The 54,132-nt window shown below is 41.2% G+C and carries 37 protein-coding genes and 1 tRNA gene (1 of these 38 only partly in view); 23 read left to right on the top strand and 15 right to left on the bottom strand.

Going from position 1 to position 54,132, the window contains the following annotated elements:
* Nucleotides 1-98: 98 nt before the first annotated feature.
* From M2419_RS25460 to M2419_RS25445, 4 genes are all read right to left on the bottom strand, one after another.
* Nucleotides 99-171, bottom strand: a tRNA-Lys gene (locus M2419_RS25460).
* A 141-nt stretch (nt 172-312) separates the two neighbouring features.
* Complete coding sequence (locus M2419_RS25455) at nt 313-591, bottom strand: lipopolysaccharide assembly protein LapA domain-containing protein (protein ID WP_153846918.1); 279 nt, start codon at nt 589-591, stop codon at nt 313-315.
* Nucleotides 592-646: 55 nt separating this feature from the next.
* Nucleotides 647-3,397 carry a heavy metal translocating P-type ATPase gene (locus M2419_RS25450; protein ID WP_259255866.1) on the bottom strand — a complete coding sequence of 917 codons (2,751 nt, stop codon included), beginning with the start codon at nt 3,395-3,397 and terminating at the stop codon, nt 647-649.
* A 256-nt stretch (nt 3,398-3,653) separates the two neighbouring features.
* Entirely contained in the window at nt 3,654-3,887 is a 234-nt protein-coding gene (locus M2419_RS25445; RefSeq protein ID WP_153846920.1) for a hypothetical protein, read from the bottom strand.
* 269 nt (nt 3,888-4,156) lie between these two features.
* On the opposite strand from M2419_RS25445, the gene fbp reads away from it, so the two are divergent.
* Together fbp and M2419_RS25435 are read left to right on the top strand one after the other, a co-directional pair.
* Nucleotides 4,157-5,167 carry a class 1 fructose-bisphosphatase gene (gene fbp / locus M2419_RS25440; RefSeq protein WP_153846921.1) on the top strand — a complete coding sequence of 337 codons (1,011 nt, stop codon included), beginning with the start codon at nt 4,157-4,159 and terminating at the stop codon, nt 5,165-5,167.
* A gap of 114 nt (nt 5,168-5,281) precedes the next feature.
* Nucleotides 5,282-6,730, top strand: a complete 1,449-nt coding sequence (locus M2419_RS25435; RefSeq protein ID WP_159728619.1) for a L,D-transpeptidase family protein — start codon at nt 5,282-5,284, stop codon at nt 6,728-6,730.
* Nucleotides 6,731-6,771: 41 nt separating this feature from the next.
* Here M2419_RS25435 and M2419_RS25430 read toward each other — a convergent pair whose 3' ends face one another.
* Nucleotides 6,772-8,304: a DUF3943 domain-containing protein gene (locus M2419_RS25430; RefSeq protein ID WP_159728617.1), complete on the bottom strand. Its 1,533-nt coding sequence runs from the start codon at nt 8,302-8,304 to the stop codon at nt 6,772-6,774.
* Nucleotides 8,305-8,405: 101 nt separating this feature from the next.
* Between M2419_RS25430 and M2419_RS25425 the strand changes: the two genes are divergently transcribed.
* On the top strand, nt 8,406-9,938 hold the full coding sequence (locus M2419_RS25425; RefSeq protein ID WP_182332664.1) for a SulP family inorganic anion transporter: 1,533 nt from the start codon (nt 8,406-8,408) through the stop codon (nt 9,936-9,938).
* A 1-nt stretch (nt 9,939) separates the two neighbouring features.
* On the opposite strand, the gene M2419_RS25420 is transcribed toward M2419_RS25425, so the two are convergent.
* Nucleotides 9,940-10,530 carry a methyltransferase domain-containing protein gene (locus tag M2419_RS25420; protein ID WP_159728613.1) on the bottom strand — a complete coding sequence of 197 codons (591 nt, stop codon included), beginning with the start codon at nt 10,528-10,530 and terminating at the stop codon, nt 9,940-9,942.
* Between the two features lie 253 nt (nt 10,531-10,783).
* Here M2419_RS25420 and M2419_RS25415 point away from each other — a divergent pair, with 253 nt between their 5' ends.
* The 5 genes from M2419_RS25415 (at nt 10,784) to M2419_RS25395 (ending at nt 19,144) form a co-directional block, all read left to right on the top strand.
* A complete protein-coding gene (locus M2419_RS25415) occupies nt 10,784-11,242 on the top strand; it encodes a hypothetical protein (RefSeq protein WP_259255863.1) in 459 nt (152 codons plus the stop codon).
* 251 nt (nt 11,243-11,493) lie between these two features.
* Nucleotides 11,494-12,765 (top strand): glucose-1-phosphate adenylyltransferase, encoded by a 1,272-nt coding sequence (locus tag M2419_RS25410; protein WP_088161103.1) that lies wholly within the window; start codon nt 11,494-11,496, stop codon nt 12,763-12,765.
* Nucleotides 12,766-12,961: 196 nt separating this feature from the next.
* Nucleotides 12,962-13,738, top strand: coding sequence for a phosphatase PAP2 family protein (locus M2419_RS25405; protein WP_259255861.1), 777 nt, complete (start codon nt 12,962-12,964; stop codon nt 13,736-13,738).
* Nucleotides 13,739-14,117: 379 nt separating this feature from the next.
* A complete protein-coding gene (locus M2419_RS25400) occupies nt 14,118-17,363 on the top strand; it encodes a TonB-dependent receptor (RefSeq protein WP_259255859.1) in 3,246 nt (1,081 codons plus the stop codon).
* 11 nt (nt 17,364-17,374) lie between these two features.
* The gene (locus M2419_RS25395) at nt 17,375-19,144 is read left to right on the top strand and encodes a RagB/SusD family nutrient uptake outer membrane protein (protein ID WP_259255858.1); all 1,770 of its coding nucleotides are present in this window, start codon (nt 17,375-17,377) and stop codon (nt 19,142-19,144) included.
* Between the two features lie 110 nt (nt 19,145-19,254).
* Here M2419_RS25395 and M2419_RS25390 read toward each other — a convergent pair whose 3' ends face one another.
* On the bottom strand, nt 19,255-20,184 hold the full coding sequence (locus tag M2419_RS25390) for a metallophosphoesterase (protein WP_259255857.1): 930 nt from the start codon (nt 20,182-20,184) through the stop codon (nt 19,255-19,257).
* A 316-nt stretch (nt 20,185-20,500) separates the two neighbouring features.
* On the opposite strand from M2419_RS25390, the gene M2419_RS25385 reads away from it, so the two are divergent.
* The 8 genes from M2419_RS25385 to M2419_RS25350 all read left to right on the top strand — a co-directional run bounded on the left by M2419_RS25385 (nt 20,501) and on the right by M2419_RS25350 (nt 37,496).
* The gene (locus M2419_RS25385) at nt 20,501-20,815 is read left to right on the top strand and encodes a hypothetical protein (protein ID WP_259255851.1); all 315 of its coding nucleotides are present in this window, start codon (nt 20,501-20,503) and stop codon (nt 20,813-20,815) included.
* A 249-nt stretch (nt 20,816-21,064) separates the two neighbouring features.
* Nucleotides 21,065-21,655, top strand: coding sequence for a YdeI family protein (locus tag M2419_RS25380; protein ID WP_259255848.1), 591 nt, complete (start codon nt 21,065-21,067; stop codon nt 21,653-21,655).
* A 542-nt stretch (nt 21,656-22,197) separates the two neighbouring features.
* Nucleotides 22,198-26,208 (top strand): two-component regulator propeller domain-containing protein, encoded by a 4,011-nt coding sequence (locus M2419_RS25375; RefSeq protein ID WP_259255847.1) that lies wholly within the window; start codon nt 22,198-22,200, stop codon nt 26,206-26,208.
* A 182-nt stretch (nt 26,209-26,390) separates the two neighbouring features.
* The gene (locus tag M2419_RS25370) at nt 26,391-29,255 is read left to right on the top strand and encodes a TIM-barrel domain-containing protein (protein ID WP_259255846.1); all 2,865 of its coding nucleotides are present in this window, start codon (nt 26,391-26,393) and stop codon (nt 29,253-29,255) included.
* A 28-nt stretch (nt 29,256-29,283) separates the two neighbouring features.
* On the top strand, nt 29,284-32,421 hold the full coding sequence (locus M2419_RS25365) for a TonB-dependent receptor (protein WP_259255845.1): 3,138 nt from the start codon (nt 29,284-29,286) through the stop codon (nt 32,419-32,421).
* Between the two features lie 12 nt (nt 32,422-32,433).
* Nucleotides 32,434-34,062 carry a RagB/SusD family nutrient uptake outer membrane protein gene (locus tag M2419_RS25360; protein ID WP_259255844.1) on the top strand — a complete coding sequence of 543 codons (1,629 nt, stop codon included), beginning with the start codon at nt 32,434-32,436 and terminating at the stop codon, nt 34,060-34,062.
* 49 nt (nt 34,063-34,111) lie between these two features.
* Nucleotides 34,112-35,047: a hypothetical protein gene (locus M2419_RS25355; protein ID WP_259255843.1), complete on the top strand. Its 936-nt coding sequence runs from the start codon at nt 34,112-34,114 to the stop codon at nt 35,045-35,047.
* A gap of 4 nt (nt 35,048-35,051) precedes the next feature.
* Nucleotides 35,052-37,496, top strand: coding sequence for a glycoside hydrolase family 2 TIM barrel-domain containing protein (locus M2419_RS25350; RefSeq protein ID WP_259255842.1), 2,445 nt, complete (start codon nt 35,052-35,054; stop codon nt 37,494-37,496).
* A 539-nt stretch (nt 37,497-38,035) separates the two neighbouring features.
* On the opposite strand, the gene M2419_RS25345 is transcribed toward M2419_RS25350, so the two are convergent.
* The gene (locus tag M2419_RS25345; RefSeq protein ID WP_259255841.1) at nt 38,036-39,004 is read right to left on the bottom strand and encodes a zinc-dependent alcohol dehydrogenase family protein; all 969 of its coding nucleotides are present in this window, start codon (nt 39,002-39,004) and stop codon (nt 38,036-38,038) included.
* A 106-nt stretch (nt 39,005-39,110) separates the two neighbouring features.
* A complete protein-coding gene (locus tag M2419_RS25340) occupies nt 39,111-40,088 on the bottom strand; it encodes an alpha/beta fold hydrolase (RefSeq protein ID WP_259255840.1) in 978 nt (325 codons plus the stop codon).
* Between the two features lie 92 nt (nt 40,089-40,180).
* On the opposite strand from M2419_RS25340, the gene M2419_RS25335 reads away from it, so the two are divergent.
* The 3 genes from M2419_RS25335 (at nt 40,181) to M2419_RS25325 (ending at nt 42,941) form a co-directional block, all read left to right on the top strand.
* Nucleotides 40,181-41,050: a LysR family transcriptional regulator gene (locus M2419_RS25335; RefSeq protein WP_259255839.1), complete on the top strand. Its 870-nt coding sequence runs from the start codon at nt 40,181-40,183 to the stop codon at nt 41,048-41,050.
* A 70-nt stretch (nt 41,051-41,120) separates the two neighbouring features.
* Nucleotides 41,121-42,029, top strand: a complete 909-nt coding sequence (locus M2419_RS25330) for an AraC family transcriptional regulator (RefSeq protein ID WP_259255838.1) — start codon at nt 41,121-41,123, stop codon at nt 42,027-42,029.
* A 75-nt stretch (nt 42,030-42,104) separates the two neighbouring features.
* Nucleotides 42,105-42,941 carry an SDR family oxidoreductase gene (locus M2419_RS25325; protein WP_259255837.1) on the top strand — a complete coding sequence of 279 codons (837 nt, stop codon included), beginning with the start codon at nt 42,105-42,107 and terminating at the stop codon, nt 42,939-42,941.
* A gap of 215 nt (nt 42,942-43,156) precedes the next feature.
* Here M2419_RS25325 and mnmE read toward each other — a convergent pair whose 3' ends face one another.
* Nucleotides 43,157-44,536 (bottom strand): tRNA uridine-5-carboxymethylaminomethyl(34) synthesis GTPase MnmE, encoded by a 1,380-nt coding sequence (mnmE, locus tag M2419_RS25320; RefSeq protein WP_259255836.1) that lies wholly within the window; start codon nt 44,534-44,536, stop codon nt 43,157-43,159.
* 177 nt (nt 44,537-44,713) lie between these two features.
* Between mnmE and M2419_RS25315 the strand changes: the two genes are divergently transcribed.
* Complete coding sequence (locus tag M2419_RS25315) at nt 44,714-45,199, top strand: hypothetical protein (RefSeq protein ID WP_120334634.1); 486 nt, start codon at nt 44,714-44,716, stop codon at nt 45,197-45,199.
* A 67-nt stretch (nt 45,200-45,266) separates the two neighbouring features.
* Here the strand turns inward: M2419_RS25315 and xpt are convergent, their stop codons facing one another.
* The 3 genes from xpt to M2419_RS25300 all read right to left on the bottom strand — a co-directional run bounded on the left by xpt (nt 45,267) and on the right by M2419_RS25300 (nt 49,134).
* Nucleotides 45,267-45,842 (bottom strand): xanthine phosphoribosyltransferase, encoded by a 576-nt coding sequence (gene xpt / locus M2419_RS25310; RefSeq protein WP_153846943.1) that lies wholly within the window; start codon nt 45,840-45,842, stop codon nt 45,267-45,269.
* Between the two features lie 53 nt (nt 45,843-45,895).
* Complete coding sequence (locus tag M2419_RS25305; RefSeq protein ID WP_259255835.1) at nt 45,896-47,674, bottom strand: long-chain fatty acid--CoA ligase; 1,779 nt, start codon at nt 47,672-47,674, stop codon at nt 45,896-45,898.
* Between the two features lie 266 nt (nt 47,675-47,940).
* Complete coding sequence (locus M2419_RS25300; RefSeq protein WP_159728590.1) at nt 47,941-49,134, bottom strand: proline dehydrogenase family protein; 1,194 nt, start codon at nt 49,132-49,134, stop codon at nt 47,941-47,943.
* Nucleotides 49,135-49,229: 95 nt separating this feature from the next.
* Here M2419_RS25300 and M2419_RS25295 point away from each other — a divergent pair, with 95 nt between their 5' ends.
* From M2419_RS25295 to M2419_RS25285, 3 genes are all read left to right on the top strand, one after another.
* Nucleotides 49,230-49,436: an RNA-binding S4 domain-containing protein gene (locus tag M2419_RS25295; protein WP_070568728.1), complete on the top strand. Its 207-nt coding sequence runs from the start codon at nt 49,230-49,232 to the stop codon at nt 49,434-49,436.
* A gap of 50 nt (nt 49,437-49,486) precedes the next feature.
* Complete coding sequence (gene aroB, locus M2419_RS25290) at nt 49,487-50,554, top strand: 3-dehydroquinate synthase (protein WP_159728588.1); 1,068 nt, start codon at nt 49,487-49,489, stop codon at nt 50,552-50,554.
* Between the two features lie 121 nt (nt 50,555-50,675).
* A complete protein-coding gene (locus tag M2419_RS25285; RefSeq protein WP_159728586.1) occupies nt 50,676-51,392 on the top strand; it encodes a ThuA domain-containing protein in 717 nt (238 codons plus the stop codon).
* Between the two features lie 156 nt (nt 51,393-51,548).
* Here M2419_RS25285 and M2419_RS25280 read toward each other — a convergent pair whose 3' ends face one another.
* Nucleotides 51,549-53,435, bottom strand: coding sequence for a TonB-dependent siderophore receptor (locus tag M2419_RS25280; protein WP_159728584.1), 1,887 nt, complete (start codon nt 53,433-53,435; stop codon nt 51,549-51,551).
* A 101-nt stretch (nt 53,436-53,536) separates the two neighbouring features.
* Nucleotides 53,537-54,132, bottom strand: partial view of a zinc dependent phospholipase C family protein gene (locus tag M2419_RS25275; protein WP_228280283.1) — the 3' portion only. It continues 316 nt past the right edge of the window; 596 of the gene's 912 nt are visible here — the last part of the coding sequence; its start codon lies beyond the right edge, outside the window — the gene reads right to left on this strand; the stop codon is at nt 53,537-53,539.

Here is a 54,132-nt window from a genome sequence, read left to right as displayed (position 1 = left end):
GCCCTGAGCCTCCATTGGATCGAACCCGGCCGACCCTTCTTTCGAATCCTAATAGCTTTAAAACAAGAAAAGCTAATCTTGCGATTAGCTTTTCTCAGTGATCCCGCTGGGATTCGAACCCAGGACCCATACATTAAAAGTGTATTGCTCTACCAGCTGAGCTACGGAATCTTACTTCTTTGTTTTTGAACTACCGTTCCTTGTTTGAAGTGATGCAAAGATAGGGTTAATCCCTATTCCACGCAAGTATTTGTGCGATAAAAATGCGCTACGGCTGTTTAGGGCTTCATTTTTAGTGATTTATTTTTTTATTTAGGATAGAAATTCCCGGTCTTCATCGGATAATTGGGACTTTCTGTCGCTGTTTTCTTCTTCCGATTCGTCTATTTCTTCCTCTTCATACGCCCGCTGTTTCTTTTTTCCGATTTTCAATAGAGATACAAATACAATTCCCGCAATAAAAAAGGCCAATAGTAGCTTCCATAGTGTCACCTGTGATTCCCCGAGAAAATTGAGCTGCACCGATTGCGGATTTTTGACACACACAACTGTGATGATAACCGTTATCAAGATTAAAAAGATATTACGCATGTTACTGTAAACTATATGTCGTTATTCTAACAGCGAATATAGGGAATATCTGTTTTTAATCGATATCGATCTTTGCACGATTTAAGCGTAAAGAATTCAAGATAACCGAAACGGAGCTGAAACTCATCGCAGCGGCAGCAATCATCGGGGACAGGAGAATTCCGAAAGAAGGATATAGAAGTCCGGCAGCCAATGGAATCCCGAGTATATTATAGACGAAAGCAAAACCCAGGTTCTCCTTAATATTACGGAGTAGTTTTTGGCTCAGTACCTTTGCTTTGGCTATTCCGATAAGGTCTCCTTTCAGCAAAGTGAGTGAAGCGCTTTGTATGGCAACATCGGTACCTGTGCCCATGGCAATGCCGATATCGGCTTGAGCAAGGGCAGGGGCATCATTGATGCCATCACCAGCCATAGCCACCACATGTCCTTTTTGCTGTAACGCATGAATTTCCTGCAATTTATCTTTGGGCAAGGCATTGGCTTTGAAATGCTTGATGCCAACTTGATCCGCCACAGCCCTTGCCGTATGGATATTATCTCCCGTCAGCATAACGACATCGACTTTATGCTGTATAAGATATTGAATTGCACGCTTCGAAGAGGCTTTTATTTGATCTGAAATACTAAAATACCCCAATAAGCTACTGTCTTTTGCCAGGAAGGATACCGTCTTTCCATGGGATTGGGCGGTTTCGGCCATCTGCTTCATATCATGAGGGATTGCTATGCCGATAGACTCCATCAACAATTGATTGCCCAGTGCTATGCTATGTCCAGCTATGTTTCCCTTGATTCCTTGCCCGGCAACATTTTCAAAATCGGAAACTGCAAGGTCCGTTTTACTATTTTCCTTTTTTGCCCTTTCAATAATAGCATGGCCCAAAGGATGTGTGCTATTGGCGTTTAAAGCGGCAGCCAAAGACAATATCTCGTCTTTGCTGCTGGACGAGTTTGGCTGAATATCATCAACGGTGGGTTTTCCTTCGGTAATGGTACCTGTTTTGTCTGTTAGTACCACATCCACTTGGTTCATTTTTTCCAGCGCACTTGCATCTTTGATCAGGATCCCATGTTTGGCCCCTTTGCCGACACCCACCATGACGGACATTGGTGTAGCGAGTCCCAAGGCACAGGGGCAGGCGACAATAAGTACGGCAAGTGCATTGGCAAAGCCGAATGCTAGGGAAGCAGAAGGAACCCAAAGCCACCAGGTAAGAAATGTCAAAATTGCAATGATTATGACAATCGGGACAAATATCTCGGATACTTTATCCGTTAATCGTTGAATGGGTGCCTTGCTTCTGCTCGCATCATTGACGAGTTGAATGATCTGAGCCAGTAGTGTGTCCGAACCGATACGCTCTGCTTTCATGAGGAAACTACGGTCGCCATTGATTGTTCCTGAACTGACATGATCTCCAGCTTGTTTTTCTACCGGAATAGGTTCACCCGTCAGCATGGATTCATCAATGTTACTGTTGCCATCCGTAATCTGTCCGTCAACGGGGATTTTGTCCCCGGGTTTTACTTTCAGTATATCTCCGAGTTGAATTTGATCTATGCCGATTTTTTTATCTATTCCATTTTCTACGCGCGTAGCTTCGGAAGGACTCAGCTTGATTAGCTCTTTGATCGCCGAATTGGTTTTGGAATGTGCTTTGGCCTCCATCACCTGGCCTAATAATACCAAAGTCAATATGACGGTAACAGACTCGAAGTAAAGTGCAATGTAGCCATGATGATTTTTTAATTCAGCAGGGAAGACCTGCGGAAAAAATAGACCAACCAAACTATAGACAAATGCAGCTCCAGCACCAAGTGCAATCAGGCTAAACATATTAAGGCGCCAAGTTTTGAAAGATACCCAGCCTCGTTGAAAAAAAGACCAACAGGTATAAAAAACGACCGGCAGGGATAAAACCAGTTGTATCCATCCAGACCAGCTGGGCGAAATGATTTTACCTATTGGATTGCCAGGAAGCATTTCACCCATGGAAAGTATAAAGATCGGAACCGTAAATAGGATAGAGACCCATAATTTCATGCGTAGATCACGATAGGTATGATCGTCGGCCTCATCATTACCATTAGCTATAGGCACAAGGTCCATACCACATATAGGGCAATTTCCGGGATGATCTTGTACAATCTCAGGATGCATAGGACAGCTATATTGAAGGTCTGTCTTTAACATGGGGACCTTTTCCAGATTCATGCCGCATACCGGACAGTTTCCAGGTTCGTTATAAAGTTTGTCGCCCTCACAATGCATCGGACAATAGTATTTATCAGCGGATGTATGACCATGTGCTTTGTCAGCTGAAGATATTGTCTGTGATTGATGTACCGTAGCATTTGACTGAGCGGAATGGTTGTGTTGCTGTTCGTGATGGGCATGCGAGGTCGCTGCATGCTCAGTATGTAGCTTATTTTTAATTGCTGTGTCTGCATCCAGCTTCACCAAATGCATACCACAGATCGGACAATTTCCTGGCTGGCTGTACGTTTTTTCACCTTCGCAATGCATAGGGCAACCATACCTGTCTGAAGCTTGTGCTACAATGTGTTGATCGGATTGTACGTCACCCTTATGCTTATGTATTTCGTCGACCTGGTAAGGACCTAATTTTGATATTATTTCCTGTAATTGCTGTAACGGAATATGTTTCTGGGATGTTACTGTCATGCTTGGCGGGTTTAAAGTTACCTCGGCATGAAGCCCAGGAAACTCATTCAATGCATGTTCGATTGTGGTTCTACATCCATCACAGGACATTCCCGAAAGTGTATAGTGGTGTTGCATAGCGTTGTCTTTGTTGCCTAAAGTTAAACGTTATATCGAGGTGATTTTTACACTTTTACCAGGTTTTCTTGTAAAATTTCCCGTTGATAATATGTGCTTCCGGTTTGCTCTCATTTTCTAGGTCGAACCAGCGTTATAGTCTTCCGGAAATGGAATATGGTGTAAAAAAAACAGCGAAATTACGCTATGATAAACACAACCGAGCGATGTTTTGTTTGCTCTGGGGTAGGTATGGGATAGGGGAATTTCCCTTTGATTAAGCCAGTAACATTACTTGGGGATGTTTGATCAATGCATTGATGGTTACTTGTTCTTTCAGAACTGCTTCGTGAAAAGGAGCCGGGATCATCAATTTAAATGTTTTTCGGGCGGTTTTTACCAGGAAAAGAGCTCCGTGAATCACTTGCTTATCGTCGATGATCAACGTGTGCTGTGTTGCCGGCCGATTGCCTAATTTTTCTTTTTCGATGAGTTGTATAAGTTGTTGCATTGTATCAAAATATTTAGCCAAAATTACCAAATACTTAGCATTTATTGTTTTTTTTCTAATCGTTGCTATTTGAAATTTATCCAGTGCTTTCAACCTTTTATTATTTTTTTAATAGCTAATAATCGTTTTAGCAAAGAAGAGTTTTCAAAACTTAGCGCAATCGATTGCGTATTTAGTCTGCTAAAATGCTAAATATGAGAAGGATGTATTTGCTAAAGTTTATTTAACTTTTTTAGCTTTGTGCAACAAATATCCAATAAAACAACATTATGAGTAGTATAACTACACTAGGTCAATTTATCATTGAAAAACAGGCCGATTTTCCGTATGCTAAAGGGGAGCTTTCTAGGCTACTGCGTGATATTGGAATCGCCGCAAAAATTGTAAATAGAGAGGTTAATAAAGCGGGATTGGTTGATATTTTAGGCGATGCAGGACAGGTCAATGTGCAGGGCGAGGGACAAAAGAAACTGGATGTTTATGCCGATGAACAGTTTATCAAAGCGCTTCAAAGTGGGGGAGAATGCTGTGTAGTTGCCTCAGAGGAACATGAAAATCCAGTGTATATCCAATCAGGGGTTTCCAAAAATGCCAAATATATTGTGTGTATTGACCCACTGGATGGCTCAAGCAATATCGATGTTAACGTATCTGTGGGGACCATTTTTTCCATTTATCGACGAATTTCTGATACGGGTGTTTCTTGTAATAGCAATGATATTTTACAGCATGGAACGAAACAGGTCGCTGCAGGTTATGTGATCTATGGTAGTTCAACCATGTTGGTGTACACAACGGGAAAGGGCGTAAACGGATTCACATTGGATCCTTCGATCGGCGAGTTTTGTTTATCCCATCCTGATATGAAAATTCCGGCTTCGGGTCAAATTTATTCGATTAACGAGGGAAATTATTCCAAATTTCCAAACGGCGTTAAGCAATATATCAAATATTGCCAAATGGAGGACAGTGCAACGCAACGCCCCTATGCATCACGGTACATCGGCTCAATGGTCGCCGATATTCACCGCAATCTCCTCAAAGGGGGCATCTTTCTTTATCCAACGACTTCTGCGCACCCTAATGGTAAACTAAGATTGATGTATGAGTGCAATCCAATTGCCTTCATCATTGAGCAGGCAGGGGGTAAAGCTTCGAATGGATCTCAGCGTATATTAGATATTGAGCCAAAAACTTTGCACCAGCGATCAGCAGCTTTTTTGGGTAATACCGATATGGTGGAATTGCTGGAAGATTTCCTGAAAAAATACAGTGATTGATTCTGTAGTGATTCAATGACAGGTAAGATTCTTTAGACAATAAGAATTATTTATCTTTGTCCTCAGAAAATGGCTTCATTATTGCGAAGCCATTTCTTTTTCACGATTTGTAATATGTTACGATTTTTAGTTTTTATTTCATTTGTTTCAGTAGTATTTTTTTCTTGTAAGGAGAATCCCCCAACTTATGGTGATGTTTTAGCGAAGGGGTTTGAGAATAAGTCTTATAAGGATTTTGACACAGCAGCTTATGTAAAGGCCTTCCATGAAGTGTATGGCAAGGAAAAATCTCAATTGGTTAATCCGAGCTGGATGAAGGAATTATCGGATTCTACTGAAGGGATGACTTTAATTGCCGAACACCTTTTTGATGGTAGTATCGACACCATGTTAACTTACTTTGAGCGAAGTGATGCGCATGGTATTCGAGCTAGTTATTTCCATACAACTGCGATTAAGGAAACATTATCTTCGCTTCGAAAACTGAAAAGCAAAGATGTTGCTGAAGTTTATCCATTATTGGCCAAACTTGACTTATTGAGTACTGATGGGCTCGTGGCTTATATCAGTAGCATAAAATATGGTGTGGTCAATCCCAAACGCCTTTATGGAAGATATTTCGTTCCTCAAAAGCGTATGAGCTATGGCAAAGTTGTACAAATGCTGGATAGTGTAAAAATTGGAACTGTGTTGACCGATATCCAACCTAAAAATCAGTATTACACCAGGTTTCAGGATTTATTGGAAAATGGGAACCTAAACAGTGCACAACGTAGCCAGGTGTTAATGGTATTGGAAAAATTGCGCTGGATGGGAGATGCTTTTCCGGAGAAATATGTATTTGTGAACATACCTGAACAACGGTTACATATTATGGAAGAAGGGAAGACAAGTCAACTGATGAATGTGTGTGTCGGTGAAACAGATAATCCGGCGTATACGCGAAAAGGTGAGAACCACGAGACGCCTGTCATGCAAGGGGTGTTGGATGCCATGCAAGTAAATCCTGTATGGAATATTCCAAGCAGTATTGTCAAGAAAGAGTTATTGTCAAGCGTTCGAAACAATCCAAACTATCTGGCATCGCGCAATATGGTGGCTTATTACAAAGGTAAACAAGTGGATCCTGCAACGGTCAACTGGAATTCGGATTCTGTGGAGAATTTTCGTTTTAAACAAAATCCTGGTTCGGATAATTCATTGGGGAATGTGAAGTTTTTGTTTGAGAACCCCTATTCCATTTACCTGCATGATACGCCTGCAAAACAAATGTTTGGGCAGAGCAATCGCGCCGTGAGCCATGGTTGTGTGCGTGTTGAAAAACCCGTTGATTTGGCATCTTACCTTGTCAATAATGAAAAACAGGCCGAAAAAATAGCGAAGGAAATTACGACAGATTCAATTTCAAAGTCTCGCTGGGTAACACTAAAACGGCAGATGCCAGTTTATATCACCTATTATACAACCTGGTTGGATGACGAAGGAAAAATCGTTACTTACCCGGATATATATGGTTATGATTCGCGTTTGAAGGAAGCGTTAAAGAAATATTGGACAAATTAACAAAAAAGGCTTAACTCATTTAGTTAAGCCTTTTTTTATAGCTAGTATTCAGAGTTGTAGGCTAGCGCTATCCGGACAAAAGGATAGTCTTTGTTGACATTGTTATGGTCTTGATAATGACCTTCCAATCTAAAGTAACCGGAGTAAAGGTTGAGACCGAAGTTCTTCCAGATACGCATTGAAGCACTTGTGGATACCGCGTGTAGAAAATGGTGGGATTTGTTGCCACTGATTGTGACAAAATATCCGCCACGATAATCTACACCAAATTTAAAGCGGTTTAATGTGCTCAAGGTGGCTGAAGCCCTAACATCGGCCCCGGGGCCATAATCGTATGTGCGGCTTTCACCAAAATGGAGATAAGGATCGGGTACAGCGGCCAGTACCACTGGACCACCACCAAGGATGGTTGTGAGCTTGGTACGGCTACCAATATTGAAGTTTGAAAAGACATTGTAATTGATGCTCTGTGATCCGTAATAAAAAGCTTCATTGCGTAGAAAGTCGAAATGCGCAGACACGATACCACGATGACGTCCTGTTAAATTGGATAAAATACGGTTACCGTATAACGAGGCATACACATTGACCGCATTGACGATGGAACTATCATCTGATCCAAGTTCCAAATTGAGGAAGAAGTCATCAAAGGGTTTCTTTTTGTCTAGATCATCGTTGGTGTAAATCAGTTTGATACGTGCATAGATGTCGTTCTTTCCTTTATTCAAGATGTCATGTTCCTTGGCATCAAACCGTCTTAGTCCCAATTCAACTTCGGTGTGCACTAAAGAACTGTCGACCACCGCACCTTTTACCTTATCTCCCCAGCGCCCGTCGAGCAGACGGTTGAGCCCGTTTATTGGATTGATCAGCATGGCCAATAGTTCTTTTTTATTACGTTGTCCTTTGGTCAGACTTGGGCGCGAAAGAATATGATGCGATAGTCTATGGGTCATTTCACCTAAAATAGTACCGCCAAAACTTGTGTTGATGATATCATTGATGGATGGTGGTTCCGTTTCACCTGCAGTTTCCCAGATATAGCTACCAGCTACGGTTGCTGCTGTCGATTGTAGAAAACTGTAGTTGTTGGATCGGAACGAATTAAAATAAAACTGACCGTGATAAGGATGCGCTATTTGATTTGTTGCAAAAAGATTGTCGTCCCAGGTCCAGGCAGACAGTTTTAAATGGCTAAAGAAGTTTTTAAAGGAAATATGGGAAACAGGATCTTTTCGAATGAAGTAATTAACCGAAGCAGGAATAGCTTGGATGGAAAACCACTCAATTCCCGCCCTTAAGAAATTCTTTTTTTGGTAGTCGAATAGACTGTCTGTTTGTTTTACGTTGATAAGATGATTGTTCCAAAGTCGTGGTTGCTCATCGTGGTACATGGGATATTTTTCGATAGGTTTCGCTCGAAATAGGCTATCTGAAGTCATTAAGGAATCTCTAGCTGGTAGGAATGCAGCCTTACTAGGCCCTATAATCCCGAGCTGGACAAGCAACAAAAAGATAAATATAAAGAGACTATAATGACGTTGGTTAATGCGTTGTTTGATCGAAATGAACATACTGTTTTGCGATAAAATTTGTAAAGAATAACAAATATAGGGGAAAAGTGTTTGTGTGATTAGTACCTTTGCGGCAATTATCCTGTTCAAGTAATTTAAAAATGAACAATACCTTTGAAATATTCAATATAAAATCGATTAATCTTAAGAATGAGTTGTTTGCAGGATTAACGGTCGCAATGACCATGATTCCGGAATCACTCTCATTTGCAATTTTAGCCGGGCTACCACCGTTGACGGGACTTTACGCAGCATTTTTAATGGGTTTGATCACTTCCGTTTTGGGAGGTAGGCCAGGGATGGTATCTGGAGGTGCTGGCGCAACGGTGGTTGTTTTGATGGCCCTGGCGGCAAGTCACGGGATTGATTACCTGTTTGCTGCTGTCGTCTTGGCGGGGCTCCTGCAATTTTTAGTTGGGCTTTTTAAATGGGGGAAATTTGTACGCTTAATTCCGCAGCCCGTTATGTACGGTTTTTTGAACGGACTGGCCATTATCATTTTTATGGCTCAAGTAGTCCAATTTAAGGTAAATACCGGACAGGGGGCGGAGTGGATGTCGGGAAGTACCTTATACATCATGGGGGGATTGACTCTGCTGACGATGTTGATTGTGATTGGATTTCCTCGGATAACGAAGGCTGTTCCAGCTTCTTTAATTGCTATTTTGGTTGTATTTGGCCTGGTTTCTCTTTTAGGTATTGATACCAAAAAAGTAGTAGATATTGCCTCTGTTAGTGGGACATTACCACATCTACATTTACCTAATGTACCCCTGAGCTGGGAAACATTGCAACTGATTTTTCCGTATTCTTTGGTGATGGCTGGAGTAGGGTTGGTGGAGTCGCTTTTGACACTGAACATGGTGGACGAAATAACGGCGAGTAAAGGAAATGCAAACCGCGAATCCATGGCGCAGGGGATAGCCAATACAATCAATGGATTTTTTGGGGGAATGGGTGGCTGTGCCATGGTTGCTCAAACACTGGTCAATTTAAATGCTGGTGCACGCACGCGGCTTTCTTCTTTTATTGGAGCGATGACCATCTTAGTGATTATTTTGGTAGGTGCTCCTTTTATTGAGCAGATACCCATGGCCGCGCTGGTCGGTGTGATGATGATGGTAGCCATTGGAACCTTCCAATGGGTGAGCTTACGGATCGTCAATAAATTTCCCAAATCAGATATTTTCGTTGGGATTATTGTCGCCGGAATTACGGTGGTTTTACATAATTTGGCACTTGCGGTGCTTATTGGTGTAGTGGTATCCGCACTTGTATTTGCCTGGGATAATGCAAAGCGCATTCGGGCAAGAAAATATTTGGATGCCGAGGGCATCAAGCATTATGAAATCTATGGACCTCTTTTCTTTGGTTCGACAGCTAATTTTTTGGATAAATTTGATGTTTTGGAAGATCCCGAGCGTGTGATTTTAGATTTTAAGGAAAGTCGTGTGGTGGATATGTCCGCCGTGGATGCACTCAACAAAATTACCGAACGCTACGCTGCACAAGGGAAAAAAATCGAATTGTGGCACCTCAGTGAAGATTGTCGCTCTTTGTTAAAAAATGCTGCGGGCATTGTGAAGGTCAATATCATGGAAGATCCAACCTATCGGGTCATGCCGGGCAAGTAGACTATTTTTTGCGCAGCTCAAAAAACAGTTCATTTCCCTGTCTTTGGGGAATACTATTGGTTGAATCTGTCAGCTTTAAAATGTCAAATTGCGATGCGAATAATTGTTGATATTCCGTTTGATCTCCACCGAAAGGTGGTCCCTGTTGTGCAAATTCCCGTTTGAACAATAAACCCATCAGTATACCCTGAGGCTTGAGCAAAGTATGCATTTGTTGTACATAGCTGGGGCGTAATGAAGGATCCAGTGCACAAAAAAATGTTTGCTCAATTATATAGTCGTACTGGCCCTGGTGCTGGAAGAAATCTTGACATACAATTTGGATCTGAGGGCTATTGGCAAACTCCTTTCTTACCTTCGCAACGAGGGTCGGAGCGATATCAAGTAAGGTAATTTGATGGAACCCCATGTCAAGTAGAGCCTTTGCTTCATAGGCATTTCCACAACCGGGAATAAGAATAGATGCATCTTTGGCAATAGACTCCGCTGCATAGTTGATAATAGCAGGAGAGGCATAGCCAATATCCCAGCCTGTTGCTTTGTTCTTATAACGTTCATCCCAATAGTTTCCATCCAATAGTGAAGAATTCATAGCTGTTTTGTTCTATATACTTTAGCAATTTACGCAAATATTAGGTCAAGGTTGCCTTCCCATGGATGAAAATTTCGTTTAGTTATCCTTCCGGAAGTTGATTTTATTTAGTTGATTTGCGCTATCGTGGTCAAAGTTCGATTGGCAAGTTGTCGTATTGGAGAGAAATCTTGAAATTCAGGTGTGTTCCATACGATATTAAAATTTATAGCGTTCAATTACTCTAGTAGGGATAATCCCCTGATGTTTTTAGATGAATTATATTAAAGTAGTTTTATTTATTGTTTTATTTCTAATTGTTGGTCTTGCCTACGCTAATCAAGATTGGAATGGTTTGGAGAGCGCACATTACTATATCGGTTATTTGTTGTTATCATTATATCTATCGGGCTCAACACTGTTTATGTATAAGCCTCTTAAAGGGGATAGAAAACTAAAACGACATTTTTTTATTCGATTTTCTGTAGTCTGCATCGCCTTTCTGCTACTTCTTGTCCCATATTTGATTCTTAAACAACAAAATGATGGTTTGGGGGCTGGATATTTACTCTATTTTATGACCGTCAGTCTTGCAGCACCGTTGTCCATTTATGCCTTTATTGAGATCCTATGGTTATTTACCCAAAAGAAATATCCGCAAATAGGTGTTAACCTATTACTTGTTGGCTATATCTACTGCCTTTTTTTATTCACTGGTCTATTTGGATATTAAACCTATGGGAGACACGGACTTGTCATCATCGTCTTTTAATCGGTTAAAATTAAACATGTTTCTGTTCGTTTTTCGAAAATTATTTTTTTGTAAAAAGAATGATTGATCAAAATTGTTGTTTGCTTCTTATCCGGAAAATTGCTAATTTAATAAGGATTCTTAAACCTGAATTTAAAGAATCTCGAGACTAAACCTGATCAGGTCCTTGTTCTTGAAGATAACAATTTTATAACCAATTAATGGATTGAGGTATGATACACAAAGTAGTTTCCCTTGTATTGGGAGGAGGTCGAGGGTCGCGCCTTTTCCCATTGACACAGCAACGTTCGAAACCAGCGGTTCCAATAGCTGGAAAATATCGTTTGGTCGATATTCCGATTTCGAACTGTTTGAATTCTGGCTATAATAAGATCTTCGTACTGACGCAGTTCAATTCAGCCTCTTTGAACACACACATCAAAAATTCTTACAATTTCAGCATTTTCAGTAAGGGCTTTGTTGACATCTTGGCTGCCGAACAGACCAATGAGGGCGATCGTTGGTTTGAGGGTACGGCTGATGCCGTTAGGCGAACGCAGAAACATCTCCTGAATGTAGATTACGACTACATTCTTGTCTTGTCTGGTGATCAGTTATACCAAATGGATTATTCGAAGCTGATTGACTTCCATGTTGAAAATGGGGGGGATGTTACCATTGCGACTATACCAGTCAATGGTAAGGATGCTACGGGATTTGGTATTTTAAAAGCGAATGAAACTAATGAGATTACTGCTTTTGTCGAAAAGCCCGATAAGGATGAAGTATTAAATTGGACCTCAGAGGTCTCCGAGGTTTTGCATAAGCAGGGAAGGCATTATCTGGCATCCATGGGGATTTATGTTTTCTCAAAAAACATCTTGCGTAACCTTTTAATTGCCAACCCGGGGATGGATTTTGGCAAGGAAATTATACCGGATGCCATTGAAGCACTTCGCGTGTTAAGTTATCAATTTGATGGCTATTGGACCGATATCGGAACCATCAAATCCTTTTTTGATGCCAATATCGGATTAACGGATGACATTCCGGATTTCAACCTGTTTAATGAAACCGTGTATACACGTGCGCGGATGCTTCCACCTTCGAAAATTTCGGGGACAACCTTGAATAATACGGTAATTGCCGATGGATGTATTTTAAATGGAGATAAACTGGAGAGGTCTGTTATTGGGATACGTTCCCGTATTGGTGAAGGGACGGTTATTAAATCGACCTACATGATGGGAACAGATTACTATGAGCAATTGGAAGAAGTATTGGAATTGGGAAATACACAAAAGCCACCACCGGTAGGCGTCGGTAAACGTTGTTATATTGAAAATGCAATTTTGGATAAGAACTGCCGTATTGGAGATGACGTTCGTATCATTGGTGGACCGGGCTTGAATGATGGCGATTTTGATACGCATATGATCTGTGACGGCATCGTTGTTGTGAAAAAAGATGCTATCATTGCCAACGGGGTTACGATAGGATTTTGATCATTTATATATTTTGAAGTTAAAGTCTGCTGTTTATATAAATGGTGTAAACAGCAGACTTTCGTTGCTTTTTCCTTTGTTTTAATGATAAAATGGAGATTGATGCCCAATATTGTCGTGCTGTATGGAGTAATACTGTCAAAGAGGTAGTTTATAAATATTATCTTTGCGCATTATAAAATTTTTTAAGGCTAAAATGATCGATTACAGGAAACAGATTGTTTTTTATTGGCTACTGGTTTTACTTTTTGTAATGCCGGTTACCTCATTTGCGCAGATCCAGTTGGAACAACCTTCGGATTCGAGCAGCGGATCTCATTTTTTTAAGAAAATTCCTTACAAAGAACTTGCTGTTCCTGTTGGATTGATCACCTATGGTATTGTTGCCAAAGGGAATCCCTTTTTAAAAGGGATAGATGAAGACATTAGAGACGGCGTTTCGAGAGGGAAGAGCGGAAAAATTAAGTTGGACGATTTCACCCGTTTTGCTGGAACTGCCGGAGTTTTTGTTCTGGATGCGGTCGGTGTACCTGCGAAACATAACCTTAAACAACGCCTGTTCACAACAGCGGTTTCCAATATTATTATGACTTCAACCGTGAGAATTATGAAATCGACCATTCCTGTATGGCGGCCGGACAGTTCAGCGAACAATTCCTTTCCTTCAGGGCATGCTGCCACTGCATTTGTTGGTGCGGAACTGCTTTGGCAGGAATACAGACAGGAGTCAATTTGGTACGGAATAGCGGGGTATGCTGTTGCCGCGGGTACCGGTTATCTGCGGATGCACAATGACAAGCACTGGTTCTCAGATATCGCTATGGGAGCTGGGGTCGGTATCTTAAGTACTAAAATCGCCTATTGGTTGCTACCTTTGGTAGACAGTCGATTGCAGAATTCAAAAAAGAGTTATGTGGTATTACCAACCTATAATGGGCGGCAATTTTGTCTAAATGCCAGCTTACAGTTTTAGGCTCTTATTTTTTTAAGCCCCATTCGGAGCCTCTACATTGATCGTACGCGGCTCGCCTGAAAATAAAATTTCCTAGAGATTATTCATACAGGGATATAAATCCACTTTAAATCCCTGTGTTCGCTACCGTTTTTAGGTGTTCTACCTGAAGATCGGGACTGCTGTGCCAAGCATTTCCATTCCCTATTTTAAGCATGTAACGTTTCTGTGAATTTTAGATTAAAAAATCATATTAATTTCGTTAATATGATTTTGTTTTTTAAATTTAATAGACAATCTAATCCACTTTTGCTGTTTTTTATAAAAAGAGAGGCATGCAAAGTCAATAAACCAAAGTTGAACCCCACGGTTCTTTATTATTTTAAACCAATTTGTAATTATGATGAGAAATTTTTTTCTTCATGGAAAGGCGAGATCCATTAGCCTTTTGGGGCTCTGCCTGCTGTTTAGTCAGCCCGATTCTTACGCGCTGAATCTGGATCCGATCAATGCTATTGTCGATCAAGATCAGGTTACAGGGATCATCAAAGATGAGAAAGGTCAGGTATTAGCCGGTGCTACCATCACCGTCAAAGGAACATCCGTTCAAACGTCCTCCAATCAACAAGGTGTTTTTTCTATTCGCGCAAAGCGCGGTGATGTTCTGGTCGTGAACTACCAAGGGTTTACAAAACAGGAGGTGGCCGTTTCCACAGGCAACGTCAATGTCGTCATGGTTTCGAGTGATCAAGCACTTGAAGAGGTCGTAATCATTGGCTATGGTAAGCAGCGGAAAGGGAATATTACTGGTTCGGTTGCTACCGTCAATGCAGAACAGTTAAAAAACATCCCCAGTTCAAATCTTTCCAATTCACTCGCCGGTAGAGCCGCAGGTGTCAATGTCACTAATACTTCGGGGATGGCCGGAGCATCGTCGAGCTTGCGTATCCGGGGGAGTTTTGCAGAACCACTCTATGTAATTGATGGCGTGGTTCGCGATAAAGCTGCGTTCGATGTGCTTGAAGCGAACGAGGTTGACCAAATGACCTTCTTAAAAGATGCTGCAACTGCCGCAGTGTATGGCACCCGGGCCGGTAATGGTGTAGTGGTGGTAACGACAAAAAAAGGAACAGCGCAAGCACCAGTCTTTAATGTACAAAGTAATTATACTTTCAATACACCAACACAGGAGCTCCTAGCTAATTTAACCACTGCGAAAGATGAACTCACCTATCAAAACCGGGTCGCCGAATTTCGTGGTCTTTCCATCCCAAATGGACAAAAAGAGTTTGATTATTTCAAGGACAAAAATTACAATGCCAATGACGTTATTTGGCGCAATCCGTTTACACATCGACAATCGATATCGGTTAATGGGGGTGGCGACAAAATTACTTATTATAGCTTGCTGAGCTACCGTAAAGAAAATGGATCTTATAAATCTTTGGATCATGAGAAATTTAATCTAAGGAGCAATATCTCCGCGCAGATTACCGAAGATTTTAGCATGGATTTTAATATTTCAGCCAACCAGACGAATTCGAAACGCTTTTTTTGGCCCTTTAGCACATCTTCCAATGATGATGATTTTGATGTATCCGATTTCTACCGCGTTACATTCAACTGGCCAAAGATGTATCCTTTTTACCTGAATGCAGACGGAACACCGAGCAATACACCAACGGCTTATCCTGTACAGACGCCTATGGGAAGCTGGCAGGCGTGGAATGTGATCGATCAGGTCATCGGGGATCGCTATATAGACCGTAAAGTGCGGCAGGTCAATCCTATTATGACCCTAAACTTGAAGCTGGATAAATTGGTACAGGGCCTTTCGACAAAAGTTGTAGGAAGTTACATTGCTCAAGACTATATGCGCAAGCGTTATATGAGTTTTCAAAAGAACTATACCTTTACCTCTTTAAATCCGAATGACAACCGCTTTATACCAGCTCCGCCATCAGAAGCTAATATTAATATTTTTACTTTTAGTCAGAGCCAGCCTTTCATGGATTACAGCCCACAGCGATTGTGGGAATATCAGGTAAACTGGTTTTTAAACTATAACCGCAAGTTTGGTAAACATTCCGTAGACGGAACATTGGTTTATGAACAGTCCAAAAAAGGAGGGACTTATGTCACTTCAAGGGCAGAAAATCCAATTACAGCCCTAGATCAAATGTTTATTTATCCTACAGATCGCAACTTTAGGTCGACAACTGCCAATGAAACGATCGATTCGAGACGTGGTATCATCGGGCGTGCCAACTACAATTATGCGGATAAATATATTGCGGAGTTTTCTTTTCGTTACGATGGTTCACCATTATTTCCGACGGATAAGCGGTGGGGATTTTTTCCTTCAGTATCAGCAGCCTGGCGTGTATCGGACGAAAACTTCTTTACGGATTTAAAAAATACAATATCGGATTTGAAGTTCAGAGCTTCTTATGGTACAACGGGTAATGATTTGGATGTCAATGCCAATCGAATCGGGCAATTTGGTTATTTAGAAAAGTATACCACCTCGGGCGGCTATATGTTTGGTGACCGCTATTATAATGGTATTGCGTATGGTGCAACCCCAACACAAAATCTAACCTGGACAACTTCTAAGAGTGTAAACCTGGGTTTAGATTTTGGATTTGTTAATAATAAGCTGACCGGTAGCCTTGATCTGTTTTCACGCAAGGAAACCAATATTCTTGGTCCAAGATCGTTGAAAGTCCCTGACAATTACGGTCGTGCACTTGCTCCTGAAAACTATGCGGCGAGAAGTTATAAAGGCGGCGAGATTTCTTTTAACTGGAATGACAAGGTTGGTGAAGTGGCTTATGGTCTCAATGCCAATCTGGGGTATGCCAAAGACCGTTGGGACATCATTGACGAAGAACCTTCTTATGCATCGGGCCAACCGCAGAACTTTCGCTCCAGAATTGGACGACCTGAGAATCGAATTATCGGCTTAGAATCCCTTGGTTTGGTTAGGACACAGGCTGAAGCTGATGCGTTGAAAGCAAAAGGATTTAAGACCTACGGAAGGGATCCTTTTCCTGGGATGATTCTATATAAAGACATTCAGGGGGCGAACTATTCAGGTGGCCCGGATGGGAAAATTGATGATAACGATTTGCAGTTATTGTCGGACAATAATTCTCCGCGCATCAATTATGGGTTTGGATTCAATGCGAGCTGGAAGGGCTTTTATGTCTCAGCCTTATTTCAGGGAGTTCTTGCTTATGATCGTATGATTAGTAATCAAGAAGGCGGTGGAATGCGCCAGCACGGCGATACTTTCCGTCCATATTATCCGATTTGGGCCTCCGATGTCTGGACACCGGATAATACCGATGCCAAATATCCGCGGCCAACGGGGTACTCAGGCTGGGCCGAATCCGGTGCAGCACCTTCGTCATTCTGGATAAGAAATGGAGCCTATTTGCGTTTACGTGACATTAATGTTTCTTATCGATTGCCGAAAAGCATGACAGAGAAACTGCGTGTGAAAGATGTCAATCTGTTTTTTAACGGGACCAATTTGTTTGTTTTTTCGCCAATGAAAGAGTTTCACGATCCCGAACAAAAGCTGTATGATTCTTATCCAGTCATGAAAACCTTTACGTTTGGACTTGATGTTAAATTTTAAATGAAAAAAAGATGAAAAAAATATATTATCCTTTAATTGCATTGGCCTTGTGCATGTCATCCTGTAAAAACGTATTGGACATTGAGGACCTCAATTCGCTGGATGAAGCTAAGGTATGGGCTGATCCAAATCTAGTGAACGGCTATCTTGCCAATTTATATCCACTATTTGGTAACTGGAATTCTGGTGCGGACGGAAATTCGGAACAACTAATCGGGATCGCTTTTCCATTGGATGCGGTTACCGTCAACAATGGTTCTTACAAATCATGGGATTATACAACCATCCGGAAAATCAATACGGCCATACAGAAAGTCAATGAAAGTAGTTCGTTAAAAGACGATTTTAAAAAAACGGTGATTGGCCAAGCGTTGTTTATGCGTGCCTTTATGTATTTTAATATGGTCAGGATCCACGGCGGTGTTCCTTATATTACTGTACCGCAAGATCTAAAAAATGATGATCTTAATGTCCCCCGCAATTCGACAAAAGAATGTTTTGAGCTGATCGTTAAAGATCTGGATCAGGCTATTTCACAATTGCCAAAAACAATTGCAAAAGGAACGGCAGATTATGGAAAAATTGATGGTGATTTTGCAGCCGCTTTTAAAGCAAAGGTATTGTTATATAAGGCTTCTCCACAGTTTAACCCATCCAATCCTTATGGAAATGCCTATTGGCAGGAGGCCAATACCGCAAATAAATTAGCTTATGATCAGCTTAAGGCGGATGGCTATAGTTTGACTTCAGATTATTCCAACATTGCGCTGGTAGAGAAGGGGCCAGAGGTTGTTTTTGCTGTGATTAATACCTATCCAAATAAAGTTGCCAATTGGGATAATGGCGTACGTCCGGGATCCGAAAGTAGGGGGCCGGCAGGTTCCGTTCCATCCTGGGAATTTGTAAAAGCTTTTCCAATGAAAGACGGAAAGTTATATTCCGATCAAGCGGGTAAATACCATAAGACAGAGGATCAATTTCTACAATCCTATTGGGAAAACCGCGATCCGCGTTTTGACAAGTCTATTGTGTGGAATGCCAAAATTTATGAAGTTTCCGGCAAGACCGGCAAAAGACAATACACTTCTGTCGGTATTGCTCCGGCTTTAGATGATTTTGGCATTAACCCGAAGGCAAAAACTCCATCGTCCAATTTGGATCGATATAGCGGGTTTTTTATCTTAAAAAATTCCAAACTGTCATTAAAGCAAACCGAAGTGGAAACTCAGTATGATGTCGACTTTGTGTTGATGCGCTATGCCGAGGTTCTATTGAATTATGCTGAGACGGCAAATGAAACAGGAGATTTTGCGACAGCCTTAGACCTGCTTACGCAAATTAGGAAAAGAGCGGGAATCGAGCCAGGCGCAGACAATAAATATGGCATAACAGCAACCACGAAGGAACAAATGCGTGAAGCTATTTTGGCAGAGCGTAATATTGAGTTTTGTTTTGAGGGACATCGTTTTTGGGATTTAAGAAGGTTACGTAAGCTCAATGTACTGAACAATACAACCAAACATGGAGTTGAAGCGATAGCAATAAATTCAAATGGAACCGAGATGAATCTGGATGATGCCAATGCATTGGCCAAAACATACACATTGAAAGAAAATCAGTTCAAATATAGCGTCTTGCAGGTGCCTAGTACAGGAAACAAAGTGAATTTGGTACCCGATACCTATTATTTCTTTCCCGTCGCGCAGTCGGTCATTGACAAGAACCCAAATATCAAGCAGAATAAAGATTGGGGCGGAACATTTAATCCAACCATGGAATAGCATTTTTGTCTAAACCCATTCAATAAAAAACACCCGCAACGGCTTTAGCTGTTGCGGGTGTTTTATTTAAATCTCATTTATGGTGAGTTTATTAATCACCCGATTGAGCCCTATTTGGATGATAATTTAAAAACTCTTGAACTGAGTCTACCCTGGCCTTTGATTTTGATTTCTTTCGGATAGAGTTCCAAAAGTCCATAGGCGTTGCTGGTAGCTGTTTCGATCATACCTTCCATGGTTACAAAAGGAATATTATTTGCCATTACATAATTGCCTTTATGATTATGACCGGAAAGTACCAGCTTAACTTCGGGGAATTTGTATAGTATATCAAGAACCGCCTGGTTATTGAGTGTTTCATAGCCGTTTTCTGGCAATAAAGGATGATGTGTCAATACGATCACATGCTCTTTGTTTTTCCGCGCTTGGGCAAGTTCGTTTTGTAACCATTCGAGTTGTTTACGGTCAACTCCGCCATTCCAGGGTTGCGTATTTTTCCTTCCGCTTGTCTGTAGGCTATCCGCCAGGGTTTTCCATTCACGTTGGTCTGCTGAATTGGGCGTTGTGGCATATTCACTGAGCGCATTCGTATTTAAGAAAACAAATCGCCATTTCCCTTTTGTAAATGCGTAGTATTTAGCTGGCATCCCAAAAGTAGTGTGCAAAAGATCTGGTTTGGATACGTTGACATAGTCGTGGTTTCCAAGTAGACAATAAGTCGGTTTTTTTAAAGGGGAGAGATGTTTTAACAGTATAGTTAGATCTTTTGGACCTTCGTCGACAAGATCGCCAAGAATCAATGAAAAATCGACCTTATTGCGATTGAAGAAGTCTACAGCCGTATCGACCTTCATTAACGAATTGTGGTAGAAACGGCTACCGTGGTCTGTTTTGTCTGCGTATTGCATATCGGCCATGATACCGATACGGAGGACCGGTGTGTTGGATTGTGCCATGCTGAATAAGCCGGGTAAAGAGCAGATGACGAATATGGAAAGAAACTTCCATTCCCGTTTGATTTTTAAGCCAATCTGTTTCATTTTTTTAGCGTTTTAAAATATGTTGCTATAAGAATATATTAGTCCGTATTCCGGTAATGTTGTTTTTACTGTCTGTTTAGTCTATTTTTTGAGCTGCCGTTCTGGGTAATTGATTATAATGTTATCACGAGTATACTGAGAATAAGTTAGAGATTCAAGTAAATTGAATACACAAACGTTTGTGTAAATTGATGGATCGCTAACGAATTATAAATGATTGCCAACACTTATAAACTATCGATTTTTTAGCTATTGTAATACTGTAAATTGGCGATTGTGGTGTTTAACGAATAAAAGGTTTAGGTATATAGATCATATGGAATTGAATCGTGCAATAACAATTATTCTGCTTACTTGTTATGGTATTTTGGTGCCAATTTATCTCGGAATTATACTTCCCGAATATTGGGCTTGTCGGAAATGTATTTATGAGGGGGCTATGGGCACTGATATATGGGGAAACTCAGTACAGTGTTTTGGCGACAGTAAAGTGTTTGGTGAAGCTATTTTCCAGTTTTCGTCTTTTCTGGTCTCGGGATTAACTTCTGTGTTGATTGTAATTTTTTTAAGGGCTTATTATTTGAAACGAAATGCAAAAATAAATACGTATGATAAAGAAAATCCTGATTAGCTTGACTTTAATTACCATTATTGGCTGTTGCTGGTTTTTTTACGCTATTCGACGCTATCGACTTGGCGCCTACGAAAAATAATCATTTGGCAAGTGAGGAAAAATGGGAAATAGAGCAGCGGGCTGATATTGTCTATAGGACAAGCTGGTCGTTGTTGTGCAAAACATGGATGACTAGTATTCAAAAAAAACGTATTTTCACAATAGACAAATTTTATCCATACCAGTAAGGACTAAAAAACTATATCAATGATCAAACAGAATTTGGCGGAGAGAGTCACTATTTACGTGAATACAAAAGAAGAGTGGCGATTTTGGCTTGAGAACAATCATCACATAGCACAATCAATTTGGGTGATCTGTAATACTAAAAAATCAAATTTACCGGTGGTCAACTGGACAGAACTTGTGGATGAAGCATTGTGTTTTGGTTGGATTGATAGCACGAGGAGGCCGATTGATGATACTTCGTTTATGCAGTTATTTAGCCGAAGAAAACCCAATAGTACCTGGTCTAAAATTAACAAAGAAAAAGTTAAAAAACTAATCGATGCGAATCTGATGACTCCAGCGGGGCATGAGGTCATAAAAATAGCACAAGAAAATGGTTCTTGGTCAATTTTGGACAGTGTGGAAGAATTAATTATTCCCCAGGATTTGGATGAAGCATTTCAACATTACGCTGGTTCAAAAGATTATTTTCTTGGATTGAGTAAATCCGTCAAAAAAATGATGTTGCAATGGATTGTTCTCGCCAAAAGACCAGATACCCGCAAAAAACGCATTGATGAGATTGCCGCAAGAGCAGCAGAAAAAGACAGGCCTAAGCAATTTCAGTAAGTTTCCAGTATTTTGAACTGCTATTTCGAGCGGTAAATAAAGAATTTTTAGTCAGATCTAAACATCTGGTTTTAGCAATTCTATTGCCTGATAGGGCTGTTTGAATAGTGCTATTTTCATGGCTATTTAATAGCAATCTTTTGGAAGCGCTTCATTGTAAAACTGATCTTCAATTTTTCCTACAAAACGTATTAATTAATTTATACCAGTTCTACTATTAGTAGGGGTTTAACAGGGGGATAACAGGGGGTTAACAGGGGTATAACAGGGGTAAACCCTTGTTAACCCCTAGCTATATCCCTGTAAAAATGGTATTATTCCGATTTAACTTACGAACATGATCGCAATGTGGTAACATGGTTAGGGGGATAAAGAATAGTTGTCTCAATAATGCCATTTTTTATATTGGAAATATGATAAGAGGTGATAGTGCGTGTTGTATAATGATTAAACGATCAAAAGACCATGTTAAAGCTTATATGAATAGCAACTTGATTTGCTGTATTTGCTCAATTTTTGTATCATTGGGGAGATGATAACCAATGCAGCAGCTTAAGTCTTTTTTTTACGCGTATCTCCAACTCTTTCTTTTCCTTTTCTTAGGGCAATCTTCCGTTTGGAGCCAGGTCAATACGTATGCGTTTAAAACCTTAACTTCTGACCAGGGCCTGGTCCATAATCATGTCAATTGCGCACTCAGGGATAAGTACAACTACCTCTGGTTTGGTACCGAATCTGGCCTGAGCCGATTTGATGGGGCGCAATTCACAAATTTTCGCTATTCTGCCAATAAACGTACCGGGCTGAGTGGAAATTCGATTTCCGCGATCTTTGAGGGACCAGAAGGCAATGTATGGATCCGTACCAGCAACCGGATGAATGTGTATGATCAGTATTCAGGCATTATCGTCCAGCAGCTTGATTCCATACTGACCCGCTTAAAGTTGCCCGTCAAAGACGTACATACGATAAGACAGCTGGAAGGGCAGACCTTTGCACTATTGTATAGCGATCGTTCGCTGATCTTGTACGATAGCTTAAAGAAAACCTATCGTACTGTACCGCCGTTGACCAAGAACAACCGAATCGCCGATGTGATAGCTGGGCAAGGCCACACGATCTGGGTAATCTACGAAAATGGCCTGCTGAGCCACATTGATACGAAATCACTGCGAAGTACCAAAACTAGCTTATTGCCGATCAGCAATAAGCTGGTAAATTATAATCTATTTGCCGATCAGGACGGGGCCATATGGATCTTCTCAAAGGATATTCCAATCGGTGTATACTGGCTTGACCCGAAAGATGGATCAATTCAACATCTCCAAAAAGAACTATCCAATCCTTTTGTAGGCAATATCGTTCAAGATGATAAAGGGCATCTCTGGCTAGGAACTGACCATGGTGGGATCAATGTTTATGATAAAAAAACAAAAAGTGTACAAATCATCGGTAACGATAAATATGATTTACGAAGCCTACCTTACAATAGCATAACGGCTTTATATCGGGATAAGTCAGGTATTATCTGGACGGGAACATACAAAGGCGGCATCAGTTATTATCATCCCAACTTGTTATTATTCTCCTTAGTCAAGAACTATCCTGGACTTCCCAAATCACTTCCCTTTGACGACGTCAATAAGTTTGTACAGGATCGAAAGGGTAATCTCTGGATTGGGACAAATGGTGGGGGATTGCTCTATTATGATATCAGTCAGAAAACCTTTACGCAATACCTGCATGATCCTCAGGATCCCAATAGTTTGAGCAGCAACGTGATTGTTTCCTTATTGCTGGATGCGGAAGACAGGCTGTGGATAGGAACTTATCGAGGTGGTATGTGTCGATTTGACGGCAAAAGTTTTAAGGTTTTCCACCGTGACTCGGCCCCCGGTAAATTGAATGACGATAGTGTATGGGAGATCTATGAAGATAGTCAACATCGGTTCTGGATAGGAACGCTAAGTACCGGCCTGTACCTGTTTGATAAAAAAACAGAACAGTTTTCGAAAACATATACACGGCAGGGCCAAACAATCAACAGCAATTATATCTCTGTCTTATTTGAGGATTCAAAAAAACGTCTCTGGATCGGCACAGCTACAGGATTGGCACTGTTGACACCCGACGAGAAGATTACCTATATCAATACATCTAGTTCGCCTATGAAACTCATGAATGATTTAATTTATGATATCAAAGAGGACAAAACTGGTCGTATTTGGGTAGCGACACAAGAGGGACTGCATGTAATCGATGGTGCGAAAATAAGCTATCTTACACAGCAAGATGGGCTTAGCGACGATGCAATCCTGGCACTCTTGGTCGATGATCAAGGTGATGTTTGGGCTTCCACAAACAAAGGCCTGTCGGCGATTGTCGGTACAGGGCAGGCAGAGAAGTTTATCATCCGCAATTTTACGCAGGAATTGGGCCTTCAGGGGAATGTATTCAATGAAAACGCTGCTTTAAAAATGCGGGACGGAAGACTTGTCTTTGGTGGGCCAAAGGGGTTCAATTTTATTGATCCTGCGAAAATTAGCCGCGAAAGTGAACTGATCTTGCCGCTTTTGTCCAATCTCTATTTATTTAACAAGCGGGTAGCCGTCGGTGAGGAATTTTCGGGCCGGGTCATTTACGATCAAGCCCTGAATGATCTTAAGGAACTGAGGCTTCCGTACAACCTCAATGCCATTTCGCTGGAGTTCTCAACCTTTGACTACCTACAGCAACATAATGGACTCTACCAATATCAGCTTGCTGGTCTAAGTGATGAATGGTTTGATTTTGAACCGGGAACCATGCGGGCCAGTTTTACCAATCTGGACACCCGCAGCTACAGTTTGTATATTCGGCATGCTATCGATTCAAGTAGCTGGTCAGATGGTGTACTACTTTTGACAATCGATATACAGCCACCGTTTTGGCGCTCAACAATGGCCTTTCTTTTTTATGCCGGTTTGATACTAGTCGTCCTATGGGCTTATTTTTATTTGACAAAACTGCGTGTCAGGACGCGTAATCAACTTTACCTCGCTCAGCAACAAGCTGCACAGGCAAAGGAAATGGATGCGTTGAAAACACGTTTCTTTACCAATATAAGTCATGAATTCAGGACTCCGATCAGCTTGATTCTAACTCCAGCACAGCAGCTGCTGGATGAAGAACAGCATCCAGAAAAAAAAGCCGACCTAAACTTAATCAAGAAGAATGCAGACCGCCTGCTTAAATTGGTCAATCAGCTGCTGGACTTTAGAAAATTGGAGAAAAGTGAACTTGAACTGAACGAAGAGTATGGGGATCTCATGGGATTTATCCGCGAACAGCTCGATGCCTTTGCAGTAATGGCTCAAAGCAATCAGATCTCGCTGCAGGTCAATATCGCTCCAGACACATATCTGTCCTGGTTTGACAAAAACAAATTGGAAAGCATTATTTTCAATCTGATGTCAAATGCGGTCAAATTTAGCCCAGTATCCGGCATTGTGGCATTCAATGCCGAAATCACTGAACAAGAAAAAGGAAAGATACTGTGTATTGACGTTCAAAATCAGGGTATAGCGATTCCCGAAAATTTACAAGCCCGCGTTTTTGAACGTTACATACAACTGGATGTGCCAAATGGAAAACTGAATCAGGGTACAGGCATCGGGCTTTCTATTGTCAAAGACTATGTCGAATTCTTGAGTGGAACTATCAGGCTGAGTAGCAATGCGCACTGGACGACATTTAATGTTCAGTTGCCTATAAATAAGGCCGTAGCGAGCGCCGATCCCGTCGAAAGCAGTAAGCAGGATAAACCCGCTATTTTATTGGTGGAAGATGATATTGACTTCCTTCATTACTTGGAGCGAACCCTGAGTTCGGTCTACCTAATTCACGCTGCACAAAGTATTAATGATGCAAAATTGATCCTAAGCAAGCATCAGGTCGATCTTGTCATCACGGATCTCAGCCTGCCTGGAGAGAGCGGACTGGATTTTTGCCACTTTATAAAAGCCCAGGCTAAGTTGGTTCATATCCCTGTGCTGATTGTAACTGCGGTAGTCAATCAGAAGATTGAACTGGAGGCCTTACAGGCAGGTGCAACAGATTATATCAACAAACCTTTTAATATCAGTCTACTGCGTTCAAAGTTGGCGCAGATACTCCATCAGCAGCAGACGTTGGTAAAACGGTATAAAAAACAGATCAACGTTAATCTGGCGCAGCCCGATATCGTATCTGCTGATGAACAGTTTATCCGTGTGTTGGTAAAGGAAATTGAACAGGATCTCAGTGACTCTTCGCTTTCTGTCGAACTGCTAGCCAAAAGAATGAACCTCACCCGCGTAGGGCTTTATAAAAAGGTGCTTGCCATCACAGGCTATTCACCGATGGAATACATCCGACATATACGGCTCAAACGTGCCATGCATCTGGTTCAGAACTCGAAATTATCGATGGCTGAAATTGCTTATGAAGTAGGATTCGGAAATCCGAAACAATTCAGCAAATATTTTAAATCTGCATTTGGCAACCTGCCTTCTTTTTATCGAAAAAGCTTGTAAATAAGTGGGTTATCGATAGTGTTTCCCGCGAGTATTCCCGCATAAGTTAACAAAATAACCCCTAAAAGTTAACAAAACATACCCCTTATACAACCGGTTGCATTCTATATTTGATCTGTTCTTTCAATAGGAAAGGACGTGTAATAACCAAGGGAATATAATAACCAATAAATCTTATTTAAATGCGCAACTTAACGTACGCTTTAAGTGGTTTGATGCTCTTCGCAATCGTGCAGCAGGGATTTAGCCAAGCCAATAAAGCTCATTATGAAAAAATGCCTTCTGGTATTAAGGTCAGCTTCAAAAATTCGGAGACCTCCATTGATCAGGATATTTATTTGGATGTCGTGACCGACAAGATTGTGCGTGTCACAGCTGTTCCGGCTGGTGCAGCCTTACCAGGACAAACAAGCTTAGTGATCGTCGATTCACTGCGCCGGCAAGTAAAATCACTCGCGGTAAGCTCGACCGACTCGACGGTAAATGTACAAACGGCCAATATGCAGGCAGTGGTTTCTTTGATGAATGGTAAAGTGGAATTTTTTGATCTTAAGGGGCAATCCATCTTTAAAGAAGCAAAGCGGAATTCCAGTTCTTTCTTAGCCAATAGTTATCAAGGTGATGCATTTTATCACATTAACCAAGACTTTATTGTCAATGCGGAAGAAGGGATCTATGGACTCGGCCAACATCAGAATGCGGTGATGAATTATAACCGCGGAAAACAGGTTTCGCTGCTGCAATATAATACAGAAATCGGAATACCCTTTTTACTGTCTACCAATAACTATGGTATTTTATGGCACAATTACTCCATTACAAAAGCGGGCGACGTGAGGCCATTATTACCCCTAAATGCTTTTAAGCTGCAGTCAAAAGAAGGTGAACCGGGTTGGCTCACAGCAACCTATGTAAATCGGAACAAGGGCGAAGAGATTTATCTATCCCGGCCGGAATCAATCATTGACTATGGCTACCTAACAGATCAGCACAAGTTTCCAAAGGGCGTAAATCTGGCCGAAAGCAAAGTCATCTATGCCGGAAGTTTCTCTTCGCCCTACACAGGCAAACATGTGCTGCATTTTAAATATTCGGGTTATATGAAAGTCTGGATTGATGGGGAGCTGGTCGCTGACCGCTGGCGGCAATCCTGGAATGCAGGTACCTTTGAAATTGAGAGAGACCTTCAGAAAGATAAGATCCACCAGATCCGAATGGAATGGATACCAGATGGAGGGGAATCTTATTTTACCTTAAACTGGCAGAGCCCTATCCCAGAAGCGCGTAAAAACGTATTTTCCTTTAATTCGGAAGCTGGCGATGCCATTGATTATTACTTTGTTCAGGGCGCATCAATGGATGAGGTCATTGCAGGTTATCGCCACTTGTCCGGCAAGGCACCGATTATGCCGCTTTGGAGCTTCGGATTTTGGCAGAGCAGAGAACGCTATAAAACGCAAGCGGAAATTGAAGCGGTCGCAGCTGAATTTCGCAAACGTAAGATTCCAATCGACAATATTGTGCAGGATTGGTCTTACTGGGCTGAAAATGACTGGGGGAGCCAGAAATTTGATGTAAAGCGTTTCCCAGATCCTCAAGCCATGGTGAAGAAGCTGCATGATCAGCACTTTAAGATCATGATTTCGGCCTGGCCCAAAATCAATGAAGAGTCTTCCGTATACCAAGAATTTAAGGCTAACAAATGGATCTATCCACGAAATATTTATGATGGCAGAAAAGACTGGATCGGAAAGGGCTATACCTCGACATTTTATGATCCTTTCAACAAAGCGGCCCGCGACGGGTTCTGGAAATTGTTGGACAACAACCTGTTCAAAATTGGGATCGATGCCTGGTGGATGGATGCCAGCGAACCAGATATTCACTCCAATATTGATCTGGATGAGCGTAAATCGGTTTTTCAGCCGAGTATAGGGTCATCTGTTCGCTATTATAATGCGTTCCCTTTGCAAAATGCCAAGGGTATCTATGAGGGCCAGCGTGAAACAGATCCTAACAAACGGGTATTTATTCTGACGCGATCTTTTTTTGCAGGGCAGCAGCGCTATGCGGCGGCGGCCTGGAGCGGCGATATTGCTTCGAGATGGCATGACATGAAAGATCAGATTGCTGGTGGTATCAATTTCTCGATGTCCGGGACACCTTATTGGACAATGGACGCGGGTGGCTTTTTGGTTGAAAATAGGTTTCACAAACCTAATGCGGCAGACTTGGAGGAGTGGCGCGAGCTAAATAGCCGCTGGTACCAATACGGGGCATTCTTGCCTTTGTTCAGGGCGCATGGACAATATCCCTACCGCGAGCCGTATAATATCGCTCCTGTGGATCATCCGGCCTATAAAAGCATGACCTATGCGATCAATCTACGGTATAAATTACTGGCCTATAATTATAGTCTTGCCGCGAAGACTTTTTTTGAAGACTATTCGATGATACGTGGACTTGCCATGGATTTCCCGCAGGATAAAGATGGATTCGACAGTAACGACCAATATCTTTGGGGACCATCCTTGCTCATCAGTCCAGTCACTGAAAAAGGAGCGACCTCACGCAAGATACACTTTCCAAAAGGAGCCAGCTGGTATGATCTATACAGTGGTAAGATGGTAGCAGGCGGGCAGGATATGCTTATTGCAGCACCATACGAACGTATCCCTGTTTATGTCAGAGCCGGAGCAATAGTGCCCATTGGACCTGTCATGCAGTATACGGCCGAGAGAAAGCCGGATGTGCTGGATCTTTATATCTATGCCGGAGCAGACGGTCAGTTTTCACTCTATGAAGACGAAGGGAGCAATTATAATTATGAAAAAGGGAAATATAGCCGCATTGATTTCAGCTATGACAATTCTGCACAGATACTGTCTTTGGCCAGCCGTCAGGGAGATTTCGACGGCATGCTGACCAAAAGAAAGTTCAATATCATTTTTGTCAGCGACAGGAATGCCGTCGGACTGGATGTTTCATCAGCAAAATCTACAGTGGTAACCTATACAGGCAAAGCCTTGCAGGTCAAATTAAAATAATAAAAAACCAATTTATAAATCAAGACATATGATAAGCAAACAATTGTTGAGCAGGGGCATAGCGGTCGTTGTTATGACCAGCGTGACCTCTTTGGTCTGGGCACAATCCTTCACCGGATCGGTTGTTTCGGCTGATTCAGGATTGCCGATCGGGGGCGCGAGTATCAGCGTAAAGAATCGGAAGATTTCAACGAGCAGCGATGAATCGGGCAAGTTTTCTATTGCAGCCAGCACAGGGACTGTATTGACCATTACTTACGTAGGGTACAAAACGGAGGAAGTTAAAATTACTGGTCCCAATATGGTGATCCGCCTACAGCCGCAAGCTTCCGATCTCGAAGAGGTGGTGGTCATTGGCTACGGTGTACAAAAGAAAAAACTGAATACAGGAGCCAATTTGAAGGTGGAGGGTGAAGAACTGCAGAAACGCAATCAATTGAACCCGCTGCAGTCGCTTCAGGGACAAGCACCGGGTGTATCCATTACATCAACTTCCGGTCAGCCGGGAGCAGATATGAAGGTCGTCGTCCGCGGGCTGGGAACAATCGGTAATTCGGGGCCCTTGTATGTCATCGACGGCGTTCCGGGAGGGGATATTTCGGTCTTGAATGCGGCCGATATCCAATCTATCGACGTACTGAAAGACGCAGCTTCGGCCGCCATCTATGGTTCGCAGGCTGCCAATGGGGTTATCCTGGTCACCACTAAAATGGGGGCTGCGGGAAAAAATGTGCTGTCGTTTGATGGCTATACGGGTATTCAGAACGTTTCGCGTAAAGCAAAATTGCTGGATGCAGATCAGTACAAGCTGATCATGAATGAGCAATCGCTGAATTCGGGGGCCGCGCTGATTGATTTTAACGGCATGGACGGTCTGGCCAATACCAATTGGATGGATTACATGTTCAAGGATAATGCAAAAATGGACAATTACAATGTTGCCCTGACCGGCGGCAATGAAAAATCCACCTACGCCTTATCGATGAACTATATTGGTCAGGAGGGGATTGTAGGCGGCAAAGACGTTTCCAACTATCAGCGCTATGGTTTACGTACGAATTCGGAACATAAACTCTTTGATAACTTTGTGAAAATAGGTCAGCACCTCAACTTTAACTACATCAAAAATCGAGGCATCAGTGTCGGGAATCAGTACAGCAATACGCTGCGCGGTGCGTTTGCCACTTCGCCCTTGTCACCAGTGTATTCGGACAATGGCTTGTACGGAAGTCCTTTCAATGATACCTCCAATTCACCTTGGTACAATGGGGACAGCAATCCATATGGGGTGATGATGACCAATTCGAACAACGCCAATGATGGCCAAAAATTATTGGCCGATATCTTTGCGGAAATCGAACCAATCAAAGGCCTAAAGGTCCGGTCATTGCTGGGATTTAACTATTATGCTTCAGAATACAGAAGTTTTACGCCCTTATACCGCTTCTCCATCTACACCTACAACCAAGATCATACAACAACCTCGCAGAACATGAGCAAAGGTCATACGCTGACCTGGACAAATACCGCTTCTTATGACTTTGATATCAATACGGATCATCGCTTTTCGGCCATGGTCGGTATGGAATCGCTACGTTACCAGGGAACTTACCTTTCGGGGTCCAACTGGAATCTGCTTTCGCAGTTCAATGATTTTGCACATGCTTACCTGGACAATACTACAGGCCAGGCACACCTGGATGAAAAAGGAAACGTCGTCGAAACGCGTACGGTGTCTGGAAAACCTGAGAACATCACCCGTAGGGTCTCGTACTTTGGACGGCTGGGCTACAATTATAAGGAAAAGTACCTGTTGAATGCTACATTGCGTGCAGATGGATCCTCTAAATTTTCGCGCAGCAACCGCTGGGGATATTTCCCTTCGGTATCGGCAGGCTGGGTAATTTCTTCGGAAGAGTTTTTTAAAGAACATTTAGCGGCTGTAAACTTCTTTAAACTCCGTGCTTCATGGGGGCAAGTGGGTAATCAGGATATCGCTGATTTTCAATATGCGGCCCCCATCAGTACCTCAACAGGCATTACATCGTCCAACCCCGGCGCACATTATGTCTTTGGGACGAGCAACAATAATATCGCTGGGGCTTATCCGAGCCGCTTATCCAATCCGAATCTGACCTGGGAAACTTCCGAACAGACCAATATCGGATTTGATGCCAAATTTGCGAACAGCCGTCTGGATGTTGTTGCCGACTTTTATGTCAAAAAGACGAAAAACTGGCTGGTTACAGCGCCTGTTTTGGCGACAACCGGAACGTTGCCCCCTTTTATCAATGGCGGCGACGTGAAGAATACAGGGGTGGAACTGGGACTAAATTGGGCGGATAAGATCAATGAAGTCAAGTATCGCCTTGGGGTAAATGGAGCCTATAACAAAAATAAGGTGGGACAGATACCAACTGAAGATGGTATTATCCACGGACAGACAGCCATGTTATACGATAACTCGGAAGAATTTTACCGTGCCGCAAACGGCCTACCCATTGGCTACTTCTGGGGCTATAAAACAGACGGGCTATTCCAGAACCAAGCCGAGATCGACGCCTGGAAAACAGCCGGGAAAGGTATCCTTCAAGCGGATGTAAAACCGGGCGACGTGAAATATGTAGATCAGAATAACGATGGTATTATCAATGCCTCGGATAAGACAAATCTGGGCGTGGGCATGCCTAATTTTACCTATGGATTTAATATTGGACTGGATTATAAAGGATTTGATTTCTCGGTGAATGCCTATGGTTCCCTTGGAAACAAAATTGTACAGTCCTACCGCAATCACGCCAATAAACAAGCAAACTATACCACACGAATATTAGACCGATGGACCGGAGAAGGTACTTCCAATACAATCCCCCGTGTTACGGAAACTAATGTCAATTGGCAGTTTTCAGACCTTTATATTCAGGATGGAGACTTTCTTCGGATCAGCAATGTGACCTTAGGTTACGATCTGTCGAAGCTGATCAAATGGAAGTATGCTAATCAGATCCGGTTCTACGTACAAGGTCAAAATCTGTTCACGTTCACCAAATATGATGGGATGGATCCCGAGATCGGCTATGGAACAGATGGTTGGGTATCGGGCATCGACCTAGGTTACTATCCAAGACCAAGGACTGTATTATTTGGCCTAAATGTTAAATTCTAAACACAAGAAATCATGAAAAAAACGAGCTATATCTATCATTCCATGTTATTTGGATCCTTAATCTTAGGATCATGTTCATCCAGTTTTTTGGATGTCGAACCGATGACAAGCGTTTTGGAAAGCAATTTTTATAAAACCGTAGCCGATGCTGACATGGCTCTGGTCGGCTGTTATGATGGTTATCAACGGACGACCTCCAATGGGAGCCAGTCTTTCTATCTGACAGCAGAGGTGGCCGCCGACAATTGTTTTGGTGGAACAGGTACAACAGACAGTCGCTCATTTCAGGCAATAGACCGTTTTGATATTGCGCAGTCCCAATCGGACAATAATATCTTTGATGGTACCTGGTCTGATTACTACGCGGGAATTTTTCGCTGCAATACCCTTTTGGGAAAATTGGACGGTACTGATTTTTCAGGCAACACAACAGCGCGGGCACGTATCGAAGGGGAAACGAAATTCCTGCGGGCCACCATGTACTTTGATCTCGTCCGTCTATTCGAAAACATCCCTTTGCTAACGAGCCCAACCAATGAGAATATTCCACAGTCGGACCCCAAAGCGATTTATCAACTGATTGTTTCAGACCTTAAATTTGCGGCTACCAATATCCCAGCAACAGCTTACCCCAAATCAGCTGCGGCAACCAATGATGGTCGGGCAACTCCATTTGCTGCTAAAGCGCTACTGGCCCGTGTTTATCTATTTTATGCAGGCTATTATGGCGGCGAAGATATCGGTGTCTCCAAAGCCGAAGCCCTGGCGGGACTGGAAGAGGTTATCAACAGTGGCCAGTTTGCGCTGGTGGCTGATTTTAAAAATCTGTGGCCGGCAGCGAGTTATATCCCCAATGCAAGCAATAATACGCTAGATATATCCAAATATGCCGGTAAGGGAAATGGTGAGGTTGTATTTGCACAGAAATTCAACAATACATCGAACTACAACGGTTATGTTGATGGCAACCGCTGGGTCGTCTTTCTGGGCTTGCGCGGTAAAAATTGGTCGCCTTATGGCCAAGGATGGGGGGCATGTACGGTAAGCAAAAAGTTCTTCAATGAGTTTGACAACATGGATACACGCAAAACTGCCTCAATTATTGATATCGATGGCGAGAATATCACGGGATTTGACCTGAAAGACCAGCGTGAGTATACAGGTTACACCATAAAAAAATACGCCCCCACAGCATTGCCGGACGGCACCACCAATACCGGAGGGGATAAGGATATGCAACTGTCCCAAGACCAGGATTACTTTGTCATCCGCTATGCTGATGTCTTGCTTATGGCGGCAGAACTCGGTTCCGCAAACGCACAGAAATACTTTGACGAGGTAAGGAAAAGAGCTTACAAGGCCAATTTTGTGCCGCTAGCAGTTTCAAAAAACAATATTCTGAAGGAAAGAAAATTTGAATTTGCATTTGAAGGTATCCGCTATTGGGATGTATTGCGGCAGGGGCTGAATAACGCCGCCGCTACACTGGAAACAACCGAAGATGTGCTCAGTGGATCTGTGCCGGAGAAGGTCACTGTGACTAAAGAGCGTTTTTTGACAACGAAAGGATTTATGCAAATACCCAACAAGCAGATTACCTTATCCAATGGTGTACTGAAACAAAATGCTGGATGGAACTAAACACAGGTATACTAGGACTTACTATTGGTTGAATTATAACTAGACAAACATGAAAAAGATATTCACATATGCCATCTGCTTTTTTGCGGCGATGGTACTCTTTGGAGCTTGTTCTCCCGAGAATTATACACTGGGAGACATCGATGTCACTTCGACGCAGTTGGAGAAGGGAAAGGCCTTTACCGTTGAACATGATGCCAGTAATCCCAATATTGTGTATTTAACCAGCTTGATGGATTCAAAATATACCCCATTGTGGGAGCATCCACAAGGACGGAGTCAGGAGAAAAAGGTAACCCTGAGAATGCCTTTTCCCGGTGAGTACACCGTTAAATTTGGTGTCGAGACGCGTGGTGGCATCGTCTACGGCGAGCCAGTGACATTTAAAATCGATCAGATGTATGCCGAGTTTATCAGTGACGAGACCTGGACCTTATTGACGGGCGGGGCAGGGGAAGAGAAAACCTGGTACCTTGATCTGGATGCTGAGGGCATTTCCCGCTACTTTAAAGGTCCAATGTATTTTTACGGCACAGGTGACTGGTGGGGAAGCATCAATAAAACAGCCGCGCCTTTAAATAGCGATAGCTGGAGTTGGGAACCCGATTGGAAAGGCAATAGCTGGCTTATGCCTGCCGGTGATTATGGAAGTATGACTTTTGATCTGAAAGGCGGTGCAAACATCAACGTGAATCATGCTATGCTGGGGAAAGTCCAGAAGGGGACTTTTAATATCGATACCGAAAAGAAAACCATCCGTATGACCGGGGCTGCCCCTTTACATGGAAAGCCGCAAGATGGGATCGTTGTCGACTGGGGTGATGTACGAATTATGTCGCTGACCGAGAATACGATGCAACTGGCGGTATTGCGGGATCCCGTGCTTTCGAACGACGGAGCAGCTATGCTGACCTTCAATTTTATCAGCAAGGCCTACAAGGAGAGTTTGACCGAAAATGCCTCGGATACCAATAAGACTAAATAAGCCTATGTTGAAGCGACTATTTCACACAGGATATAGCCGAATGATGATCCTGCTCTTCCTGTTATTGGCGACCGCGGGCTCCTTAAGTGGACAGTCCAGAAAGGTTATTGATTTTAATGGGGGCTGGTGGTTTAAACTGGATAGCAGCCAGCAATATAGCAATGGACGAAAAGGAGAGGGCTGGCGAAAGCTCGATCTACCACATGACTGGAGTATCGAAATGCCATTTAGAGAAAACAGCCCCGCAGGTAGCGGGGCTGCTTACCTCGATGGTGGTGTAGGATGGTATCAAAAAACGTTTAAGCTGGCTCAGGCTGAGCAAGGGCAACGGATATTTATTGCATTCGAAGGTGTATACGAAAACAGTGAAGTCTGGATCAATGGGCATTTCTTAGGAAAAAGACCCAATGGTTATATCGGATTTGAATATGAGCTTTCCCCTTATTTATACTGGGATGGTAGGGAAAACCTGCTTTCAGTAAAAGTAAACAATAAGAATCAGCCCAACTCGCGTTTCTATTCGGGGTCGGGGATCTATCGGGATGTCAAATTAATCAGCCGGAATCCAGTCAGCATAGGAACGAACAGCACCTTCATAAGAGCTGGGCAGCTCAGTGAGAAACGTGCTGTCGTGGATCTCTCCCTGGAAATTGAGCATAACCCTGAGGAATCAAAAAAGATTACGCTACTGACAGAGGTTCTTTCGGCTCAAGGTGCTGTTGTCGCAAGCAAACGTACCACGTTGAGCGCTGTCAAAGCAGGTCTGCACTCCATCGCTCAGCAGATAGTCCTCGAAAATCCCGTCTTATGGGGTATTGAAAATCCCTATCAATATACTGCAAAAATTAAACTTATTGTTGATGGTCGGGTTGTAGATGAACAGCGTACGAAATTTGGCTTACGTAGTTTTAGTTTCGATCAGCAACAGGGCTTTATATTTAATGGGAGGCAGCTTAAAATCCGGGGTGTCTGTTTACATAGTGATCTCGGCGCTTTGGGTATGGCATTCAATACGTCGGCAGCATTACGTCAGCTCCGCATTATGAAAGCAATGGGGGTCAATGGGATACGCACATCACACAACCCTGCGGCTCCAGCGTTTTTGGACCTTTGCGATAGCTTGGGTTTTGTCGTGATGAGCGAAACTTTCGATGTCTGGAAAGGGCATAAAAACCCTTATGACTATCATTTATACTGGGACGAATGGTACAAGCGGGACTTTGTTGACCATGTCAAAAGGGACCGGAATCATCCGTCGCTGTTTATCTGGTGCCTGGGCAATGAAGCGCAGGAGCAATGGCATTCCAAAGCTGATGGTACAGCCATTCCGATCGCGCTGGCCGCAATCGTCGATAGTCTGGATGGCACACGTCCGACCACCATTGCCAATAATGAGCTCTCCAAAGCCAATCCTGTGCTGATGAGTTCGGCGGTAGATCTGATTGGCTACAACTATAACCATACGAAATGGGCAAGCTTCCCACAGGACCATCCCGGAAAGAAGTTTATCGTAACGGAAAGCACTTCGGCGTTGGAAAGCCGCGGAACGTATGATTTGGTTCCTTATGATTCTAGTCGCATGTGGCCTGAACGATGGGATATTCCTTTTTCTGGCGGGAATGAAGACAGGAACATATCGGCTTACGACAATGTATTTACACCATGGGGTTCAAATCATCAGACAAGCTTGAGGTTGATGGAAAGGTATGACCATATTGCTGGGATGTATGTATGGACGGGATTTGACTATCTCGGCGAACCCACACCGTATACCTGGCCGGCACGAAGTTCGTACTTTGGTATTGTGGATCTAGCTGGATTTCCGAAAGATGTCTACTATCTGTATCAAAGCGTATGGACAGAAAAGCCGGTCTTACATGTATTGCCTCATTGGAATTGGAAGCAAGGTGACCGGGTAGATATCGTCGTGTATTTTAATCAGGCTGACCGGGTGGAGCTTTATCTGAACGGTAAAAAGATAGGGGAGCAGTCCAAGGACCCAGACCGGTACGACCTTGTATTTAAGGCCGTTGAATTTGAACCAGGGGAGATTGAAGTAATATCGTTTCAAGGTGGCAAGAAACTGCTAAGTAAAACGATCCGTACGGCAGCGAAAGCGCATCGTATACAATTGTCTTCAGAAAACGTGACTTTCAATTCGGCAAACAAAGAACTTTCCTTTGTGCATGCCTATATCGTGGACGAGTTTGGTACGATCGTTCCTGATGCAGACGATAAAATCGAATTTGAGGTGGAGGGAGATGCTGCAAAAATTGTGGCGACAGACAATGGCAATACAACGGATCTGACAAGCTTCCAATCAGCTTCACGCAATGCTTTTCATGGTAAAGTCTTGGCGATTGTCAGGAGCAAAAACAAAGGTAAAATACGGGTAAGGGCAAAAAGTGAAGGACTAATTTCGGGTGATATTCAACTTGAAGCCAATTAGTTCTTGGCTCTGGTCTGCGCCGGATTTGTCTATTTTTTTACTAATACGAGCAAGATCTTACCATGGTAAGATCTTGCTCTTTGTTGTATCCTACTATCCTTAAGGCTATGTCAAACACAATTGAACCTGGATCAGTTTAAGCAGCATATCAAAAAATTAAAGGATCTAATTGATACAGTTCAAGTAAAAATTCTAAACTACGCAGAACAAGACAATGCTGTATTCACGAAACATTTAGTGAGTTCTACACTAAAAGATGGATCGAAACACCCCCATAAAGTTTTTGCTGAATTTATAGTAAAGGATGGAAAGATTAGATACTGTGATGAACTAACCTCCTTAGTTGATGGTTTGATGCAGGCAAACATTTGGACTCGGTTATGTAATTTTGTCAACGATAGTCCTTTTTATTGCAAAGACCTAAAACTATAGCGTAAATTCGTTAAGACACAATATTCAGATCCTTCCATATTGTTAAAAACCGCCCGTATTAGGTGGTTTTTATATCTTGTCAAGTACTTTTCCTTACGAAGGGACATTTAATGTTCAACTTCTATTGCAATTTTACCATAAAAATCTTCAACACCTGCTTTGGTTTCCAAAAGGCTATGGGCTTTACCAATATCTGACAATGAAAAGGTCTTGGTAAAAACAGGCTTTAGTTTTTTGCTTTCCACCAGCTTAGTAAGCTCATCTAGCTTATTCCTGTTTTGTCTTGTAAAAACAAAGTGATAAGTTGCATTTTTTCCCCATGCTTCAATAAGATTTTGCGGCTGCTCAATGTCAACCAGTGTAATAACCTGTCCCATCTGACTAAGTATTTTTCCACTATCAGCGAGAGTATTACCTCCTATAGTATCAATGATTACATCTACTCCTTTATCATGAGTTAATCGATTAATCGTGTGAATATAGTCCTCATTTTTGTAGTCAATAACATAATCAGCCCCTAACTCAAGTAGGAATGGATGGTGAACTTTTCTCGCAGTCGTAAATACAGTTGCTCCCATAGCTTTAGCAATCTGAATAGCTGGTATTCCTACACCACCTGCGCCTCCGTGAATCAAAATAGTCTGGTTAATCTTAAGTTGCGCTCTTGTAACCAACATTTCCCACGCAGTACCGGCAGCCAAAGGAAGTGTTGCGGCTTCTAAATGGCTTATGTTTTCAGGCTTGAGACCGATGATGGATTCATGAGCACAATGATATTGTGCATAACTTCCCTGTCCGTTAAAAATTTCTGGCGAATAATAAACTTCGTCTCCAACTTTAAAATTTTCTACTCCGGGGCCAACTTCTACAATTACACCAGAGATATCGTGTCCTGTAATAACAGGTAGGGTTAATTCATTTTTGTAATCTCCACGACGGATCTGGTAATCTAAGGGGTTGACAGAAGAAGCAATAACTTTTACTAGAACTTCTTTAAACTGTGGCTTTGGTGTTGGAATTTCTAAAATTTTAAAATTTTCAACAGAACCAAACTCATTTAAAATTGCGGCTTTCATTGTAATGTATTTAAGCAGGTGAAGACCTGGATGTTTAATCAAAAGGGTGAAAAACGCTATTAGTGAGAGATTGATATTTCGCAGTAATAGCGTTTTAGGTAAATAATTAATTGGGTAATTTATGCATAAATTCAAGGATCTCTGCAGCGATCTCAGTAACATTTGTTTCTAATGCAAAATGGCCTGTATTGTAGAACGTAAGCTTTGCTTTAGGTAAATCTTTTTTATAAGCTTCCGCACCCTGAGGTAAGAAATAAGGATCTTTATTACCCCAAACAAGTAATGTTTTAGGTTGATATTTTCTAAAGTATTCATGAAACTTTGGATACAATGCGATATTGGTTTTATAATCTTTAACCAGATCCAGTTGTATATCAATATTTCCGTCTCGGTCTAAAAATTGTTGATCTAGCGTATAAGATTCAGGTGCTATTAAAGACGTATCGGACACCCCCTGATGATACTGGAACCACGTTGCTTCTTTGGATACAAAATCTTTTAAGGCCATTCTGTTTTCCTGTGTAGGCTCATTCCAATATCTTTGAATGGCATCCCACTCATTGCTAAGTCCTTCTTTGTAAGCATTACCGTTTTGAGAAATAATTCCTGTTATTTTTTCCGGATTGTTCATCGCTAATCGCAATCCTACAGGAGCACCATAGTCAAATATATAAACCGTAAAACGATTCATTTTCAGATGGTCAATAAAGTCCTGCATTGTTTTAGCTAAATTGTCGAATGTGTATTTGAATTTATTGTGATCCGGAGCATCTGAAAAGCCAAACCCTGGTAAGTCAGGTGCTATTATATGATAGTCTTTGCTTAAAATAGGAATTAAGTTTCTAAACATATGAGACGAGGTTGGATACCCATGTAATAGTAGTAGAGTTGGTTTAGTTACATCTCCTGATTCTCGATAGAATATGTTTAATCCATTTACTTTAATGTTTTGATAGTGAATTGAATGATTGTCCATGTTTTTATTTTTTGAAATTAAATTTTGTGGTAGTTGTGCCATTGAAATGTTACTCATGCATAGCGTTAGTGATAGGCTTGCTATGGTTTGTCTAATTACTTTGTTCATCTTAATTATTTTGAATGTCAAAAATAAGCTATACATTTAATCGTTAAAAACGATTAAATGTGATTTAAAAAATCACAAAAAACGATTTATGTATGAATACAAACGATTTAAAAATATTTGAAGCAGTTGTAGAAAGCGGTAGCTTTACTAAAGCTGCTGATATTATGTTCACTGTACAATCCAATGTTACAGCCAGAATAAAAAGTCTCGAAGAAGAATTCAATGCAAAACTATTTTCCCGTACTTCCCGTAAAGTTGAGTTAACTGAAGAAGGAAAGATACTGATGAACTATGCAAAACAAATTCAGCATTTAGTAGAGGAAGCTAAAAATGAAATAATAAGCAATGAGACGGTTAATGGGCATTTGACTATAGGTTGTATGGAAACAACGATGACATTAAAAGCGCCAGAAATACTGTTGGCTTTTGGAGAAAAATATCCTGCTGTAGAATTAGAATTTAAATCGGATAACAGAGATTCACTTATTTCAGATGTTTTGAATTACAAACTTGATGCAGCTTTTGTATCTGGACCTTTAAATATAAGTGGGTTAGAAAAAATAAAGATAAAAGAAGAGCAGCTTGTTATTTTAGCATCTTCAAAAGAAGCGGGATTAAATAAACTATTGGCGAAGGAGCCTATGAAAAGTATCGTTTTTGACAATGGCTGTATTTTTAGGGAACGATTAGAATCCTGGTTTAGCCATAAAGGAATTCATAATTACAAAAGTATTGAACTCAATTCTATTGAAGGTATTATTAATTTTGTTGATGCAGGTTTAGGCATTAGTTTGTTACCGGAAGAGGTCGTGTCAAGATACTATCAGGGACGAAATATTTGTACTTATCCCTTGAATAAACAGCTGGGAACAATGACAACTTTACTGGTTTACAGGAAGGGTAAAGCACCTTCCAGAGCACTACAAAGCTTTATTGATATGCATATACAAGATATTGCCTAAATGACCGGTAGTTTAATAAGGGTAGATTAATTATATAAGATTATTCTGATAAAAATTTCAGTCAATAGGTATGAAAGGAACACCAGAAACGATAGAGCAGTTTTATAAACATAAATATGATGAAGATTTATGTGTTGAAATTAAAAAGAATACCGGGCAATTTGGTGTCTTTAGAGTTGAAGATCGAATTCGTACCGGCACTACATCTCCATCTTTTATAAGGCGTAATTTTTTTAAAATAATGTTGTTACAGGGAGACAGTATATTTCATTATGGGGACAAAAGTATTCCTGTTACCGGAAACACATTGCTTTTCTTCAACCCGCATGTACCATATACTTACGAACCCTTGTCATTAGATTCTAAGGGGATATTTTGCGTGTTCAGTAACGAGTTCCTGAATGGAAACTTCCGGTTAGATCTGCTGAAACTACCACTTTTTACGACTAAAGACCAACCTGTTTTTAGCATAAAGGGTGATGATTTTTCTGAACTAAAAGCAGTATTTGAAAAGATTATAAAAGAAGCGGATACTGATTATGTTTACAAATACGAGCTGATTAAACATTACCTCTGTGAGTTAATTTATTATGGCATGAAGCTGAAACCTATTGAATACAATACAGAAGCTGTAAATGCAGCCTATAGAATCACCTCTGTCTTTATGGAATTATTAGAGCGCCAGTTTCCCATAGAGTTAAAAATTCAACGTTTCGAATTTCGCCTACCTAAAACGTTTGCCGATCAACTTTCTATACACGTAAACTACTTGAATCGCTGTATAAAAAAACAAACAGGGCGTACCACTACAGATCATATCGCTGAGCGTCTAATTTCAGAAGCCAAGGCTCTTTTAAAATATACTAAATGGGACATTTCAGAAATCAGTTATGTCCTGGGCTTTGAAGAACAATCTCATTTTACCAATTTCTTTAAAAAATATACCAATATAACTCCGGGTAGTTTTAGGCAGGTTTGAATTTTGCAAGCATTGGTGTTAAATCCATAAAATATACCCGTGAGAGTAGAATAATTTTGTATGAAAATTAATGTTATGAATAATACAAAAATTTGGTATATCACCGGAGCATCCAAGGGAATAGGACTTTCACTAGTAAAACAACTGTTGAGCAAAGGTCATAAAGTAGCGGCAACTTCAAGAACAGTTACTGCTTTTGAAGCATTACCTATTCAAGGAGAGAATTTTCTTCCTCTGGAAGTTGATTTAAAAGATGAACAATCTATCGCCAAATCCCTTGAAAAAACAACGAAGTATTTTGGAAGTTTGGATGTTGTGATCAATAACGCAGGTTATGGATTAGGGGGAGCATTGGAGGAACTCGATGCTGCGGAAATAGAAGAAAACTTTCAGATCAATTTCTTTGCTGTAGTAAAAGTTATTCAAGGGGCATTACCCTACTTAAGAAACCAGGGCTCGGGGCACATTATTAATATTTCATCTATTGCTGGTTTTGCACCAGGGTTGGGATGGAGCATTTATTCTTCCGCAAAATCCGCAGTGACAGGTCTATCAGAGGCGTTGGCCAATGAGTTAAAACTATTGGGTATTAATGTAACGGCAGTTTTGCCCGGATGGTTTCGTACCAATTTTGCTAAACAAGATTCGATTGCTTTTTGCCAAAATCAGATTGACGCTTATCAGCATTTGCGGACGGCTCATCAAAGAATGAACGAAATAGATGGCAATCAATTAGGCGACCCTAGTCAGATTGCTGATGTTTTAATTCAATTGGTATTTAACGCAAACCCTCCAGTGTTATTATTTTTAGGAACTGATGCATTTCAAAGAGCACAAGATAAAATTGTCCAGCTTTCAGAACAAATAGAACAATGGAAAAGTCTTTCCTCATCAACGGATTTTAAAAATTAAATGGCCTCTGACTCAAAGTATAATTTTGGAAGACATACTTCCAGGATATGCATTAAAATACCTAAAGCGAAGTTATTTCTCCCGGGTTTAAAAGATATTACCAGTTTGAGGGACAATAGGGTGCAAAAAAAGCCAACTTACTCGTTAATTACTACAAAATTAAATCCTGTAAATAAGTTAATCATCAGTATGTTGGCTTGTTCTATTTTATCTGTTTACTTTCCGATACAGAACTTGGAAAAGATATTATCCAATAAATCGTCTGTAGAAACACTTCCGGTGATTTCACCAAGATGATATAAGGCTTGGCGTATATCCATCGCTAGAAAATCAGAAGTGACCGGATTGTCAATACCATAGATTACGCGTTCGAGTGAATCTGCTGTTTTTTGTAGCGCTTCTACGTGACGTATGTTGGTGACCATGACATCGTCGGTATTTAAATTTCCTAATTGTACACGGTTGATCAATTCGTCTTTCAGTTCCTCGACACCGATTTGTTCTTTCGCTGAAATGTAAAGCGGATTAAGGACATTGTAAACCTCTTTTTGCGCCTCAGAAAGCAAATCTGATTTATTGATAATGGTGACAAATGGAATTTGTAGGCGCTCGATTTCAGGTAATTGCGCTTGTACTTCCTCGACTTTGTCCTGTGTAGGGTCAAATAGGTAAATGATCAATCGCGCCTGTTTCATCTTTTCACGGGTACGCTCAACACCTTTTGCTTCAATAACATCTGCCGTCTCACGTATACCTGCTGTGTCAATAAATCGGAATGTGACGCCATGAATATTAATTTCATCTTCAATGGTATCGCGCGTTGTTCCTGCAATATCAGAAACAATGGCACGTTCTTCGTTTAAAAAAGCATTCAATAGCGTTGATTTTCCTACATTAGGTTTTCCGGCAATGACAACAGGAACACCATTTTTTAGGACGTTACCCTGTTCAAAAGATTGCACTAATTTTTGAACAATAACCTGTATTTTGTTGATTAGATTTTTTAGCTGATCCCTGTTGGCAAATTCCACATCTTCTTCCGAAAAATCAAGCTCTAATTCAATCAGTGAAGCAAAGTGAATGAGATCTTCACGAAGGGATTTAAGCTGATTGGAAAAGCCACCACGCATCTGCTGCATCGCCACTTGATGTGAGGCGGCAGAATTGGATGCAATTAAATCGGCAACTGCTTCTGCTTGGGATAAATCCATTCCGCCATTGAGAAATGCACGTAAGGTAAATTCTCCCGGACGGGCAGCACGTGCTCCTTTTTTGATGAGTAAATTTACAACGCGCTCAATAATATATTTGGAGTTATGCGTTGATATTTCCACCGAATTTTCTCTCGTATAGGAGTTCGGGGCTACAAATAAGGAGACCAATACTTCGTCAATGATCTCTTCGCCATCGCGTATGGTTCCGAAATGGATGGTATGTGATGCTTGTTGAAGTAGGTTCTTTCCTTTAAATATTTCGTTCGTAATTTTTATGGCATTTTGGCCCGAAACGCGTATGACAGCAATAGCGCCGTTTGTTCCGGAAGATGTCGCTAATGCAACAATGGTATCTTCAGTGATATATCCTGTATTTGACATGGTACAAAGATACGTTAAATTGAAGTAATGGATTCTATATATTGCGGCACAAATTAAATTCGTCGCGATCGATTAAACCTTTGTTCAAACATTGAAGTCATACCCATAGAAACGCTTGTAAAAAAGAATGGAACACAGGCGGAGTGGAATTGATTTTTAAATTTAAATTATACTGTTATGAGAAAGATGATATACTTCGCGTTGGCAATTGGAGGACTGGTTTTAATCGCTCCTCAACAATCTTCGGCTCAACATCGTGGACATGAACGTGAATGGAAACAGGACAAAGAGCGTAGAAAATATGAAGAGAAAAGGGATAAGGAATATCGAAAATATTTAGAAAAACGCGAAAAAGAAGACCGTAAGTATCATAAAGAAGTAGCTAAGTCATACCGAAAAGGATACCGTCATGGAGCACCAGCCTGGGCAAGTGCACATCGTTACGATAGTAGACACCATGTATACTTTAGAGATTACAAAACATTCTACGATCCTTACAGAGGAGGTTACGTGTATATGCGCAATGGTCGTTGGAATTTTTCAGCAAATGTACCTTCATTTATGTTAAATGTCAACTTGGGAGCAGCCAATATCCGGATTGTAAAAGATGTTGCAATTAGCAGACATCCTGAAGATTTTTACAACGACTACCGTTGGGATTAGAAAGAATTTATCTTGTTGTTTGAATAAAAAAGCCTCAATCTTTAGGAAGATGAGGCTTTTCTTTTTGCTAGTCTTCTTCGAAACTGACTTTATTTACTTCAAGCGACTTTATCCGCGCTAACGATTCAATTCTTAAATTGGGCAATTCTCTTAATCTTTTGCCACCTTCCTGGAAGGATTTTTCGATAATAAATCCCATGCCCAATACTGAAGCCCCCGATTGTTTAACGAGATCGAGCATACCAAAAGCGGCATTCCCATTAGCCAAAAAATCGTCTATAAAAAGAACATTGTCGCTCGGCGTAAGAAACTCTTTGCTGACACAGATGTCATAGGTTCGGTTCTTGGTAAATGAATGTACCTGGCTTACATACATATCAGCCATGGTGGTCGGTTTTGCTTTTTTTACAAATACAACCGGTAATTCCAAAAGGTAGCCAAGCATGATCGCTGGGGCTATTCCGCTTGCTTCAATTGTAATGATTTTATTGATCGGGAGGTCTGCAAAACGACGGACAAATTCCACCGCAATAGATTTCATCAATACGGGGTCCATCTGGTGATTGATGAAGTTGTCTACTTTAAGTATGCCTCCTGCAAGACTTTTACCGTCATGAAGGATTCTATCCTTTAATAATTTCATGTTTTACTCGTATAAATATAGCGCGCTATGTCAAAATTTTGATTTGTTAATCCTTAATCCATCTCCATCTGATAGAGGTTATTGAACTCTTCCTGATGATGTTCGAGAATTACCTTTCTTTTCATTTTCAAGGTTGGTGTTAACTCTCCATTTTCAATAGTAAATTCATCTGTTAAAATAATTGGTTTCTTAATCTGCTCCCAGTTACCAAAGTGTTGGTTCGCCCGACGTACCTCCTGATTGACTTTTTTTACAATGGCAGGGTCAGTCAGAAAATCATCCTTTGTCATGCTTGCAAGTTCAGGAGCATCTGTTCTGGCCCAATCCAACAAATGGGCATAGTTTGGTACAATAAAGGCAGAAGCAAACTTCATCCCGTCACCGATAACCATTGCCTGTTCAATAAATTTAGATTCAACGAGCTTGGTTTCTATTGGCTGTGGTATGACGTACTTCCCACCAGAAATTTTGAACATCTCTTTTTTTCGGTCTATGATTTTCAAGAATTTTTCATCTTCCCACTTTCCAATATCTCCGGTATGCAGCCATCCATCAATGATGGTTTTATCCGTTTCGGCCTTGTTCTTATAGTATCCCATCATGACATTAGGGCCTTTTACTAATATTTCCCCGTCTTCAGCAAGTTTTATTTCAACAAAACGGACAGGAAGGCCAACAGTACCTATGCGTATTCCTTTGATATAATGATTGACCGAAATGAGTGGGGAGGCTTCGGTCATGCCGTAACCCTCATATAATGGAATTCCTGCAGCTAAGAAGGCACGTGTTAACTTGCTGTGAAGAGAGGCTGATCCAGAGGCAACGGTAAGTAATTCGCCACCCAATGCTTCATACCATTTATTAAGGACAAGTTTCTTGGCAAGCTTTAGTTTGAGATTATAGGATAGACTTCTTTTCTCAGGATTTGGATCATATTCTTCTGCAACTGAAACAGCCCAATCAAATACTTTGCGTTTGAAACCACTGAGATCATGACCTGTTTTCATAATTTTCTCATAGACTTTTTCAAGAATACGTGGGACAACGGTCATGATATGAGGTTTTACTTCCTTCAGATTATCACCAATCTTGTCAAAAGATTCTGCGATATAGATCGTAAAGCCAAGATACATATAGGTATATAAAACCATACGCTCGTAGGCGTGACAAGGAGGGAGGAAGGTCAGTCCTCGGTCATAAGCTTTACAAGGGGTAATTTCTGCTGCACCCAATACATTGGAAAAAATATTATTGTGTGAAAGCATTACGCCTTTTGGTTTGCCCGTTGTACCGGATGTGTAAATCAGGGTAGCGAGATCTTCAGGTTTAACCTGGTCACGTAGTGCTGCTAGTTTTTCTAGGGAGCAATTGGAGCCTATATCATTAAGTTCTTTCCAGCTACGTGTGCCTTCCTGATCTGCGATACAAAAAATATACTTCAATGTATAGATTGAGTCGGTTAGATTCATCAGGCGATCGTACAAGCTTTTGTTACTGACGATGCAAACCCTGATTTCGGCATCATTAAAGATATATTGATAGTCTGTATCCGTAATATTTGGATAGATGGCGACCACTACTGCACCAATTTGCTGGATTGCAAAGTCAATCAAATGCCATTCCATACTGCTGCCGGCAATGATACCAACTTTCTCGTTGGGTTTCACGCCAAGTTCAATCAGCCCTTTGGAGAGGCTGTCTACTTGTTCAAGAAAATCTGCCGTTTTGATGTGGTTCCACTTGCCGTCTATTTTGTGTGCAAATATGTCAAGATCGGGGTATTTGCCCATCTGTTGACGTGCAAGATCAAATAATCTAAGTTTTTCTTCCATTTCAAATCGTATTCTTTTAAGCTCCGGGGGAGCACCCTTCCAGTATGAACTTTGTTTTAAGGGAAAAGTTTGCAAACATAAATAATAGTTTCAAGAATATGGAATGATTTTGTAATTAGCTTGTTTCAAAAGGACGAAGGGGAGGCGAGTGGATAGGTAAAGTGCTTTTGTGCTTTTCAAAAGTAGGATGTTTCTTGGAAACCAATTGAGAATAGCTCCTTGAGTAGATGAACTTGATGCCCGTTAATTATAAAAAAAGCTAGTCGTTATCGACTAGCTTTTCTTCTTTGTTTTTCTTTGATCAAAAGCCCCAGCTCCCGACCTGTCGCTCCTGCGACGGAAGTATTTTCTTGTGCTCTACGGAAAAGGTATGGCATCACTGCTTTAACAGGTCCGTAAGGCATGTATTTAGCAACATTGTAGCCGTGTGCAGCTAAATTGAAGCTCAGGTTATCAGACATACCCAATAATTGTGCAAAGAAAATACGGTCGATTGATCTGTCGATACCACGTCTGTCAATTTCTTTTGCCAATAGCATGCTGCTATCTTCATTGTGCGTACCTGCCATCAGTCCAAAATTGTCCAAATGATCCAATATAAATTCAATAGCGTCGTTGTAATCTCTATCTGAAGCTTCTTTATTGGGTTGAATAGGGTCTGAATATCCCTTTTGTGCGGCACGTGCACGCTCGATTTCCATATATGCACCACGTACAATCTTGGCACCCATGTGGAAGCCTCTTACTTTGGCGTATTCAAAATCAGCTTTCAATGATGCCAACTTATCACTGCGGTACAATTGATAGGTGTTATAGACAATAGGTTTTTCCATATTGTATTTTTCCATCATTTCACGTGCAATATCATCGATCGCATCCTGAATCCATGAATGTTCAGCATCCACCAATACTTTTACACCAGCTGCATGACAAGCTTTACAGATGCGATCGGTACGATCCAACATGCGTTGGTATTCTGCTTGTTCGCTCTCTGTCAAGGTCTCTTTCGCATTGACTTTTTCAAACAGTTCAAATCGGCCTAATCCGGTTGGTTTAAATACCGAAAATGGAATGTACTTGTTTTTACTTGCCGCAACTACGGTACGTAATACCTCTTCGCAACAGGCGTCAAATGCACTTTCTGTTTCCTCTCCTTCAACGGAATAATCCAATATTGTCCCTACACCATTCTCTCCCAATTCGTTGATTGCTGTTTCGCAACCTGCGATGGTCTCTCCACCACAAAAATGCTTGAAGATTGTTTTACGGATGATGCCTTGGATAGGCAGTCCTATGTTTAGGGCAAAGTTGGTCATTGACGGACCTACTTTTGTCAAGAAGTTATTCGCTATTATTTTGAATAACCAATACGCTCTTTCCAAATCCTTATCGCTTTTACCTTTAAAAGCAATCTCTGTATTATCAAAGGATAATGTCTTGGGCTCAGAATTCTCAATCATAATCTTTATTTGCAATAAGGCAAATGTAGCAATTTAGTAAGCATTAAAACGATGATAATTCTTGTATTCCTCAGTTAAACCACTATTTTTGTGAAATGCAAGAATTTAAAATCGAGGGCGAATATATCCAGCTTATACAGTTACTTAAAGCTTTAAATTGGGTAGAGCATGGCGCTATGGCTCAATGGGTTGTGGCGGAAGGGTATGTGAAGTATAATGGGCAGGTTGATTACCGGAAAAGACTCAAATTAAGACCAGGAGATGTTGTTGAATTTGATGGGATGCAAATAAAATTGGTGTAATATTAAACAATATTGGTAAATAGAAAACTTAAACCTTAAAGAATCGTAGAATGGAAGTCATAGAAAGTTTGGGCTATCAGGTATATTTTGATGATACGTTGGCCTCTTTAGAGGCGTTTTTAGCCGAGCGCAATTACTCAAAGATCATCGTATTGGTGGATACCAATACTTTGGATAATTGTTTGCCGCTGTTTCAGCAAGCTTTACCCAATTTAGCGAATTATGATGTGATAGAAGTAGATCCGGGCGAGGAAAATAAAAATATTGATTTCTGTATTGGTGTATGGCATAATATGCTCGATTTCGGAGCTGATAGACATTCATTGATGATCAATCTTGGCGGTGGTGTGGTGACCGATATGGGGGGATTTGCCGCGTCGACTTTCAAAAGAGGGATGGATTTTATTCAAATTCCGACGACTTTACTTTCTCAGGTAGATGCATCAGTAGGAGGTAAAACCGGTATTGATATGGGAAGTGTGAAAAATATTATTGGAACTTTTGCACAACCCCAAGCTGTTTTTATTTCAAGCCAGTTTTTGAAAACCTTAGATCAACGTCAGTTAATCTCAGGTTTTGCTGAAGTAATCAAACATGGACTGATCTTCGATCGGGCTTATTATGAGCGAGTGAAAACATTGGAGATCGATCAAATCGACAATTCTTTGGTCAAACATTCTGTTTCGATCAAAAACCGTGTTATCCTTGAGGATCCGAAAGAAAAGGGACTGCGTAAAATTTTAAACTTCGGTCATACAATTGGTCATGCTATTGAGGGATACTCGTTGTTGAACGATGCTTCATCTTTATTACATGGAGAAGCTATTGCTGTAGGAATGATTTGTGAGGGGTATCTATCGCATAAATTGAATGGTTTGCCTTTGGATGAATTAAACGATTTGATCCAAACCTTCAGAAAATATTTCAACGATTACACATTTGATTCATCCATTGATACAGCCTTGTTGGATCTGATGCGAAATGATAAGAAAAACCTGTCCAATCAGATCGGTTTCGCATTGCTTGACCAAATTGGCAGTTGTCAATATGATATCTACGTTTCTGAGGAAGATATTATTGAAAGTCTTGATTTTTACCGTGAGCTAATCACACAATAATAAAACAGAAAAGCCGTGTATCGGGAGAATGTACGGCTTTTCTTTACAGCTATTTTTATCGCAATTTCATTGCGGAAAATAGTAAACCTAAACTTAAATCATCATAATAACCATTTATATCATGAATAGAATCTTCATTTTTCTGTTTCTCCTGTTGGGGATATCAGCTGCTGTTCAGGCACAAAGGCAAGTATTAATCTTTAGCAAGACAAAAGGGTTTAGACACGGAAGCATCGAAAAGGGTGTACAGGTACTTAAACAATTGCTAGATAAAGAAAAGATAAAATCTGATCATTCGGAGGATGCTGCTCTGTTTACAGATCAGGGATTGAAAAAATATGACGCTGTTATCTTTCTGAGCACAACTGGCGATATTCTCGATAATGCGCAACAGGAAGCTTTTGTGCGGTATATCCAATCAGGAAAAGGGTTTGTGGGTATCCATGCCGCGACGGATACTGAGTTTGATTGGCCATGGTATAACGGCCTTGTAGGAGCATATTTTGCGTCTCATCCTGCCGTACAAAAAGCCAAAATTGATGTGCTGGATAGAAAACATCCGGCCACCAAGCACCTCGATCCGATCTGGTGGCACAAAGATGAATGGTATAATTTCAAGGACGTGAAGGACGGATTGCATGTTTTGATGAATTTGGATGAAAAAAGCTACCAAGGTGGAAAAATGGGTGATCAACATCCAATCTCCTGGACCCAGAGCTACGATGGAGGGAAAGTCTTCTATACTGGGCTTGGACATACCGATGAGTCCTATGACGAACCTGAGTTCCAAAAACATTTAATTGGAGGAATTTTATCTGTTCTTCCCAAGAAAAAGTAACTTATTTTATAGTTGGCGTTTTCTTAAATAGGGCATGGTACATGCTTCTATGTGCCAATAGCACAATGAAAAGTCCCAAATGGAATGACCATTTGGGACTTTTTTTATAATTGATGGCGAAATGGGAAGAGAACTGATTTTGCCATTTGATCGGGTTTAATAGTTCAGTTTGTATTTTGCACCGATACTAAACCAACGACCGGGCATTGGAACGGCGGCAGCTTCTATATAGCTCTTGTCAAATATATTCTGAACATCCACAAAGATGTTTAAGTCGTGGAGTTGGTACGACCCTCTTACGTCAGCGATGAAATAAGATTTGTAACTGATACGCTCATTAAAGCGGTTTGCAGAAGTTAACATCCAGTTCTTGTGGTTTATGGTAAAGTTGGCAATAACTTGATGCCTTAAGCTTTCAATAGCATATTTGGATAGTATCCCGTCTGCTAATGTTATGCTTGGGTTGAGATAATTATAACTTAACGTTGTAAAGTATCGTGTCGTTGCGCTGGGATCATTGATATTATATCGGAATGAAGCATTGAATCCATCAATTTTATTTTTTCCAATATTTATTGGTTTCCAAGGAATGACCGTTCCGCTTCCTGTAGTTGCATCCTCTTTTTGCCAGTCTATGAAATCGCTTATCCTTCGATGGAAATAGCCCGCTTGAGCAATAATCCGATTGGATAAGTATTTTATACCACCTTCGATCTGATAGGCATTTTCAGAGCTCAGTGTGGGGTTTCCGACGTTGGCTGTCTGATTGGTGTAAAGATCCGTAAAGGAAGGAATCCGCTGGCTAGAACCTGCGTTGACTACAATCTTCCAATGTTCGGTAATATCATATCCCAAATCTAGACCCGGAAATACCTGCCAGCCAAATTTTGAGTTATAATTGATGTAGGCCCCTGAGTTGATCATCAGTTTTTTGATCGCCTCTGTTTTGAATTCAAGGTAGCCGCCGTAATTCTCCCGGTTATGGTCGCCAATACTGGTGCTATTGATGCGTTCAAATCGACTTTCCAGTCCTAGGCCAAATGTACCATAACTTTGCTCCAATGTAGCATTGATTTCTGCTCCGAAGACGTTGCTGTAATGTTTGGATCTACCTTTGGTTGTTTCTCGGCCTAAATACCAATATTCATCTTCGTTGTAGCGATTACTGAGGCGTGGACTGATGGAAAATGCCTGTGTTAATTGATGCTTGGACTGCAGGGAAGCGAAAGCTGTCTTAACCTGTTCATAAGCTTCCTTGTCACTCGGTGCAGCATAGTAGCCATTGGCTCCAAATTGATTGTTGATATAGCCAACATTGGCTTTTATCATATTGGCTGTATTCGGTTGATATGTCCCGTCATAATAAAGTTTATTATTGTTGGAGGCCGTATTGTAACGTTGTCCATTCGAATCTTCGTGGCCAAAATATAAACCGTGGCTTGTTTGCTTGGTTAAGAACTGTGAGCCAAGCTGAACACCTTTACCATAATACTTGCCTGCACTTGTCTGCTCATTATCTTTGAATGAAGAACCACTATATACCTGGGCACTTATTTGATTTGATTCAATTTTCTTTGTTACGATGTTAATGGCACCGGTTAGTGCATTAATACCGAAAATCCGTGAAGCTGGCCCCCGAATGATTTCAATACGCTCGATGGCCTCCAGAGGAACCGGAAGGTTCATATTGTGATGGGCACTCTGTGGATCGGTGATTTTAACACCATTGAGTAGGATCGCCGTCTGTTCAAAAGACCCCCCGTCGATACTTATATCTGCCTGCGAACCGAATGGTCCACGTTGGCGAATATCAACGCCTGGGATATTGCTAAGCAATTCGTTGATTGATCGATTTGGGAGTCTCTGTATATCTTCCTGCGTCAATATTTGGATATTCTTGCTTTGTTTTGAAAAAGGGATCTGTAAGCGATTTTGATTAATGATGACTTCGCCCAAAGCGGTTGTGTCTTTAATCTGAGCAGTCGCAGCTCCAATACTCAGCACTAATGCAAGGTTTGTTAACGTAATATTCTTATTCAACATGCTTTCCTAGATTTTACGCTGCAAAAGTAGCTTAGCTGACTAAAAAATAAATAGTCCGGTGTGAATAATACTGGTAGTCCGGGTGATGTTTTGTAGCCTTTTTACATCCATTCTTCTCGACCGATACGCTTTTTTCCCGTTATATCGATGTGATCTTGCTTGTCGGTGCTTTTTATTTTTTCGATGTTGGTCAAGTCGGGTTGGCCGGATTCGAGCCAGGCTGAATACCAATAGGAAGCAACGCGTAAGATGGTTTTTTGCATTCTCCTTTCAACCATACCGTTCATGGCTTCATGATAAGCTATAGCATACCTGTCGGAATAGGTCCATACCAATTGATTGTTTCGCTCAATAAAAGATTTTTTTTGAGACGCCTTAAATTGACGATTGAGCCGGGCTTCAATGCTCAATACAGAATCCACAAGGCGATTGCTTTCACGGACGATAGTCCAGGCTTCCGCTAAGGGATCTTTGATATAGTTGGCTTTTCCAACGCGAAGGTTGTATTTTTCTGAAAACATTTCCGGTAAGCGGCTCTCCCAGAATGCATGTATACCTTGTTGATGCGTTAGCTGTCCATTATAATTTTTAGTCGTGTGCAATGGAACATGGGCATCAGCAATATAATGGCCGAGTTCTGCAGAGTGTTTGATAATCCGTTTATAATCTTTTGTTTGAAAGGCCTTAACAAGCTTTT

The organism is Sphingobacterium sp. BIGb0116, assembly GCF_024808035.1.
Lineage (GTDB): Bacteria > Bacteroidota > Bacteroidia > Sphingobacteriales > Sphingobacteriaceae > Sphingobacterium > Sphingobacterium paramultivorum.
The sequence above is the reverse complement of the archived record's forward strand: the minus strand, read 5'-3'. Positions and strand labels throughout refer to the sequence as shown.

Coding starts and splice junctions, on each gene's coding strand:
- M2419_RS25405 (WP_259255861.1), top strand. CDS start 12,962: ATGATCGATTACAGGAAACAGATTGTTTTTTATTGGCTACTGGTTTTA.
- M2419_RS25420 (WP_159728613.1), bottom strand. CDS start 10,530: ATGAATTCTTCACTATTGGATGGAAACTATTGGGATGAACGTTATAAG.
- M2419_RS25350 (WP_259255842.1), top strand. CDS start 35,052: ATGTTGAAGCGACTATTTCACACAGGATATAGCCGAATGATGATCCTG.
- xpt (WP_153846943.1), bottom strand. CDS start 45,842: ATGAAATTATTAAAGGATAGAATCCTTCATGACGGTAAAAGTCTTGCA.
- M2419_RS25415 (WP_259255863.1), top strand. CDS start 10,784: ATGAATTATATTAAAGTAGTTTTATTTATTGTTTTATTTCTAATTGTT.
- M2419_RS25280 (WP_159728584.1), bottom strand. CDS start 53,435: ATGTTGAATAAGAATATTACGTTAACAAACCTTGCATTAGTGCTGAGT.
- M2419_RS25345 (WP_259255841.1), bottom strand. CDS start 39,004: ATGAAAGCCGCAATTTTAAATGAGTTTGGTTCTGTTGAAAATTTTAAA.
- fbp (WP_153846921.1), top strand. CDS start 4,157: ATGAGTAGTATAACTACACTAGGTCAATTTATCATTGAAAAACAGGCC.
- M2419_RS25305 (WP_259255835.1), bottom strand. CDS start 47,674: ATGGAAGAAAAACTTAGATTATTTGATCTTGCACGTCAACAGATGGGC.
- M2419_RS25395 (WP_259255858.1), top strand. CDS start 17,375: ATGAAAAAAATATATTATCCTTTAATTGCATTGGCCTTGTGCATGTCA.
- M2419_RS25330 (WP_259255838.1), top strand. CDS start 41,121: ATGAAAGGAACACCAGAAACGATAGAGCAGTTTTATAAACATAAATAT.
- M2419_RS25335 (WP_259255839.1), top strand. CDS start 40,181: ATGAATACAAACGATTTAAAAATATTTGAAGCAGTTGTAGAAAGCGGT.
- M2419_RS25340 (WP_259255840.1), bottom strand. CDS start 40,088: ATGAACAAAGTAATTAGACAAACCATAGCAAGCCTATCACTAACGCTA.
- M2419_RS25445 (WP_153846920.1), bottom strand. CDS start 3,887: ATGCAACAACTTATACAACTCATCGAAAAAGAAAAATTAGGCAATCGG.
- M2419_RS25425 (WP_182332664.1), top strand. CDS start 8,406: ATGAACAATACCTTTGAAATATTCAATATAAAATCGATTAATCTTAAG.
- M2419_RS25365 (WP_259255845.1), top strand. CDS start 29,284: ATGATAAGCAAACAATTGTTGAGCAGGGGCATAGCGGTCGTTGTTATG.
- M2419_RS25325 (WP_259255837.1), top strand. CDS start 42,105: ATGAATAATACAAAAATTTGGTATATCACCGGAGCATCCAAGGGAATA.
- M2419_RS25285 (WP_159728586.1), top strand. CDS start 50,676: ATGAATAGAATCTTCATTTTTCTGTTTCTCCTGTTGGGGATATCAGCT.
- M2419_RS25300 (WP_159728590.1), bottom strand. CDS start 49,134: ATGATTGAGAATTCTGAGCCCAAGACATTATCCTTTGATAATACAGAG.
- M2419_RS25380 (WP_259255848.1), top strand. CDS start 21,065: ATGATCAAACAGAATTTGGCGGAGAGAGTCACTATTTACGTGAATACA.
- M2419_RS25375 (WP_259255847.1), top strand. CDS start 22,198: ATGCAGCAGCTTAAGTCTTTTTTTTACGCGTATCTCCAACTCTTTCTT.
- M2419_RS25295 (WP_070568728.1), top strand. CDS start 49,230: ATGCAAGAATTTAAAATCGAGGGCGAATATATCCAGCTTATACAGTTA.
- M2419_RS25450 (WP_259255866.1), bottom strand. CDS start 3,397: ATGCAACACCACTATACACTTTCGGGAATGTCCTGTGATGGATGTAGA.
- M2419_RS25410 (WP_088161103.1), top strand. CDS start 11,494: ATGATACACAAAGTAGTTTCCCTTGTATTGGGAGGAGGTCGAGGGTCG.
- M2419_RS25315 (WP_120334634.1), top strand. CDS start 44,714: ATGAGAAAGATGATATACTTCGCGTTGGCAATTGGAGGACTGGTTTTA.
- M2419_RS25360 (WP_259255844.1), top strand. CDS start 32,434: ATGAAAAAAACGAGCTATATCTATCATTCCATGTTATTTGGATCCTTA.
- M2419_RS25455 (WP_153846918.1), bottom strand. CDS start 591: ATGCGTAATATCTTTTTAATCTTGATAACGGTTATCATCACAGTTGTG.
- M2419_RS25400 (WP_259255859.1), top strand. CDS start 14,118: ATGATGAGAAATTTTTTTCTTCATGGAAAGGCGAGATCCATTAGCCTT.
- M2419_RS25430 (WP_159728617.1), bottom strand. CDS start 8,304: ATGTTCATTTCGATCAAACAACGCATTAACCAACGTCATTATAGTCTC.
- M2419_RS25355 (WP_259255843.1), top strand. CDS start 34,112: ATGAAAAAGATATTCACATATGCCATCTGCTTTTTTGCGGCGATGGTA.
- M2419_RS25390 (WP_259255857.1), bottom strand. CDS start 20,184: ATGAAACAGATTGGCTTAAAAATCAAACGGGAATGGAAGTTTCTTTCC.
- mnmE (WP_259255836.1), bottom strand. CDS start 44,536: ATGTCAAATACAGGATATATCACTGAAGATACCATTGTTGCATTAGCG.
- M2419_RS25385 (WP_259255851.1), top strand. CDS start 20,501: ATGGAATTGAATCGTGCAATAACAATTATTCTGCTTACTTGTTATGGT.
- M2419_RS25435 (WP_159728619.1), top strand. CDS start 5,282: ATGTTACGATTTTTAGTTTTTATTTCATTTGTTTCAGTAGTATTTTTT.
- aroB (WP_159728588.1), top strand. CDS start 49,487: ATGGAAGTCATAGAAAGTTTGGGCTATCAGGTATATTTTGATGATACG.
- M2419_RS25370 (WP_259255846.1), top strand. CDS start 26,391: ATGCGCAACTTAACGTACGCTTTAAGTGGTTTGATGCTCTTCGCAATC.